Below are 56,411 nucleotides of genomic sequence, written 5' to 3'. Positions count from 1 at the left end.
GTCGGGCCCGTCGATCCCGGCGGCGGCGAGCTGCTCGTCGATCTCGGCGCTGAGGGTGGAGTAGCCCTCGACGATCCAGCCGGGGATCCGCTCGTAGCCGGGCCAGGCGGTGTCCTGGACGAGGACCGTGCCCGGCGCGGACGCGGCCTCGGCGGCGAGGCGTACGGCGTCGTCGTAGGAGCCGGGGACCTCGGTCACCTCGGCGCCCTCGTCGGCGATGGCCGCGACGGCCCGCGGGTGGACCCCGCGCGGGACGAGCACGCGGGCGCGCTGCCCGAGCAGGCGAGCCGTGCGGGCCACGGCCCTGCCGTGGTTGCCGTCGGTGGCGGTCACCAGGGTGACGGGGCCCTCCTCGTCGCGTTCGGCGAGCACCCGGTGCACGGCCCAGGACGCCCCGAGGGCCTTGAACGCGGGCAGCCCGAGCCGCCGCGACTCGTCCTTGACGAAGACCCGGCCGAGCCCCAGCTCCGCCGCCGTCGGCGGGAGCTCGGTCAGCGGGGTGGGCGCGTAGCCGGGCAGCCCGGTGTGGAAGCGGCGCACCTCGGCGGGCGCGGGGGCGCACCTCCAGGCGCGGGCGGCGGGGGGCGCGAACCAGGGGCTGCGGAGGGAGGCGTTGTGCGGCACCTTCCCAGGGTGCACCGCTCGCGCCCGCCACGCATGGGGACACGCGCTAAGATCGTCCCAAGAAAGCGCTTTCCACCCCTTTCGACAGCAAGGTACGCCATGACCGACCCCGTCGTGCCCGCCATCGTCAACCTCGACGTCCCCGGCCCCGTGATCAGCCGGCACCTGTACGGCCACTTCGCCGAGCACCTGGGCCGTTGCATCTATGGGGGCTTCTACGTGGGCGAGGACAGCGACCTGCCCCACGCGGGCGGCATCCGCCTCGACGTCGTGGCCGCGCTGCGCGCCCTCGACATCCCCAACCTGCGCTGGCCGGGCGGCTGCTTCGCCGACGAGTACCACTGGATGGACGGCATCGGCCCGAAGGAGCGGCGCCCCTCGATGGTCAACACCCACTGGGGGAACGTCGAGGAGAACAACCATTTCGGCACGCACGAGTTCATGGCGCTGTGCGAGCTGCTCGGGGCGGAGCCGTACATCAGCGGCAATGTCGGCTCCGGCACGGTCAGGGAGATGAGCGACTGGGTGGAGTACCTCACCCGCGACGGCGACTCCCCCATGGTCCGGCTGCGCAGGGCCAACGGCCGCGAGCAGCCCTGGCGGGTGCGCTTCTGGGGGCTCGGCAACGAGGCGTGGGGCTGCGGCGGCCACATGCGCGCCGAGCAGTACGCCGCCGAGGCCCGCCGCTACGGCACCTACTGCCGCGACCACGGCGGCAACACGCTCTACCGCGTCGCCGCGGGCGCCAACGGCGCCGACTACGCCTGGACCGAGACCCTGATGAAGCAGCTCGGCGACCTGGGCTGCGCCTACCGGCCCGCGCCGTTCATGCAGGCGCTGTCGTTCCACCACTACACGATCCCCGGCACCTGGCAGGACAAGGGCGCGGCCACCGTCTTCGGCACCGACGACCACTACCGCACGATGGTGCAGGCCGCCCGCGTGGACGAGCTGATCACCGGCCACTCCAACGTCATGGACTGCTACGACCCGGGCGGGAACGTCGGCCTGGTGCTCGACGAGTGGGGCACCTGGTGGAACGTGGAGCCGGGCACGAACCCGGGCTTCCTCTACCAGCAGAACACGCTGCGCGACGCGCTCGTGGCGAGTCTCCACTTCGACGTCTTCCACCGGCACGCCCGCCGCCTGGTCATGGCCAACATCGCCCAGACCGTGAACGTGCTCCAGGCCATGATCCTCACCGATCCCGGCAGCGGGGCGCTCGTCCTGACGCCGACGTACCACGTGTTCGAGATGAACAAGGGCCACCAGGACGCCGTCTCGCTGCGCGTGGACCTGCCCGCCGGCACGCCGGAGCGCGCGGTCGGCGACGCGCGGCTCGCCACCGTCTCGATGTCGGCCAGCCGCAAGGACGGCCGGGCGCTGTTCTCCCTGTCCAACCTGGACGCGGACGAGCCGGCCGAGGTGGAGCTGGACCTGCGCGGCGGCGCGCTCGCGGAGGTGAGCGCCCGGATCCTGACCGCCGGCCGGCTCCAGGACCACAACACCCCGGACGCGCCCGAGACGGTCGCGCCCCGGCCGTACGAGGTGCGCGCCACGCGCGCCGGGCTGCGGGTACGCCTGCCCGCCCACTCCTTCGTCACCGTGACGGGGCGGCTGGCGGCGGGCTCCGGCACATAGGCCCTTGACTCCTGGTGATGGTCGCGTTGACACTCATGCACAACCCCCTTCGCTCGGCTGTTATCGCGAGCCCAGCCCCGCAGTGTTAGCGCTAACACACGCCCGCCCCCCGCCCCTGACCAGGAAGGGCCGTACCGCGATGTACCGCAGAAGAGCACTCGTCCTGCTCGCCGCCTTATGGGCGGCGCTCGCCATCAACGTCTCCCCCGCCTCGGCCGCGAACACCGCCTACGTCTTCGCCTACTTCACCGAGTCCCCGAACATGAACGGCGCCAGCTACGGCCTGCACCTCGCCGTCAGCCAGGACGGCCTCAACTGGACGCCGCTCAACCAGAACAACCCCGTCGTCACCCCGACCGCCGGCACGCTCGGCCTGCGCGACCCGTTCGTCCTGCGCAAGCAGGACGGCACGTTCGTCGTCCTCGCCACCGACCTCAACGGCACCGACTTCGGGCAGAACAACCATTACCTGCACGTGTGGGACTCCACCGACCTGACCTCCTTCACCGGCTACCGCCGGATCAGGATGCACAACCTGAACACCCACACCTGGGCCCCGACCGCGTTCTGGGACGCCTCCCGCGGCCAGTACGGCATCGTCTACTCGGCCAACAACGGCAGCACCGACGTCTTCATGGTCAACTACACGACCGACTTCCGCACCGTCACCGCCAACCAGGTGTACTTCAGCCCCGGCTTCCCCGTGCTGGACGGCGACATCGTCGTGGACGGCTCGACCTTCTACCTTTACTACAAGAACCTGTCCAACGGCCTGCTGTACGGCGCCCGCTCCAGCACCGGCGCCGCCAACAGCTACACCACCTACACGAGCGGCCTGCGCCAGGGCAACGCCATCGAGGCGCCGATGCTCGTCAGGAACAACGACGGCGGGGGCTGGCGGCTGTGGGGCGACTCCTTCAGCCCGGTCAACAACGACTACTACGCCTGGTCCACCTCGAACGTCGGCGGCAACTCCTGGACGGCGCTGAGCCAGCGCGCCTACACCCCGCCGCTGAACGCCAAGCACGGCTCCATCGCCGGGATCAGCGCCGCCGAGTACAACGCCCTCGTCTCCCGCTGGGGCCTGCCGGGCTGGACGCGGCTGAAGTCGTCGAACTTCCCCGACCGCTACGTCCGGCACTACGACTACGCGGGGCGGCTGGACGCCTATCCCTTCGACCCGTACCAGGACCAGCTCTGGCGGATGGTGCCCGGCCTGTCCGACCCGGCCGGGGTGTCGTTCGAGTCGGTCAACTATCCCGGCCGCTACCTGCGGCACTACAACTACGAGATCCGGCTGGAGGCGAGCGACGGCACCGCCGCCTTCCACTCCGACGCCACCTTCCACCGGGTCGCGGGGCTCGCCGACCCGGCCTGGTCGTCGTTCCGCTCCGCCAACTACCCCGACCGCTACCTGCGGCACGCGAACTACCTGCTGCGCATCGACCCGATCAGCAGCGCGACGGACCGGGAGGACGCGACGTTCCGCGTCACCCCCTGACTCCCGTCCGGGCCGCCCGCCGTCACGAGCCGGAGCGCAGCAGCTCCGCGGCCTCCTGGTAGGCGGCCGCGGCCCGGTCGAAGTAGTCGTAGAGGACCTCCAGCTGCTCCGGCGAGTAGCCGGCCAGGATCTCGCCGACCTTCCCCCGGGCGGGGGCCAGCACCTCGTCGAGCCCGGCGGGCCGGCCGACCGGCTCGACGATCACCTTGCGGCGGTCGTCGGGGGCGGGGACGCGGCGGACGTAGCCGGCCTGCTCCAGCCGGTCGATGAGCCGCGTGGTCGGCCCGGTGGTCAGCCCGGTGCGGGCGCCGAGCTCGCCCGGGGTCATGGCGCCCGCCAGTTCGAGGACGTTCAGCGCGTACAGGTCGGTGGCGCCGAGGTCGCACACCTTGGCGCCGGCCTGGCCGTGCAGCATGACCGCGCTGAGATAGCGCCGGTAGCGCCGGCTCGCCTCCGCCTGTCCACCCGTCATTGACACCCGGTCCTCCGCTTCCCATCATCTTCCGCGAAGAAGATAGATCTTTGAGGAAGAAACTTCTCTTCTGCAGGCACAACGATAGGGGCATCACCATGGCCCGCACCACCACTTCCTCCGCCAGTACGCGCATAGCCTGGCGCTCATGGTGAGATACGCGGTCGGGCTGCCGAACGTCGGCGAGTTCGGCGACCCTCAGGTGCTGACGGAGCTGGGCGTGGCGGCCGAGGAGCACGGCTGGGACGGGGTGTTCCTGTGGGACCACCTGCTCTACCACGACCGGGACTGGCCGGTCGTGAACCCGACGGTGGTGCTGTCGGCGATCGCCGCGCGTACCCGCAGGGTCAGGATCGGCGCGCTGATGGCGGCCCTGCCCCGGCGGCGGGTGCAGACGGTGGCCAAGGAGAGCGCGACGCTGGACCTGCTGTCCGGCGGACGGCTGGTCTTCGGCGCCGGCCTCGGCTCGATGGACGCCGAGTACGCCGAGTTCGGCGAGGACCCCGACCTGAAGAGGCGCGCCGCCCGGCTGGACGAGGGCCTGGCGGACCTGACCCGGCTCTGGGCGGAGCTGCCGCCCGCGCCGGCGCAGCGGCCGCGGATCCCCGTCTGGTGCCCTGGGCGGTGGCCGGTCCGCGCCGGGTTCCGGCGGGCGGCCCGATGGGACGGGGCGATGCCGACCTTCCACGAGTACGGGCGGGAGCGGCCGGTGCCCGCCGCGGAGTTCGCCCGCGTGGTGGACTTCCTGGGCGAGCAGCGGGGCTCGCTGGACGGGTTCGACATCGCGCTGGAGGGCCGGGCCGCGGACGGGCTCGTCGAGGCGTACGCGGAGGCGGGCATGACGTGGTGGGTGGAGGCGATGGGCTGGTGGCGGGGCGGCGTCGCCGACGCCCGCGCCACCATCGCGGCCGGCCCGCCCCGCTGACCCCGCCCGCCGGGCGAGCGCGCGCCGGTCAGTCGTCGGCGGCGACGATCAGCGTCACGGCGCCGGCGGTGCGGTCGATGGTGATGACCTCATGGAAGTCCTGGTGGACGCGGCCCCAATCGTGGTGGGCGCGCTCGCCGAGGTCCTTGAGCCGGTACCGGGCGGTGGCCCGGCGGATCCGGTCGAAGACCTCGGCCTCCAGCACGTCCCGTAGCCCTGGCGGGAGGCCGCCGTGCTGCCTCGCCCAGCCGGACATCGTCGCGATCACGGCGGGCGCGTCGACGGGTTCGTACGCCCGCGCGGTGACATGGCGCAGCCAGTAGGGGCCGTGGCGGATCCCGCCGGGGGTGACGCCGCCTCCGGCGTAGTCGTCGCGGAACTGCTCGTGCCGGATGACGGCGGTCACCAGGCCGAGGTCGCCGGTCTCCGGCGCGAGCACCTCGAAGTGCTTGAGGTCCACCCAGCGGAAGCCGTGCGCGCCGGGGTCGGCGAAGGGGTGGTCGCGGAAGCCGATGAAGTCCCGGCCCCGGTGGGCCAGCAGCGGGTCCGGAGTCGCCGCCGTCACCCGCTCCTCCGTGTACTTCTCCATCGGTTCACGGTATGCCGGTACGCCCTCCTGGACGCGAGTGTCGCCCTCCGGAAGTTTGATCTTCATGAGATAGGCGCTAATGTCGGCGGTTGACACCATTGGGGGAAGGGCGGTGAAGGCCAGGTGGCCGAGACGAGGGGCGTGTTACTGCCCGCGTACGTGGTGGCCGACGAGTCCGCCTCCATGGGGCCACACCACCAGGCCCTGTCGGCGGGGCTCGCGTCCCTGTGCAACGGGCTGCGCGCGGAGCCGATGATCGCGGCCAAGGTGCGGCTGGCCATCCTCGGCTTCTCCGACGACGTGCAACTGCGGCAGGGCCTCAGCGACATGCGGACGGTCGAGCGGCTGCCGATGCTCGCCGTACGCGGGGCGACCAACTACGGCGCGGCCTTCGCCGACCTCGGGCGGCGCATCCCGCACGACATCCAGGCGCTCAAGAACGACGGCTACAAGGTGCACCGCCCGGTCGCGTTCTTCCTGAGCGACGGCCAGCCCACCGACGGCCGGCACTGGCACGAGCCGCACCGCAGGCTCGTGGACCGCGAGGCGACGCCGTTCGCGCCCAACATCATCGCCTGCGGCATCGGCTCGGCGCGGGCCGACACGATGCTGCAGGTGGCCACCCGCAGGGAGTTCGCCTTCGTCGCGGTGCCCAGCGCCGACATCGGCACGGCGATCGCGGAGTTCTTCCACGCGCTGACGGCGAGCCTGGTCGCCTCCGGCCGGGCCCTGGCCGGCGGCGAGCCGCAGCTCGTGGTGACCCGGCCGGAGCAGTTCCGGCTGGCGATCGACGAGGTCTGACGGCGGCAGGAGTCAGGAAGGTTCCGGGGACGTGCACCGACCGCAGCGGCAGGCCGAGGGGACGCGGGCCTGGCAACGTGTCGTCATCGACGTCCCCGGCCCGCGGTTCGAGCCGACGCCTCCGCGCGTGTCGGGCGGCGTCTGCTCCGACGCCGAGTGCGACGGCTGGTCCACCCCCGGCCTGACGCTCAGGTCGGCCTCGGTGCGGGGCGAGCGGCACCGCTACTACCGCCAGCCCCGGCAGGACGCCGTCTGCGCCGTGCTGCACGAGGAGACCGGCGCCGTGGTGTTCGCCGTGGCCGACGGGCTGTCCAGCGCGAGCGCCGCGACGATCGGCGCGGCCGAGGCCTGCCGGGCGGCGGTCTGGGCGCTGCACGCGCAGCTCGACGAGGGCCGCACCGACTTCCCCGCCGCCGCCAGGCACGCCGCCGGGACGCTGCACCGGCAGGCGGCCGCCCTCCTGCGCCGCGAACCGGACCCCGCGCAGGTCGAGGAGCTGGTCGCCACCACCCTCGTGGCCGGCCTCGCCAGGCCGGGCGGGCACGGCGCGGAGGTCTCCCTGTTCAGGATCGGCGACTCGGCCGCCTGGACGCTCGATCCGGCCCGCGCCCGCTACCGGCCGCTGTTCGCGGAGAAGGCGGACGGGGACCTGGTCCCCACGTCGGTCGCCGCCCTGCCCGGGGTGCCCGAGCCGCTGGAGCGCTGGTCGGGCCGGCTCGCGCCCGGCGAGGTGCTGCTGGTCGGCACCGACGGGTTCGGCGACCCGCTCGGCGACGGCGACGGCCAGGTGGGGGCGCTGTTCGCCGAGCACCTGACCGCGCCGCCGTCCCCGCTGTGGCTGGCCCACCTGCTGGACTTCTCCCGGGAGACGTTCGACGACGACCGGACGCTGCTGGCACTCTGGCCGCGGAGCGAGGCCCCCCGATGAGCCGGACCGACCGCGCCACCCTCACCCTCGGCCGCCGCCTCGGCCAGGGCGGCCAGGGCACCGTGCACGAGGTGCTCAACCGCCGCGTCAACGGCCAGTGGGACGTCGTCTACAAGGAATACGACGCGGGCGTCCTGCGGAGCCTCGACGTGGCCGCGCTCACCGCGATGACCGACCTCGTGGGGCGGCTGCCGGGGTGGGACGCCGCCTGGTTGTGCGACAAGACGGCCTGGCCCGCCGAGCTCGTGGAGACGGACGGCGCGGTCAGCGGGTTCCTCATGCGGGCGGTTCCCCAGAGGTACTTCTTCGACCTGCGGACCCTGTCGGGCGCCGAGCGGCGGCCGGCGACGCTGGAGTTCCTGCTCAACGACGACGCCTACGTCGCCGGCGTCGGCCTGAGGATCAGCGACCGCGACCGCCTGCTGCTCATGGCCGACCTGGCCGGCACGCTGGCCCGCCTGCACGCGATGGACATCGTCGTCGGCGACCTGTCGCCCAAGAACCTGCTGTTCTCCGCCGACGCGCCGCCGGAGTGCTTCCTCATCGACTGCGACGCCATGCGGCTGGCCGGCGCCGAGGCGATGCCGCAGGTGGAGACGCCCGACTGGCGGCTCCCAGGCGGCGAGGAGAAGGGCACGCCGCGCGGCGACGCCTACAAGCTCGCGCTGCTGGTGGTGCGGATCTTCGCCCGCGACCAGACCTCCACCGATCCCGGCCGGCTGGCCGCGGTCAGCCCGGCGCTGGCCGACCTCGCGGCGGCGGGGCTGCAGGAGGACCCCGAGCTGCGGCCGGGCCCCGAGCAGTGGGCCGCGGCGTTACGGGAGGCGGCCGGGTCGGCCTCGGCCGTGCCCACCCTTCCCTCGCCGCCCCCGCCGCCCCCGCCGCCGCCCGGCCCGCCCGGTCCTGGGGGTCCCGTGCCGCTGCCGGCGCAGGGGCGTCCCGGGTTCGCCGTCACCATGCCCAGGATGATCGCCCTCGGCGCGGGCGCGGCGGTGGTCGGGCTGGCGCTCGTCCTGGTCGCCGTGCTGGCGGGACGGGCCCTGCTCGTGACCGTCGAGGGCCCGGGGAACGCGGCGGGCCCGGACGTGACGTCCTCCGGCGACCCGTCCGTGCCCGCCGGGCAGTTCACCTTCTCCCCCAGCCCTCCGCCCACGGAGGTGTTCACCCAGGAGCCCACCGAGGAGCCCACGCCCACGCCCACCGAGGAGCCGTTCCGCCTCTCCGACCTCGACCTCCAGAGCTCCGACCCGACCCCGATCACGGCGTCCGCGCTGCTGCCGAAGTCCTTCACCACCGCCAAGGGCGTGCGCTACACCCTCCGGGCGGGCGGGGTGGCCAAGTGCCCGGACGCCTACCACGACAGCAACGTCCGCTCCGCGCTGCGCAAGGCGAAGTGCAGCAAAATGGTCAAGGGCGCGTACGTCAACCCGGGCGCCCCGGCGAACCGGCGGATCATGGTGTCCGTGTGGGTGGTGCCGCTGAAGAGCGACAACCGGGCCGCCACCGCGTACGGGAGGCTGTCGAACGCCTACGCCGACGACTGGGGCATCGTGTGCCCCAGGAAGGGCCCCGGCTCCGGCCTGTGCCACACCACCTACTGGAACAACGCCCAGACGTGGGGCTGGGTCGGCCACACCCACCGCTACCTGCTGCACACCATGGCCATCTACACCAACCGCTCGAACTCCACCAGCGTGCGCCCCTGGCTCAAGGACGCCTCCAAGGCGGCGTTCAACGCGGCCGGCCCCATGGTCTACCACGACACGGACTGACCTCGCCCGGATGACGGTTCCCGCAGCTCAGCGGGTATGAGTCCGCGCGTCGGCAGCAGAGCCCGGCGTACGGACAGGAGCAGCGCATGAAGATCGTGGTCATCGGCGGCACCGGCCTGATCGGCTCGAAGGTGGTGGCGAGGCTCGCCCAGGAGGGGCACGAGGCGGTGGCGGCGTCGCCGAGGACCGGCGTCAACGCCCTGACGGGCGAGGGGCTGGACCGGGCGCTGGCCGGCGCGCGGACGGTGGTGGACGTCTCCAACTCGCCGTCGTTCGAACCGGCGGCGGTCATGGAGTTCTTCGAGACCTCCACCCGCAACCTGCTCGCGGCCGAGGCGGAGGCGGGCGTGGGCCACCACGTCGCGCTGTCGGTGGTGGGGACCGAGCGGATGCCGGAGAACGGCTACTTCGCGGCGAAGATCGTCCAGGAGCGGCTGATCAAGGAGTCGGGGATCCCGTTCTCGCTGGTGCACGCCACGCAGTTCTTCGAGTTCGCTCGGTCCATCGCCGACGAGGCGACGGTGGACGGCGAGGTGCACATCGCGCCGGTGCGTTTCCAGCCGATCGCGGCCGACGACGTGGCCGACGCGGTCGCCCGCGCCGCCCTGGGCCCGCCGCTGAACGGCCGGGCCGAGGTGGGCGGGCCGGACCAGTACCGGATGGACGAGTTCTTCCGTGAGGCGCTGGCCGCCTGGGGCGACCCGCGCGAGGTGGTCGCCGACGAGCGGGCCCGCTACTTCGGCAGCGTGCCGGGCGAGCGGACGCTGGTGCCGGGCGACGGGGCGCGCCTCGGCCAGGTCCACTACCGCGACTGGCTGGCCCGCGACCCCGCCCGCTGACCGGCCCGCCCGCCCTGAGCCCTTGGGATGATGGGAGGGTGAGCGTACGGGACGAGACCGGTTCCCTGGCAGCGCGGCTGGAGTCGCTGCGCGGCCCGCTGACCGGCTACTGCTACCGCCTGCTGGGCGCGTCGGGCGAGGTCGACGACGCAGTGCAGGAGACCATGCTGCGGGCGTTCCGCGCGATCGGCGGCTACGACCCCGAGCGGGCCGCCCTGTCCACGTGGGTGCACAGGATCGCCACGAACGTCTGCCTCGACATGCTGCGCGGCGCGCGGCGGCGGGCGCTGCCGTGGGACATGGGGCCGGCCTCGACCGGCGGCGACCTCGGCGTTCCCCTGCCTCCTGACCGGTGGGTGGAGCCGCCGGCCGGGCTCGGGCCTGCGGGGGCGGACGATCCCGCGCACCTCGCGCTGCGGCACGAGACGCTGCGCCTGGCCTTCGTCGCCGCGCTGCAGTGGCTGCCGCCGCGCCAGCGGGCCGTGCTGGTGCTGCGGGACGTCCTCCAGTTCAGCGCGGCGGAGACGGCGGAGGTCGTGGAGACGTCGGTGGCGGCGGTCAACAGCGCGTTGCAGCGCGCGCGGGCGACGCTGGAGCGGCGCCGGCCGCGCCCTGCCGACCCGCCGGAGCCGGCCGACGCGGCCCAGCGCGACCTGCTGCTCCGCTACGTGCGGGCCTTCGAGGCGCACGACGTGCGCGGGCTGGTGGACGTGCTGGCCGACGACGCCCGGTCGGGGATGCCGCCGTTCGCGTGGTGGCTGGACGGGCCGGCGAGCATCGCGGCGGTGCTGTCGGCCGCGGCCGACGCCTGCGCCGGGGACCGGCTCGTCCTGGGCGGGCCCGCCGGCGGATGCTGGACGCTCGGCCAGTACCGGCCGGACGGCGGCGGGACGCTCAGGCCGTTCGCGCTGCTGGCGCTGGAGCTGCGCGGCGGGCGGATCGGCGACATCGTCACCTACCTCGGGTACGGCGACCGTTTCGCCGCGTTCGGCCTGCCCGTGTCGCTGACGGACCGATGAGTCCGGTGGCCGCCGGTCGTAGAAGTGGCGACACGTCCGACACGACCGGAAGGCCATATCGATGTCATCGACCGACGCCGAGCTGACGCGGCACGTCCACGCCGAGCGCGAACGCCTGGCGGAGCTGCTCGCCGGGCTCCCCGAGGAGGGCTGGGCAGCTTCGTCGCTCTGCGCGGGCTGGCGGGTGCGCGAGGTCGTCGCGCACATCACCGCCGCGTTCCGCACCAGCATGCCCCGTTTCGTGGCGGGGCTGGTCGCGGCCCGCTTCTCCTTCGACCGCTACGCCGACCGCGCCGCCCGCGGCGACACCGCCCGCCTGTCCGACCCCGACCTGCTGGCGTGCCTGCGCGCCAACATCACCCACCCGTGGCGGCCTCCCGGCGGCGGGACCGCCGGGGCGCTGTCCCACGACATCATCCACGGCCTCGACATCACCGAGCCGCTGGGCCTGCCCGCGCCGCCCGTCGAGCGGATCGCCCTCGTGCTCGCCGGTACGAACCCCCGCAGCCTGGCCTACTTCGGCGTCGACCTCACCGGCGTGCAGTTGCGCGCCACCGACGCCGACGTGCGGATAGGCGCAGGCGAGCCGGTCGAGCTGCCGGCCAAGGACGTCCTGCTGACCATCACCGGCCGCCGTCCCCTGCCGTCCGTCACAACGTGACCGCCGCGGCCGTCCTGGCCTCGGCCAGGGCGGTCCGCTCCGCCTCCACCAGCCGCAGGCACGCGGCCGTCTCCTCCTCCACCCGCCGCTCGTCCCAGCCGAGCAGCCCGGCCATCAGCCGGGCGATCCTCGGGGCCGCCCGCTCGGCCAGCTCGCTCGACTCGATGAGCATCCGGGTGCGCCGGGCGAGAACGTCCTCCGCGTGCAGCGCGCCCTCGTGCGTGACGGCGTAGACGACCTCGGCCCGCAGCCAGGGACCCGGCTCGATCAGCGGCTCGGCGAGCGAGCGGTCGCGCGCGACGAGGGCGAGCACCTCCAGGGCGAGCGTGCCGTAGCGGCGGACGAGGTGGCGCACGGTCTCGGGTTCGAGGTCGTGGTCCTCGGCCAGCCGCCCGGCGGCCGGCTCCAGCGCGGGCAGCCCGTCCGCGCCGACCAGCGGCAGCCGGTCGGTGACCGAGGCGGGCACGTCGTAGCCGTCGAGCGCGGCGTCGATCACGTCCCTCGCCATGATCCGGTACGTCGTGTACTTGCCCCCGGCGATCGCCGCGAGGCCGGGCACCGGCACGTCCACCGCGTGCTCGCGCGACAGCTTCGCCGTGGAGGCGTTCCTGTCGGCGGACACGAGCGGGCGCAGCCCGACGTAGAGTCCGACCACGTCGTCCCTGGTCAGGGGCCTGGCCAGCACCTCGTTGGCGTGCTGAAGGATGTAGTCGACGTCCTCGCCGGTGGCGGCGGGCTCGGCGCGCTCGCCGTCCCAGTCGGTGTCGGTGGTGCCGACGATCCAGCGGCGGCCGGTCCACGGGATGATGAACAGCACGCTCTTCTCCGTACGGATGATCAGGCCGGTGTGCGAGTCGATGGCCTCGCCGGGCACCAGGACGTGCACGCCCTTCGACATCCTGACCCGGAAGGCGGGCTCGGCGCCGCCCGGCAGGCTCGTCACGGGGCCGGTCCACACGCCCGCGCACACCACGACGGCGTCGGCCGGGACGTCGAACTCCGCGCCCGTCTCCTCGTCGCGGACGCGGGCGCCGACGACGCGCTCCCCGAACTCGTCCCGGTTCAGCGCCACCACCGAGGCGCGGGTGGCGACGGCGGCGCCGTGCGCGGCGGCGGTGCGGGCCAGGGCGAGGGTGAAGCGGGCGTCGTCCACCTGCGCGTCGTAGTAGATGACGCCGCCGCTCAGCGCGTCGGCGCGCAGGCCGGGCACCAGGCGGCGGGCCGCCTTCGGCGACAGGTTGCGGTGCCGGGGCATCGGGCGGCGCACGCCCTCCAGGGCGTCGTACAGCGTCAGGCCGGCCGCCACGTACGGCTGCTCGATCATCCGGTTGCGCACCGGGTAGAGGAACGTGACCGGCCGCACCAGGTGCGGGGCCAGTCGCGAGACCAGCAGGTCTCGCTCCTTCAGCGCCTCGCGCACGAGCTTGAAATCGAACTGCTCCAGGTAGCGCAGCCCGCCGTGGATCAGCTTGCTGGACCGGCTCGACGTGCCGGCCGCGAGGTCGCGGCTCTCCACGAGGGCGACCCGCAGCCCGCGCGAGGCCGCGTCCAGGGCCGCGCCCGCCCCCGTCACCCCGCCGCCGACCACCAGGACGTCGAAGGTCTGCGCCCGGAGCCGGTCAAGGCACTCCTGGCGGTCACGCGCGTCGAGCGCCCCGGTGATTCCCATCGCCATATCCTTACTTTCCGTAACTGATCACATTCGCACTGTATGCCTTCCCTGGGACGGGGAAGGCTCACCTCAGGCGGAAAGGGAGCCCGGGAAAGGGGGCGGGGTGGCGCTGCGCAGCAGAGGATTGGCGGGCGAGCTGATCGCCGAGTTCGCCGGGACGATGGTGCTCATCGTGTTCGGCGTGGGCGTCGTCGCGCAGGTCGTCGCGGCCGGGCTCGGCAATCACGACAGCATCGCCTGGTCCTGGGGCATCGGCGTCGCGCTCGGCGTCTACGTCGCCGGCCGCACCACGGGCGCGCACCTCAACCCGGCGGTGACGCTGGGGTTCGCCGTCTTCCGCGGGTTCGAGTGGCACAAGGTGATGCCGTACGCGCTGGCGCAGACCGCGGGCGCCTTCGTCGGCGCGCTGCTGATCCGCTGGAACTACACGGAGGTGCTCACCGCCGTCGATCCCGGGCACACGCTCAAGACGCAGCTGGTGTTCTCGACGCTGCCGGGCAACGGCACGCTGCCGGTCGGCCAGTGGGGCGCGCTGCGCGACCAGATCATCGGCACCGCCATGCTGCTCTTCGTCATCTTCGCGCTGTCCGACACCCGCAACATGGCGCCCGGCGCGAACATGGGGCCGTTCGTCATCGGCCTGCTCATCGTCGGCATCGGCATGGCGCTCGGCGCCGACGCCGGCTACGCGATCAACCCGGCCCGCGACTTCGGGCCGCGCCTGGCGAGCTTCCTCACCGGCTACCGCGGCGCCTGGCGCGACCAGTACGGCGACCTCTACTTCTGGGTGCCCATCGTCGGCCCGCTGATCGGCGGGGTGCTCGGAGCGGGCCTCTACCAGGCGCTCATCGCCCGCCACCTCCCCCGCGACGAGGACCGCGACACCGTCAAGCCGTCCGACTGAGGGAGTAGTACGACATGCCTGACTTCGTGGGTGCCGTGGACCAGGGCACGACGAGCACCCGCTTCATGATCTTCGATCGGGAGGGCGCCGAGGTCGCCAAGTTCCAGTTCGAGCACGAGCAGATCATGCCGAGGGCGGGCTGGGTGGAGCACAACCCGATCGAGATCTGGACCAGGACCGCCGCCGTCATCCAGACCACCCTCCAGCGCTCCGGGCTGCAGGACAGCGACCTCGCGGCGCTGGGCCTCACCAACCAGCGCGAGACCACCGTCGTGTGGAACCGGCGCACCGGGCGGCCCTACTACAACGCGATCGTCTGGCAGGACACCCGCACCGACGCGATCGCCGCCGCCCTGGAGCGGGACGGCAGGGGCCAGGTCATCCGCGACCGTACGGGACTGCGGCCGGAGGCGTACTTCTCGGGCGGCAAGATCCAGTGGATCCTGGAGAACGTCGCGGGCGTGCGCGAGGCGGCCGAGCGCGGCGAGGCCGCCTTCGGCACCACCGACACCTGGACGCTGTGGAACCTCACGGGCGGGCGCAAGGGCGGCGTGCACATCACCGACGTGACCAACGCCAGCCGCACCATGCTGATGGACCTCGGCACGCTCGACTGGGACGACGAGCTGCTGTCGTTCTTCGGGGTGCCGCGCGCGATGCTGCCGGAGATCCGCCCGTCGTCCGACCCCGCCGCCTACGGCACCACCTACCGCTACGGCCCGCTCGGCGGCGAGGTGCCGATCACCGCGATCCTCGGCGACCAGCAGGCCGCCACCGTCGGCCAGGTCTGCTTCTCGCCCGGCGAGGCCAAGAACACCTACGGCACCGGCAACTTCCTGCTGCTCAACACCGGCACCGACCGGGTGCGCTCGGACAGCGGCCTGCTCACCACCGTCGCCTACAAGTTCGGCGACCAGCCGGCCGTCTTCGCGCTGGAGGGCTCCATCGCGGTCACCGGCTCGGCCGTGCAGTGGCTGCGCGACCAGCTGCGGATCATCACCTCGGCGGCGCAGAGCGAGACGCTGGCGCGGCAGGTGTCCGACAACGGCGGCGTGTACTTCGTCCCGGCCTTCTCGGGGCTGTTCGCGCCCTACTGGCGGGCCGACGCGCGGGGCGCGATCGTCGGGCTGTCGCGCTACAACACCGCCGCCCATCTCGCGCGGGCCACGCTGGAGGCCATCTGCTACCAGAGCCGCGACGTGGTGGAGGCCATGCAGCGCGACTCCGGGGTGGTGCTGGACGTGCTCAAGGTGGACGGCGGGGTGACCGCGAACGACCTCTGCATGCAGCTCCAGTCCGACATCCTGGGGGTGCCGGTGAGCCGGCCGAGGGTGGCCGAGACGACCGCTCTCGGGGCGGCGTACGCGGCCGGGCTGGCGGTGGGCTACTGGCGCGACCAGGACGAGCTGCGCTCCCACTGGGCCGAGGACCGCCGGTGGGAGCCCACGTGGAGCCCGGAGGAGCGCGAGCGCGGGTACGCCGGCTGGAAGAAGGCCGTCACCAAGTCCTTCGACTGGCTGTGACGGGCGGCCGGGTCCGGGCGGCGAGGGTGATCCGGCCCAGCTCGTCGAGCGGGAACACCTCGGGGCCCGCGACGTCGAGGGTGCCCCGCAGGGGCGTGCCCACGACGACGCCGGCCACCACCCGGGCGACGTCGTCCCCGGCCACCGGCTGCAGGAGGGTGGCGGGCAGGCGGACGGTGCTCTCGTCGGACGTCCAGGACAGCACGGTGGCGACGAACTCGAAGAACTGCGTGGACCGCACGATCGAGTAGGGCACCGGCCCGGCCTTGAGCAGGTCCTCCTGCAGCACCTTCGCGCGGTAGTAGGCGAGGCCGGGCACCTGGTCGGCGCCCACGATGGACAGGATGACCGCGTGGCCGACCCCGGCGGAGGAGGCGGCGGCCAGCAGGTGGCCCATGGTGGCGCGGAAGAAGCCGGGCGAGGAGTCGTCGAAGGCCGGCGGCTTGGTCAGGTCGACGACGACGTCCGCGCCCGCCAGCGCCTCCGGCAGGCCCCGCCCGGTGACCAGGTCCACGCCGGTGGAGCGCGAGCGCGGCACCGCCTCGTGGCCGGCCGTGGTCAGCAGCCCGACCAGGCGGGATCCGATGAGACCGGACCCGCCGACGACGACGATCCTCATGCGCGGCAGCCCTCCTGGTCGCCCCTGCGGCACTGCGTCCACCTTAGACGGGCAGGCCGGCGACTCCTTGACAGACACCCTCGACAGGCGTTCACCATGATCTCAACAAGGCGGACGTATGACCGGGCAGCGTCACATCCCCCGACGAAGGAGTCCCTGTGACAGCCACGAAATCCTCAGTCGCCATCCTCCTCGCGTTATGCCTGGCCCTCACGCCGGCCGCCCCCGCCGGGGCCGCGGTCAGCGGGCCACCCGTCGTCAACGCCCCGGTGTTCAACGACCCGACCGCGGACTCGGGCGTCGCCCACAGCCCGAGCGCCCGCCAGTCGGCCGTCATGGACCAGCTCATCAGGCTCATCAAGTCGGTGCCCGCGGGCGGCGAGATCCGCTTCGCCATGCACCAGTTCGTCCCCGGCGACCGGTCGAGCGAGGTCGCCGCGGAGCTGGCCGCCGCGCACACGAGAGGCGTCGGCGTGCGGGTCATACTCGACAGCCAGGACGACGGCCGCAACGACGCCGTGTTCGCCCAGCTCAGCGCCGCCCTCGGCACCACCGAGACGGCCCGCTCGTGGGCCGTGCGCTGCGAGTACCCGGACGAGAGCGCCGACCGGGGCTGCATCGCCAGGAACTACCTGCACGCCAAGTTCGCCACCTTCTCCAGCGTGGTGGCCGGGAGCGTCACGTACCCGAAGGTCGTCTTCCAGACCTCGTCGAACCTGTCGGACTGGTACCTGTACAACTCCTACAACGACGCCTTCACGGTCAGCGACGCCGTCACCTACGACGGCTACGTCACCTACTTCGAGGACCTGCGCGCCAGGCGCATGCGGCCCGTCGACCCGGACTACTTCTGGACGACCCCGACCGGCTCGGCGTACAAGGCCCACTTCTTCCCCCGCAGCTCCTCCAGCGGCGACCCGATCGCCAACGTGCTGAAGCTGGTCAAGTGCGGCTACAAGGACGCCGGGGGCGTCAACCGCCAGACCGACATCCGCCTGGCGCTGACCGCCTTCAACGGCAACCGCAAGGCGATCGTGGACGAGCTGCTGCGGCTGCGCGGCGAGAACTGCTGGATCGACGTCGTCTACTACGACGGCACCGGCGTCAGCTCCTACATCCGCGACCGGCTGGCCGAGCGGGCGTCGAACGGCAAGTACCTCCAGGTCACGCCGTGCCGCTTCACGGTGGCCGGCCGTTCCGTGGTCACACACAACAAGATCATGATGATCGACGGGCACTACGACGACGACCTCACGCCGCGCGTCTACACCGGCAGCGCGAACTTCACGACGCTGGAGAACGCCGACGACTCCATGCTGCGCATCGCCGGCCGCGACGTGCACGACCAGTACCTGTCGTGGTTCTACGGCCTGCGCCGCGCCTGCGGCGGGCCCTGACCCCGTCCCGCTCACCTGCCGGGGGCACCGGGGTGGTCGCGTGGGATGATGGCGGCGTCATGTCGATCCCCGCACCAGCCGCCGCCGGTTCCGCCGGCAGGACCGCCGCCGGGCCCGCAGGCTTCGCGCTGCGCGTGCTGCGGGCCGCCGTCTTCGCGGCGGTCTCGCTGCTGCTCGGCCTGGTGGCCCACCTGCTGGCGGGCGGTCCGGTGGCGGCGGGCTGGCTGCTGCCGGCCTGGGGCGTCGCGTTCGGGCCCGCGTACGTGCTGGCGGGGCGGGAGCGGACGCTGCCGGTCATCGTCGCCACGCTGGCGGGCGCGCAGGTCGCGCTGCACCTGCTGTTCTCCTCGGCGCACGCCGTGGAGGCGGCGGTCGCCGGGCGAGCCGCCCACGCCGGCCACGCCGCCGCGGCCGGGCTGGCGCCGGACGCCGGCATGCTGGTCATGCACGCCTGGGCGGTCCTGCTGACCGCGACCTGGCTGGCCCGCGGCGAGGCGGCCCTCTGGGCGGTGCTGCGCCGGCTGGCCGTACGGATGTTCGTCGCGGTCGTCGCCGTCGTCGTCCCGGCCGCCCGCCCGCTGATCGCCGCGCCGGTCCGGGAGCCGGTGGTCCTGCGGTCGGTCCTGCTCGGGCATGAGATGGGCCGGCGCGGCCCGCCCTTCGGCCGCGCCGTTCCCGCGTCCGCCGCCTGACCCGCTCCGCGGAGCGCGTCCGGCCGGCCTGTTCTCCTGTCACGCCCCTGGTCCAGGGGTGTCCTCGGCGTGCGCGTCCTCTGCCGCCGCCGCCGGGCTCCCAGCAGTTGTCGTCGCTCCGGCCTGAGCCGGATGAAGGGCTTCGTCATGTTCTCGCGTATCACCGTCGCCGGCCTCGCCGTCGTCGTGCTCACCGCCTGCGGCGGCTCGCCGCAGCAGGCCCCGCCGGCCGTCCAGGCCGCCGCCACCACTCCCCCGGCCGCGCAGGCCGGTCCCGCGCTCTCCGTCACCGACCCCTGGGTCAAGACCGCGAAGAACGGCATGAGCGCCGCCTTCGGCACCCTGGTCAACACCTCCGGCTCCGACGTGGTCGTGGTGTCGGCAACCACGCCGCTGTCGCCGAAGGTCGAGCTGCACGAGGTGGTGGAGTCGGCGGGCAAGGCCGTCATGCGGCCCAAGGACGGCGGTTTCGTGGTCCCCGCGCACGGCAGCCACGAGCTCAAGCCGGGCGGCGACCACATCATGCTCATGGGCCTCGCCCAGGAGGTACGGCCGGGCGACGAGGTCCGCTTCACCCTCACGCTGAAGGACGGCGGCACGCTCACCTTCACCGCCCTCGGCAAGGACTTCGCCGGGGCCAAGGAGGACTACCGGCCTGGCATGGACATGGGCACCCACGAGGGCCCCGACAAGGGCCCCGACAAGGGCTCCGACAAGGGCACGGGCGGCGAGCATGGGTGAGCGGCCGGCCGCCGGAGGGGGCGGCCACCGGCTGACCCGGCGCGGCCTGCTGAGCGGCGGCGCGCTGGCCGCCGCCGCCACGGTGACCGGCGGCGCCGTCGTGACCAGCGGCGCCGAGGCGAGCCGCGGCGCCACGGCGGCGAACGGTGGAGCGCCGGAGGTCGTGCCCTTCCATGGGCCGCACCAGGCCGGGGTGGCCACGCCGCCGCAGGCCCACGCCGTCTTCGTGGCCTTCGACCTGCGCAAGGGCGTCGGCAGGGAGGCGCTGGCGCGGATGATGCGGCTGCTGACCGACGACGCCCGCCGCCTCACCCAGGGGCGGCCCGCGCTGGCCGACACCGAGCCGGAGCTGGCGGAGCTGCCCGCCCGGCTGAGCGTGACGTTCGGTTTCGGTCCCGGGCTCTTCGACGCCGCCGGCGTGGCCGAGCACCGGCCGGAGTCCGTGGCGGCGCTGCCCGCGTTCACGATCGACAGGTTGCGGCGGGAGTGGAGCGGCGGGGACCTGCTGGCGCAGATCTGCGCCGACGACCCGCTCACCGTCACCCACGCCCTGCGCATGATCGTCAAGGACGCCCGCGCGTTCGCCAGGGTCCGGTGGACCCAGCGCGGGTTCCGGCGCGCCGCGCACAGCCAGCCCGGCGGCACGACCCAGCGCAACGTGATGGGGCAACTGGACGGCACCGTCAACCCGGTCCCCGGCACGCCGGACTTCGACCGGGCGGTGTGGATCGAGGAAGGCCGCATGAGCGGCGGCACCACCCTGGTCCTGCGGCGCATCCGGGCCGAGATGGAGACCTGGGACGCCGCCGACACCACGGCCAAGGAGTTCACCGTGGGCCGCCGCCTGGCCGACGGAGCGCCCCTGACGGGCGGGCGCGAGCACGACGAGCCGGACTTCGGCAAGCTCACCCCCGTCGGCTTCCCGGTCATCTCCGAGTACGCCCACATCCGCCGCGCCCGCGTCCCCGACCCGGGCCTGCGCATGCTGCGCCGGGTCTACAACTACGACGAGGGCGTGGGCGCCGACGGGACCGCCGACTGCGGGCTGCTGTTCGCCGCCTACCAGGCCGACATCGCCCGCCAGTTCATCCCGGTCCAGCGGCGGCTGGCCGAGGCCGACCTGCTCAACGAGTGGACCACGCCGATCGGCTCGGCCGTCTTCGCCGTCCCGCCGGGCTGCGGCCCGGACGGCTGGATCGGCCAGACGCTGCTGGGCTGAGCCTCGGCGAGGGCGCCGGCGGCGGAAGGTGACGAGCATCACCGCCGCCGGAGCCCTCCGCCCTGTCACGGAACCGGGCCCCTCGCCGTCATGTGTGCAGGCAAGGTTAAGGGGGCCTCAGATGCGTTCCTCGGTGGCCGGGCGCCGCTCGTTCCGATTCTCGCACTGGTCGTTCATGTTCGCGGAGATCGCCGTCTGGTCGTTCGCCGTCCTGCTGGTGACCGGGGCGGTGCTCATGGTGTTCTACGACCCCGGCATGGCCCGGGTGACCTACGAAGGATCGTACGGACCGCTGCGCGGCCTCCCCGTCAGCCGGGCCTTCGACTCGGCCATGCACCTCAGTCTGGAGGTGCGCGGCGGCCTGCTCGTCCGGCAGACGCACCACTGGGCGACGCTCGTGTTCGTGGCCGCCGTCGCGCTGCACCTGCTGCGCATGTTCCTCACCGGCGCGTTCCGCCGGCCGCGTACCCGGCAGTGGCTGATCTGGGTGGCGCTGCTGGGGCTGGCGATGGCCGCGGGCGAGACGGGCAACGCCCTGCCGGACGACAACCTGTCGGGCGGCAGCCTCTGGCTGATCCTGTCGGTGGTGCAGTCGATCCCCGTGGTGGGCTCGTGGATCCGTTCGCTGCTGTTCGGGCCGGAGTTCCCCGGCGACCAGATCATTCCGGTCATGTACGGCCTGCACCTGGTGATCCCCGTCGTCGTGGCCGCGCTGCTGGTCGTCCGCGAGCTGCTGGTGCGCCGGCACGGCCACTCCCGGTTCGTCGCCTCGCTGCCGGCGCGGCGCGGCGCCCGTCCGCTGATGGCGGCCGCGACGGCCGGCATGCTGATCATCCTCGGGTTCGGCTTCCAGATCGCCCCCGTCTGGCTGTACGGCCCCGCGAAGCCGTCGCAGATCTCGGCGGGCTCGGTCCCCGACTGGTACATGGGGTTCCTCGACGGCGCCCTGCGGATCATGCCCGGCTGGGAGCTGACCGTCGGGGGCAACACGCTCAGCCTCGCGGTCCTCGTGCCGACGCTGGTGGTCCCCGGGCTGTTCTTCACCGCCCTCGCCGCCTACCCCGCGGCCGAGCGCCTGCTGGCCGCGCGCCGCGGCAGGCCGCTCAGCCGGGACGCGCTCGACCGGCCGCGGGAGACGCCGGTGAAGACGGGCCTCGCGGTCGCCGGCGTCACGTTCTACGGCCTGCTGTGGGCGGCCGCCGCCAACGACCAGTTCGCCCACCAGTTCCACCTCACCGTGAACGCCGTGACCGTCTTCTTCAGGTACGCCGTGCTCATCGGGCCCGTCGTCGCCTTCGCCGTCACCCGGTGGATCTGCCTCGCCCTCCGTCAGGCGGAGCGCGAGGCGGCCGAGCACGGCGTGGAGACCGGCATCATCGTGCGCTCCCCCGACGGCGGGTTCCACGAGCGGCTCGCCCCGCCGGACGCCGCTGACGGCCGTCGTCACCTGGCGGCGAAGACCGAGCATCCTGTGCCCCGCTGATCAGTTCGTGAGTCCGGCCGCGGCAAGCGAGTGAATAGGCGATCGCAAGGTGCCAAATAAGGGCAGATGGCTATGCTTATCCCGGAAATGCCACAAATGCCGAAAACAGGCATTTATGTGGACAGGGCGGGTGTCATTCCTGTGGAGAGCGAATGAAGAGCGTCAGAAGAATGCTGCAGATGGTGGCGGCCGGCGGAGCGCTGGCGGCGGGCATGACGGTTCTGCCGGCCACGGCCGCGCACGCCGCCAACAATTGCGACGCCATTTACACCACCTTCACCTACGAGGTGTTCTGCTACAGCTCGAACTATGACGAGTTCCGGGCGCAGGTCCGGTGCTACCGGATCGGCCGAGACTCCTACACCACCAGGTACGGAGACTGGACCAGGGTCGGCACGAAGAGGTCCGTGGCCAAGTGCACGACCAGCGAGGAGCCGGCGTCCGGCAGCTACACGTTCCGCAACGTCTAGCGAGGACCCTGTCGCCGGCGCGGTGGCCGTCCGCCATGGCGGACGGCCACCGTCCTGTGCCGCGGGCCGGGAGACAGGTCGGAGGCAGATCGGGGGCCCTCCTACCGGCGCGGTCGCGGAAACGGGTACGCCGCGCGGCCGGTCCCGGGTTCCTCGTCGGCGAGGCGGCCCGCGGCGTAGCCGCGCAACAACTCGTGCATGCCGTAGCGGCCGGGGCGGTGCTCGGCGATCAGATGAGCCGCGCACAGCTCGTCAAGGGGGCCTCGCGCCTCGCCCGGCGTCACGCCGAGCAGGGCGGCGGCCGTGGCCGGCGTGAAGTCCTGGCCTGACACCAGGCTCAGCAGCCGGAACAGCCGCCGCGCGGCGGGCCCGAGGGCCCGGTACGAGAGGCCGAACGCGGAGCTGAGCGCGCCGTCCAGGCCGCCCTGCCCGTCGCTCTGCCCGTCGAGGACGGCGAGCGCGTCGCCGTCCGCCAGTTCCGCCGCGTAGCCGGCGGCCGTCAGATGGCGGTCGCAGGACAGCCGGGCCGCCGCGATCCGCAGCGCCAGCGGCAGGTACGCGCACCGCCGGGCGAGCCTGGCGGCGCCGGCCTCGTCCATCCGCTCGCCGAGCGCGGCGCGGAGCAGTTCGCCGGCCTCGGCCTCGGTGAGCGGGCCGAGGTGGAGCGGCCGGGCGCCTTCGTGCGCCACGAGCCCGCGAAGCTGGTTCCGGCTGGTGACGAGGACGGCGCAGGGGCCGGAGCCGGGCAGCAGGGGCCGCACCTGCTCGGCGCTACGGGCGTCGTCGAGCACGAGAAGGGCGCGCCGCCGGGCGAGCCGCGACCGGAACAGGGCGGCGGCCTCCTCCACCTCCTGCGGCACGGCGGCGTCGGCGCCGTCCAGGGACCGGAGGAGCCGGCGCAGGACGTCGAGCGGCTCCGCCGGCGCCCTGGCCGCGTCGAATCCGTGCAGGTCGACGAAGAACTGCCCGTCGGGGAACCGGTCACGGTGGCGGTGCGCCCAGTGCACCGCCAGCGCGGTCTTGCCGACCCCGGCCGTGCCGGCGACCAGCACCATGGCCGGCCGATCGGAGGCGTCGGCCAGCACGGCGAGCCGGTCGAGCTCACGGCGACGACCGGCGAACCCCTGCACGTCGAACGGAAGCTGGGCCGGCGTGGTCGCGGCGGAGGACACCGGGACTCCCCCGGCCCTGGATCCGGCGTCGAGCGCCAGGTCGCCGTTGAGTATGGCGGTCTCCAGCGTCGAGAGCTCCGGGCCGGGATCGAGCCCCTGCTCCTCCGCGAGCAGGGCCCGCGTCCGCCTGGCCGTCTCCAGCGCGTCGAGGTGCAGCCCCGCCCGATACTGGGCGAGCATCAGCCGGCAGGCCACGCGTTCCCGCGTCGGATGCTCCTCCAGGAGCCTCCGCAGTCCCGGGATGAGCCTGTCGTGACACCCGAGCGCGAGTTCCGCGTCGCACAGCAGCTCCTGCGCGATCAGACGCTGTTCGAGCAGCCGCCGCCGCACGGGCTCGGCGAACGCCGCCGTGACGTCCGTCAGCGCCTGGCCGCGCCACAGCCCGAGCGCCGCGCGCAGGTGACGGGCCGCCTCCTCGTGCCGGCCCTGCCCCGCGGCGGCGCGCCCGGCCTCGACCTGGCGGTCGAACAGGTCGGCGTCCAGCTGATCGTCCGCCAGGGCCAGGCGGTATCCGCCGGGCCGGGTGACGATGACGTCGTCCAGCCCGTGGTCGCGCAGTGCCCGCCGCAGCCGGGACACCGCCACGTGGATCTGGGACCTCGCGGTGGCGGGTTCGGCGCCGCCCCAGATCGCCTCCGCCAGTTGCGCCGGGGTCACCACCCGGTTCGCCTGCAACAACAGGTACGCCAGCAGGGCCCGATGCCTGGGCTGCGCGACCGACACGGGCCCGCCGTCCGCCACCGCCTCCACCGGCCCGAGAATGCCGAACCTCAACCGCCGCACCCCTCCTCGGGGACGCCCGGCGGTCCGGGGCCGGGCCGATCGCCGCGGCCCCGGACCGTTTCACGCCGCCGCCGCCCGTCCAGGCGCGGCGACGCGGGCAGGGACAACGCCTACGAGCACTCCTCGATCTTGGCGGGGGCCATGTAGATTCTGCTCACCTTCTTGGCCCCGAGATAGATGTCCCGGTAGTCGCAGAAATAGTCACTTCCGCCATTCGAGTAGTACACGTAGCCGGAATATCCGCCCGGCTTGATCCGGTACCCGTAGGTGCTCTGGGAGTGGCTGCCCGTGCAGTTGTACCACTTCGACACCACCGTGCCGCCGGAGCCGGAGTTGTAGTAGTCGTACTGGAGCCTCGAATCAGGGCTGCAGACGGCCGCCGTCTGCGAGGCCGAGGCCGCCGTGGAGGTCACGGCGACGCCGATCGACAAGGCCGCCCCCATGGCCGCCGCTCCCGCGATCAGTTTGTGTGAGAAGCGCATCGGAATTCCTTTCGACAGTCAATCAAGAAGGGACACGGACGCTGCGGAACACGCCCGTCGTGCTCCGGCCCGGCTGGACGACCAGGGAGAGCCCGGTACAACCGCTCCCCGAGTACGCGGTGACGGCCGTGTCGGTGTCGTTCGTGACGCCGGAGTACGGCGTCACGGAGCTGTAGCAGCCCGGACCGGGGTTGATCACCACGCGGCCGGTCTCTCCCTGCAGGACGAGGCGGCCGGTCGCCGCCGTGGCGGGCGCGGCGGCGACCGCCAGCGCGCCGGCGGTCAGGAGCACCGCCGCGGACAGTTTTCTGATCACCGTGCTCCTCCTTTCTCTTCGTGTCCGCCACGCCGTGGCAACGGCGAGGAGCGGACGGTGTGAGGGAGTCGCCGCGCGTTCAGGTCCACGCGTCGAGAACGTGGGCATGGCGACGTGACCGTTCTAGACGGGCCGGAAGTTGTCCAGCAACGCCCGCCGCGATGGACAAACATCGCGGCGTCCTGGACAACCCGGCGTCGCAGGTGAGGCGGTGCGCGAGCCGTCAGTCCGCGAGGTCGGCGAGCTGGTCGTCCACCTGGCGGAGCAGCGCCGGGACCGGTTCGCAGACGTCGCAGCGCCGCAGGCGCACGGTGCCGTCGCCGTGGGCCGTGGCCAGCAGCCGGCCGTCGCGGCTGAACTCGACGGCTTCGACGGTCGCGGCGAACCCGCCGATGACGATGGGCGGATCGGCCGTGTCGCTCCGCCAGATCCGCACGGTGCCGTCCTTGCCCGCGCCGGCGACCCAGCGCCCGTCCGGGCTGAAGGCGACGTACCACACCATGTTCGGGCTGCCGCGCAGCACCAGGGGCTCGCCCCGGCCGGTGGTGGGCCAGATCCGCACGGTGCCGTCGGTGCCGGCGCCGGCCACCCGGCGGCCGTCGGGGCTGAAGGCGACGGCCCACACGAGACCTTCGTGGCCGCGCAGGACCAGCGGGGCCGCGGCGCCGGTGGCGTCCCAGATCCTGACGGTGCCGTCCTGCCCGGCGGTGGCCACCTGCCGCCCGTCGGGGCTGAACACGGCGAACCTGATCTGCCGCGTGTCGGCCCTGAACAGCAGGGGCGGCCGTCCCGGGTCCGCCGTGTCCCAGATCCGGAGCGTGCCGTCCGCGCCCGCGGTGGCCACCCGCCGCCCGTCGGGGCTGAACGAGGCGCTCCACACGACCCCGTCGTGCCCGCGCAGGACCAGCGGATCGTCCGCGCGATCGACTTCCCAGATCCGGAGCGTGCCGTCCCTGCTCGCGCCCGCGACCCGCCGCCCGTCGAGGCTCACCGCGAGCCCCATCACCTCGTCGGTGTGGCCGCGCAGCGCCCGGTACGCGCCGGTCGCCGGCTCCCAGATCCGCAGGGTCCCGTCCACGCCGCCGGTGACCACGCGCCCGTCGGGGGAGAAACCCAGGCCCAGCACCGCACCGTCGTGACCGCGCAGCACCACCGGGTCGCCCGTCCCCCTCGGGTCCCAGACCCGTACGGTGCCGTCCTCGCCCGCCGTGGCGAGCCGGCGCCCGTCGGCGCTGAACGACGCCCCCCACACCACCCGCTGATGGCCGCGCAGCACGAGAGGGTCTCCCTCACCGTCCGGGGACCAGACGCGGACCGTGGAGTCGTCGCTGGTGGTCGCCAGCCAGTGCCCGTCGCGGCTGAACGCCAGGCCCTCGGCCGTGCCCTCGTGCCGGAACATGAGCGGCGCGTTCTCCCGCTGGTCGAGCCGCCACACGCGCGCGGCGCCGTCCGTGCCGGCGCTCGCCAGGAGGCGTCCGTCGGGGCTGAAGGCCACGCTCTTCACGACGCTCCCGTGGCCGCGCAGCACGAGCGGTTCGTCCGGGCCCGCCAGGTCCCAGATCCGTACGGCGCCGTCCTCGCCGCCGGCGGCCAGGCGGCGCCCGTCGGGGCTGAACGCGACCCCGACGGCCGCGCTCTCGGGCCCGCGCAGGACCCGTGGCCCGCCGCCGCCCGTGAGGCGCCAGATCCGTACGGTGCCGTCGTCGCCCGCGCCGGCCACGGCACGGCCGTCGGGGCTGAAGGCCACGGTCCACACCCCGCCCGTGTGCCCGGTCAGCGTCACCGCCGACCCGGGGTGTTCCAGGTCCCACACCCTGACCGTGCCGTCCATGCCGGCGGTCGCCAGTTTGCGGCCGTCAGGGCTGAACGCCGGGCTCCACACCTCGCCCTGGTGCCCGCGCAACACGACAGGGGCCTCGGGCGACACGCCCCCGCCGGACCAGGACCACACCCGGACCAGGCCGTCCGCGCTGGTGGCGGCCAGGCGGGCGTCGTCGGGGCTGAAGGCCACGCCCAGCGCGCGCCCCAGACCGGGAAGCGTGCCGAGCAGGTGGTCGTCGGCGATTCCCTGCCGGAGCACCCCCTCGGCCTCGGCGGTCGGCCACAGCGCGTACGCCTGCCCGGCGAGCCGCAGCGCCTGCTTCGGGTCGAGGTGCAGCTGGTTGCGCGCCTCGGCCGCGATCTGCCGGGAGAGCGCGATGTCCCTCTGCTCCGTGGCCTCGCCGGCCTGGCCGAGGGCGAGGCCGGCGAGCAGGGTCATCGCCACCACGGCCGCCGTGAGCCCGGTCAGCGCCAGCCGTACGCGCCGCCGGCCCGCCCTGCGCGCGGCCTCCTCGCGCCGCCCGCTCGCCGCCAGGAACTCCCGCTCCAGCGAGTTCAGCCGGCGGGTCCTGTCCCCCTCCCACACCGCCAGCCGACTGCCCCGGAAGAGGAAGGCGTCGTCGCGGCCGTGCTCCTCCCACTCCGCGACGGCCTCGGTCAGCCGCCGGTGCGCCCGCAGCGCCTCGCGGTCCTCCTCCAGCCAGGAACGCAGCCGCGGCCAGCCGCGGATGAGCGCCTCGTGCGCGATGGTCACGCGGCTCTCGTCGGCGATCACCAGCCGCGCCGCGATGGCCCGGTCCAGCACGGCCGCGACGGCGTCGCCGTCCGGTCCGCGCCGCCGGCCGGGAAGCTTCCCGGCCCCGTCGAGAAGCTCGTCGCGGGGCGCGCGCCGCCGGGTGTCCTCCGTGCCGTCCCCGGGGACGGTCAGCCGCAGGAACATCTGCCGGGCGATCTCGCGTCCCCGCGCGTCCAGCTCGCCGTACACGTGCTCGGCGGTCTGCGCGATCGCCCCGCGCACCCCGCCCGCGGCGAGGTAGGCGGCCACGGTCAGCGCCGGGCCGGTGCGCCGCCTCCACGTCTCCAGCAGCGCGTGGGAGACGAGGGAGAGCGCGCCCGGCTGCCCCTGCGCCTCGTTCACGACCAGCTCGACCAGTTCGGCCTCGACCGCCAGGCCCGCCCGCTCGGCGGGCCCCGTCACGACCCGCCGCAGGTCCTCCTCCTCCATCGGGCCGACGATGAGCTGGTTGTCCTGCAGCACCGACGCCAGGCCGGGCAGCTCGGCGCATCGCGCGTAGAAGTCGGCCCGCATGCCGGCGACGACGTGCGTGCCCGGCTCCCGCGCCAGCGCGAGCAGCGCCGCGACGAACGCCGCCCGCTCGCCCTCGTCGCGGCAGAGGGTGAACACCTCCTCGAACTGGTCCACGACGACCACCAGCCGCGCCCCGGCAGTCAACCAGGCGGCGTGCGGCGGTCCGTCCTTCCCGAGGTCGGCGGCGAGCGCCCGCAGCGGGTGCTCGCCCGGGACCATGACGACGGCGGGCCACTCCCCGCCGCCGGCGATGATCCCCTGGCGCAGGGCGGGCAGGAGACCGGCGCGGAGCAGGGAGGACTTCCCGCTTCCCGACGTGCCCATGACGGCGAGGAAGGGCGTCCCCGGCAGTCTGCCGCACAGCTCACGCACCAGCCGCTCACGCCCGAAGTACCACCTCGCGTCCTCCGGCTGGAACGCCACCAGCCCCCGGTAGGGCGCGGCCTCCTCGGCCGAGGGCGGGACGTCGCCCTCCAGTTCCCGCATCAGCAGGTGCCAGCGTGCCTCCCACTCCGCCCGGTCGCCGCCGCAGGCGGCCGCGTACCCCAGGGTGACGGGCAGGGTCGGCGCCACCCGCCCGCCCGCCGCCTCGGAAAGCGCCGTTACCGAGAAACGCGCGCGTTTGGCCAGCTCCCGATAACTCGGCTTACCGGCCTCGTCCCTTAATCGCCGAAGCTCGGCGGCGAACCGGTGCAAGGGATTGTTCTCCGGATCGAGCGCACGCTCTGGCCGCCCCAATGACTTTCACTTCCCCCGAAAAAAGCTGATGACCTCATCCCCGAATCAGCTTGATCATACGAGCCGGTACGGCCCGCGGAACGGGTGAAAGCCGCCGGCCGTCAGGCCGACGCCGGCTCCCAGACGAAGCCGTCCGGGTCCGTGAAGGGCCCGGCGTCGCCGCCGATCACGAGCCGGTGCGAGCCGCTGCCCTCCTGGGGGACGCCGGCGTCCTTGGCGAGCGCGCGGCGCGGGTAGAGCGCCAGCGTGACGGCCGACGACGGGGTGGCGAACTCGACGTACTTGCCGCCGAAGCTCTTGGCGACGGCCAGGCCGCGCCCGGCGTAGAAGCGCTTGCTCGCCTTGACGTCCGCCACGCCCAGCAGCAGCGCGACCTGGCCGACGCGGCGGGCGGCGGGGGCGGTGTCCTTCTTGGCCGAGGTCGCGATCTTGCAGATGGTGCCGTCCGGGGCTCGGACGACGGCGCCGTAGCCCCAGAAGCTCTTCGTGGCCGGCTTGAGCGCCGTCGCCCCGGCCTCCAGGGCGGCGGCGACGAAGGCGTCCACATTGCCCGGCTGGGACACCACGAGGGACAGCGCGAACCCGCGGAAGCCGTCCGCCGGCGACTGGGCGGCCCTGAGGCGCACGTACGGGCTCAGGCCGAAGGCGTCGTAGAAGGCGCTCGCGGCGGCCGGGTCGGGAACCTCGAGGGTGACGGTGGCGAAGGCGGTCATGACGGTGCTCCTTGGGATGAGGGGTTCACTGGTCCTGGAGGAGGCCGAGGACGTTGCCGTCGGGGTCGGTGACGGTCGCCACCCGGCGGCCGGCGCCGACCTCGTGCGCGGCCTCCCGCACCACGGCCCCGGCGGCGGTGAGCTCGGCCAGCTTGGCGTCGAGGTCCGCGACGTGCCAGTACGCCACCGGCGTCGTCATGGCCTGCGGCCCGCCGCCCGGCACCAGCCCGATGTGCTGGCCCTCGGCCTCGAAGCCGACGTAGTAGGGCGAGTCGGCCTGCGGCTCGACGCCGAGCAGGGCCACGTACACCGCCTTGGCCCTGGCCAGGTCGGACACCGGGTGCAGCACGGTCCTGATGCCGGAAGTGCCGGTCATGGTCGCTCCTCGTGGTCGTGGGTCGCGTTCGACCCGCTTTCTTCGTGGTCACAGCCTGGCCGCCGGACCCGCCGCGCCACATCCGTGGTGACCACGGATTCTCGGTACGTACCGGGTGCGGGAAACTAGGACAGTGGTGACAGAAGCGGCAGAAGCCGAGATCTCCCGCCGGGAAGCCGAGGTGCTGGAGCTCGTCGGCGACCATCTCAGCAACGCCGAGATCGCGGCCCGGCTGTGCATCTCGGTGCGCACCGTGGAGAGCCACGTGTCCTCGCTGCTGCGCAAGCTGGAGGTGCCGGACCGCCGGGCGCTCGCCCGCCGCGCGCCGGGCCCGGGCGGCGCGGCCTCGGACCGGCCGGCGGCCGTCCTGCCCGCCCCGCTCACCTCGTTCGTCGGCCGGGCCCGTGAGCGGGCCGAGCTGGCCGCGCTGCTGAAGGAGCACCGGCAGGTCACCGCGGTCGGCCCCGGCGGGGTGGGCAAGACCCGGCTCGCGCTGGCGGTGGCCGCGGAGGCGGCCGGAGCCTACCCCGACGGCGTGTGGTTCGCCGACCTGGTGCCGGTCACCGACCCCGGCATGATCGCCGCCGCCGTGGCCGGCGCACTCGGCCTCGGCGAGCAGCCCGGCCGCGATCTGGCCGACTCCGTGGCCGCCGCGCTCGCCGACCGGGACGCGCTGGTCGTCCTGGACAACTGCGAGCACGTGATGGACGGGGTGGCGCCGTTCCTCGAACGGCTGCTGGCCACCTGCCCGCGCCTGACCGTGCTCGCGACCAGCCGGGCGCGGCTGATGGTGCCGTTCGAGCGGGTGTACCCGGTCCCGCCGCTGTCGCTGGCCGCCGACGGCGACTCGGACGCGGTCGCGCTGTTCATGGAGCGGGCGGCGGCGGTCGGCCGGCCGCCGGACCCCGCGCTGCGCGGCCAGATCGCCGCCGTCTGCGCGCGGCTCGACGGGATGGCGCTGGCGATCGAGCTGGCCGCGGCCCGCTGCCCCACGCTCGGCCTGGACGGCATCACCGCCGCCCTGTCCCACCCGCTGCGGATGCTCACCGGCGGCTCCCGCGCCGACGAGCGGCACCGGTCGGTGCGGGCGGCGCTGGACTGGAGCCATGCCCTGCTGGAACCGGCCCACCGGGCGCTGCTGCGCCGGGTGTCGGTGTTCGCGGCGCCGTTCACCGCCGCCGCGGCGGCGGAGGTGGCCGGGTACGAGGAGTGCCTGGTGGCCGACGGGCTGGCCCGGCTCGCCGAGCAGAGCCTGCTGGTGGTGGCGGCGACGCCGGACGGCACCGAGTACCGCGCGCTGGAGACCATCCGCCAGTACGCGGCCGAGCGGCTCGCCGAGGCCGGCGAGCGCGACGAGGTCCACTCCCGGCACCTGCGCTGGTGCCTGGCGCGGGCGGCCTGGCTGGAGGAGGCCAGGCCGGGCTGGCGGGCCCGGTTCGACCAGGTCGCCGACGACCTGCGCGCGGCCCTCACGTGGGCGGCCGGCCGGCCGGAGCTGCGCGAGGACGCCTTCGGGCTCGCCCGGCGGCTGGCGGAGCTGGCCTTCACCCGCAACCTGACGGGCGAGTCCCAGCGCCGCTTCGAGCAGGCGGCGGCGCTCGCGGCCGGGCCCGCCGAGAGCGCGACGATGCTCCGGCAGGCCGCCTCCGTGGCGGGCTGCCGGGCGGCGGGCGACGACATGTACCGCCTGCGCCTCGCCGCCGCGGCGGCGGCCCGCCGCGCGGGCGACGCGGCCGGGGCCGCCGCCGACCTGGCGACCGCCGCGACGATGGCGTTCCGGTACTGGGCCACGTTCGTCCGGGTGCCGTCCCGCGAGGAGGCGCTCGCCCTGATGGCCGAGGCCCGGCAGACGGCGGGCGGCGACCAGGCCACGCACGCCGCGGACGACCAGGCCACGCCGGTCGGTGGCGAGCCGGGCGCGCCGGTCGGTGGCGAGCCGGGCGCGCGGGCCGCGTTGGCGTTGGCCGAGGCCGCCGTGGTCACCGACGCCTTCGGGGCCGTGCAGGGGCCCGCCGACAACGTCGCGGTGCCGGAGACGATCGCGTGCGCCGAGCGGGCGGTCGAGCTGGCCGCCAGGACCGGCGACCCGCTCGCCGAGTCGGCCGCGCTCGACGCGCTCACCTGCGCGCACATCTGGGCCGGCGACGCCTTCGCCGCCGCCGCCAGGTCCCGGCGGCGGGTCACGCTCCTGTCGGCCCTGCCACCCTCGCCGGCCGTCACCCACGAGCTGATCGACGCGCTCGGCATGGTCACCGAGGCCGGGCTCGGCGCGGGCGACGTGCCGGACGCCCGCCGCTGGGCCCGGCAGCTCGACGGCCACCCGTCGCTGGCGGAGGTCGGTCACCGGGCGCCGCTCATGGTGGACGCGCTGGCGGGCGACGTCGAGGAGGTGCTGGCCGGCAGCGTACGGCTGCTCGACGCGTGGCGGCGCGCGGGCAGCCCGGCCCGGGCCCACCTCGGGCCGGCGGTGGCCGCCGTGGCGATGGTCCACGGCCTGCGCGACGACCACGACGCCGAACGCGCCTGGCGGGAGATCCTGGACCGGCTCGACGTCTCGGCGGAGCGCGCCCACGGCTACGCGGCCGTCTTCGACGGCATGCTGCTGCTCCACCGCGGCCAGGCGCGGGAGGCCGCGGAGCGGATGGCCCCCGAGGCGGGCGAGGTCTGGAAGTGGGTGAGCTGGATCTGGCACCACTGGTACGTCGCCCTGCGCACCGAGGCCGTCGTCCTGGCCGGCCACTCCGGCGCCCGCCGCTGCGTGGCCGAGGCGCGCGCCGCCGTGGCCGGCAACCCGGTCGCCGAGGCCCTCGTGGCGCGGGCCGGGGCCGTGCTCGACGGCGACCGGGAGGCGCTGCTCGCCACGGCGGACGCCTTCGACGCGGCCGGCTGCCCCTACCAGTCCGCGCGGACCCTGCTGCTCGCCGGCGGGGAGCACGCCGGGCGCGGGAGCGCCACGCTGGCCGCGCTCGGCCTCGCGCCGAAGGCCGTCAGCCTCTGGTGAGCGCCGCGATCCCGTTCATCTCCGGCCCGTCCGGGAACAGTACGGTGTCCGCGTCCGCCTCCGAGGACGCGCCGCGAACCGCCCGCCGACCGACAGAGGAGCAGACTTGACCGCCCCCGCCCCCACGTCCCATCAGCAGGAGATCGCCAAGGAGCTCCAGGTCGGCGCGTCCTTCGAGGCCGCGACGGAGATCGAGCGCCGGGTCGCCTTCCTCGCCGCGCAGCTCACCGGCTCGGACCGGCGCGCGCTGGTGCTCGGCATCAGCGGCGGCGTCGACTCCACGGTGGCGGGCCGGCTGTGCCGGCTCGCGGCCGAACGGGTCCGCGAGGCCGGGCGGGAGGCGACGTTCATCGCGATGCGGCTGCCGTACGGCGTGCAGGCCGACGAGCGGGACGCCCGGCTCGCGCTGGAGTTCATCCGGCCCGACCGGGTCATGACGGTGGACGTGAAGCCCGCGAGCGACGTCTCCCTGGAGTCGGTGCTGGCCGCCGGCCTGACCTTCCGCGACGAACGGCACCAGGACTTCGTGCTCGGCAACGTCAAGGCCCGCCAGCGGATGATCGTCCAGTACACGGTGGCCAACGCGCACGACGGCCTGGTGGTCGGCACCGACCAGGCCGCGGAAGCGATCTCCGGCTTCTACACCAAGTACGGCGACGGCGCCGCCGACGTGGTCCCGCTCGCCGGCCTCACCAAGCGCCGGGTGCGGGCCGTCGGCGAGGCGCTGGGCGCGCCGGCCGCCCTGATGCGCAAGGTCCCGACCGCCGACCTGGAGACGCTGAACCCCGGCGTGGCCGACGAGGACGTGCTCGGCGTCTCCTACGACACGATCGACGACTTCCTGGAGGGCGAGCCGGTCGACGACGCGGCGCTCACCGTGCTGATCGACCGCTACCGGCTCACGGAGCACAAGCGCCGCCCGCCGATCACGCCCTGAGCCGCCCGCCGGCGCTCAGTTGCCCACGCCGAGGTTCGCCATGAACGCCGCCGGGTACCGGTCGCCGCGCGCCGCGCCGGGCGGCACCGCCTTCTCGATCGCGGCGAGGTCGCCGGCGGTGAGGTCGAGCTCGGCGGCGGGCAGCGCCTCGGCCAGCCGCTCGCGGGTACGCGCGCCGACCAGCGGCACGATGTCCTCGCCCCGCGCGGCCACCCAGGCGATGACGAGCTGGGCCACGGTGCAGCCCTTCGCCTCGGCGACCCGGCGCAGCTCGGCCACGAGGGAGAGGTTGTGCTCCACGTTCCCGCTCGCGAACCGGGGGCTGAACCCGCGGGCGTCGCCGGGGCCGGCGGCGCGGGCGGCGGTCCAGTGCCCGGAGATGAGGCCGCGCCCGAGCACCCCGTACGCGGTCAGGCCGATCCCGAGCTCCCGCAAGGTGGGCAGGACGTCCGCCTCGACCGCGCGGGAGATCACCGAGTACTCGATCTGCAGGTCGGCGATCGGGTGCACGGCGTGCGCCCGGCGGATCGTGGCCGCGTCGACCTCCGAGAGGCCGATGTGCCGGACGTACCCGGCGTCCACCAGCTCCTTGATCGCGCCGACCGTCTCCTCGATCGGCACCGCCGGGTCCAGCCGGGCCGGGCGGTAGATGTCGACGTGGTCGGTGCCGAGCCGGGTCAGCGAGTGCGCCAGGAAGTTCCGCACCGCCTCGGGGCGGGCGTCGTTCCCGCCGAACCCGCCACCGGGCCGCAGCAGCATGCCGAACTTCAGGCTCAGCACGTAGCTGTCGCGGGCCCGGCCGCGCAGCGCCTCGGCGAGCAGCAGCTCGTTGTGGCCCGCGCCGTAGAAGTCGCCGGTGTCGATCAGGGTGACGCCGGCGTCCAGCGCGGCGTGCACCGTGGCGATGCTCTCCGCGCGGTCGGCCTGGCCGTACGCGCCCGACATGCCCATCGCGCCCAGGCCCAGCGCGGAGACGACCGGTCCTGTGGTCCCCAGTGTCCGCGTCCGCATCATGTTCTTCTCCTTCTCGCCGCAGGGCTTCCGTCCCCTCCCACCCTGGGCCCGGCCGGGGACGGGCGTAAGCGGAGCGCCGATCGTGGGAGAGCCGCTCCCTGGCTCGCCCTCCGGCGGCGCGGCAGGATGGAGTCATGCACCGTGAGGAGCTCGCCGACTTCCTGCGCCGCCGCCGGGAGGCGATCCGCCCGGCGGAGGTGGGCCTCGCGGACGGCCCCCGGCGCCGCGCCGCCGGCCTGCGCCGCGAGGAGGTGGCGATGCTGGCCGGCATGTCGGTGGACTACGTCGTCCGCCTGGAGCAGGGCCGCAGCAGCCGGCCGTCGGTCCAGTTACTGGGCGCGCTGGCCCGCGCGCTGCGGCTGTCCGACGACGAACGCGACCACCTGTTCCACCTGGCCGGCCACCGGCCCCCGCCCGCCGACCACCTCGCCGGCCTGGCCCGCGCCGGGCTGATCCGCATGCTCGACCTGCTGGGCGACACCCCGGCCGTGGTGCTGTCCGACCTCGGCGAGTTCCTCGCGCAGAACCGGATGGCCGTCCTGCTGATGGGCGACCACACGGGGCTCACCGGCGACCGGCGTTACCTCGTCTACCGCTGGTTCACCGAGGCCGAGGTCCGCGCCGTCCATCCGCCGGAGGAGCAGGAGCATCACGCCCGCCAGCTCGTGGCGGACCTCCGTGCGGTCGCGGGCCGCCGCGCCGGCGATCCCGTGGTCACCCGGCTGGTCGAGCGCCTGCTGGCCGCGAGCGCCGGTTTCCGCCGGCTCTGGGCCGAGCACGAGGTGGCGGTCCGGCGTACCGACCGCAAGAGCCTGGTGCACCAGCGGGTGGGCCGGCTGGTGATGGACTGCACCACCCTGGTCACCCCTGACCAGAGGCAGCAGCTGCTGGTGTTCACCCCGGCGGACGACGAGGCCCGTGAGCGGCTTGAGCTGCTGCGCGTGCTCGGCACCGAGGATTTCCGCACCGTGGGATGATCGACGCGTGGCGGACGTGATCTTCTTCGACCTGGACGGGACCCTGGTCGACCATCGCAGCGCGGTCCTGGAGACCATCGCCAGGATCGTCCGGGCCGCGCCGGGCGCGACGGCGCCGCCGGACGAGCTGGTGGCGTTGTGGTGGAGCCTGGAGGCGCGCCACATGCGGGAATACCTGGCCGGTCAGTGCTCCTTCGCCGAGCACCACCGGCGCAGGGCCCGTTCCTTCCTTCCGATGCTCGGCGAGCCGGTTCCCGACGATCCCGGGCTCCTGGACGCCTGGATCGACGTCACTCCAGCTCCACCAGTCCGAAACCGAGCTGGCTGTAGAGCTCCAGCTGGTCGAAATACTCGCGGTGGGAGTCGATCCTGTCGTCGGAGATGTGGGTGGCGCAGCTCGCCCTGACGGCGATCCGGCGGCCCGTGCCGGCTATCTCGTGACCGCCCGGCACCAGGAGCAGCCCGGTGTGGGTGCCGGTGTAGGTCCATTCGGTGACGGCCGGGTTGTCGCAGTCGCTCACCTCGAACCACGCCGCCATGTGGAAGTCCGGGAACGCCTTGAAGAGCTGCTGGTAGATCCAGCCGATCTCGTCGTGTCCCTCCGCGACGCCCGCCGGCGAGACGAAGACGGCGTCCGGGCTGTAGCAGGCGAGCACACCGGACAGGTCGTGCGCGTTGACGGCCCGGTTCAGCCGATGTTTGACATCCCAGTAGGTCGACATGAACACCTCCGAGCGGATCGGGTGCGGGTCGCGTCGCCTCCGCGTCTCTTCCAGTGTCCGTGCGACCGCACGCACGACAGTGCCATGGGCGCGTCAAATGGTCTTTCCCGCATGGGCGCGACGTACGACGCGGGTAGATCGTCACGGACGTCGCGGCGGGCCGCCGAGCCGTCAGCGGGAGGGCTCCCAGCCGCGGCGCGCGGCGGGCCTGTGCTCGTCCCTGCTGCGGTAGACGATGTACGGCCGGGTGAGGTAGCCGACGGGCGCCGTGAGCAGGTGCACCAGCCGCGTGAACGGCCAGATCGCGAACAGCGCCAGGGCGCTCAGCGCGTGCGCCTGGAACAGCGGCGGCGCGCCCGCCATCAGCTCCGTCCGCGGCTGGAAGGCGAAGATCGACCGGAACCACGGCGAGACGGTCGTGCGGTAGTCGTAGCCGCCGCCGGCGAGGTTGGCCAGCACGGTCGCGGCCAGCCCGAGGGCGATGGTGAGGGCGAGGACGGCGTACATGAGCTTGTCGTTGCGGGTGGTGGCGGTGAAGACCGGGCCGACCGTGCGGCGCCGGTAGACGAGGATGGCCAGGCCGGCCACGGTGGCGAGGCCCGCCACCGTGCCCAGCACGACGGCCAGCAGGTGGTAGAGCTCCTGGCTGACCCCGAGGGCCGCGGTCCAGCTCTTGGGGATCACCAGCCCGCCGACGTGGCCGAGCGCCACCCCCAGGATGCCGAAGTGGAACAGCGGGCTGCCGATCCGCAGCAGCCGCGACTCGTACATCTGGGACGAGCGCGTGGTCCAGCCGAACTTGTCGTAGCGGTAGCGCCAGAGGTGGCCGAGCACGAACACGGTGAGCGCCACGTACGGGAGCACCGCCCACAGCAGGACGCTCATCGGCTCACCCCGTCCATCGCGTACGGCTCCAGCCCGACGGCCTCGGCCGGAGGCCCCTCGGCCAGCAGCCGCGCCGCGGCCTCCCGCTGCCGTCCGGTCGGCGGCGGCAGGGTGTCCAGGACGGCGGCGACGACGTCCGCGTACGGCGAGCGCTCCTCCTCCAGCGCCGCGCGCAGCACCTCCAGGCCGGCGCGGTGCTCGCTCATCAGCCGCAGGGCGGGGCCGGGCGCGCCGCGCGCCGACAGCTCGCACACCACGGCCAGGTGGTCGGGCAGCTCGCCGTCGGCGAGCTCGAACCCGGCGGCGCGCAGCGCGTGCTTGAAGCGCAGCAGCGCCGCGCCGCGCTTGCGGGTGTCGCCGTAGGCGTAGTAGGTGAGGTACGGGCAGCAGCGCCGCTGCAGGTCGAAGGTGGCCACGTAGTGGGCGGCCAGTTCGGCGGGGCCGGTGGCGGCCGCGTGGGTGAGGAAGGCCGACAGCCGCCGGCGCGGCTCCCCCTGCGGCAGCCCGTCCACCGCGGCGCGCAGCACGTCCAGCCCGCCGTGGAGGCGCTCGTCGGGGTAGCCGAGCAGCACGGAGGCCACCATGTGGGTGGTGCGCAGGTCGTGTTCGCTCACTTCCGCCTCCTCTTGGGGAAGAGCCCGTCGGGGACGCCCTTGCCGTCCCAGTTGAGCAGGTTGACCCGGCCGCGCAGCTCGCCGGCGTCGTCGAGGTCGTCGCCCTCCTGGCGTTCGCGCAGGGCGTGGAAGTTCTCGACGGCGACCGGGGCGGGCCGGCCGGAGGCCTCGCCGAACGGGCCGTTCATGCCGGGGCCGCCCTCGTAGTCGAGGCTGCAGCCGGTGGCCAGCTCCTCCAGCTGGGCGCCCTGCTCGGCGTGCGCCTTGGGGATGACGTACCGCTCGCCGTAGGGGGCCAGGGCGAGCAGCCGGTGCATGTCCTCGACCTGCTCGCCGGTCATGCCGACGGCGGCGGCGATGGACGTGTCCTGTGCCTGGCCGAGGTTGATCCGGCGCATGTGGGAGCGCATCGCGGCCAGGCGGCGCAGCACCGCCCGCACCGGCTCCTCGTCCCCGGCGGTGAACAGCTCGGCCAGGTAGCCGACGGGGATGCGCAGCGTGTCGATGGCGCCGAACAGGTTGCCGGCGTCCTCGCCGTCGTGGCCGGTGCCGGCGAGGGCGTCCACGACGGGCGACAGCGGCGGGATGTACCAGACCATCGGCATCGTCCGGTACTCCGGATGCAGCGGCAGCGCCACCTCGTAGTCGAAGATCAGCCGGTACACCGGGGACCGGCGGGCGGCCTCCAGCCAGTCGTCGGGGATGCCCTCGCGCCGGGCGGCGGCGGCCACCTCGGGGTCGCGCGGGTCGAGCAGGACGCGCTTCTGCGCCTCGTACAGGTCCTTCTCGTCGGGGGTGGCGGCGGCCTCGGCCACGCGGTCGGCGTCGTACAGGACGAGCCCGATGTAGCGCAGCCGGCCCACGCAGGTCTCGGAGCAGACGGTCGGGATGCCGACCTCGACGCGGGGGAAGCAGAAGGTGCACTTCTCGGCCTTGCCGGTGCGGTGGTTGAAGTACACCTTCTTGTACGGGCAGCCGGTCACGCACATGCGCCAGCCGCGGCAGCGGTCCTGGTCGACCAGGACGATCCCGTCCTCGGTCCGCTTGTACAGCGCGCCGGACGGGCAGGAGGCCACGCAGGAGGGGTTGAGGCAGTGCTCGCAGATGCGGGGCAGGTAGAACATGAACGCCCGCTCGAACTCCAGCCTGATCTCCTCCGACACCTTGGCCAGCACCGGGTCCGCCGAGGCCAGCTCGGGCCCGCCGGCGAGGCTGTCGTCCCAGTTCGCGCTCCAGCTGATCTTGGTGGGCCGGCCGGTGATGAGCGAGCGCGGGCGGGCCACGGGGGTGTCGGCCTGCATGGGCGCGGAGAACAGCCGGTCGTAGTCGTAGGTCCAGGGCTCGTAGTAGTCGCCGATGGACGGCATGAGCGGGTTGGCGAAGATGGACAGCAGCTTCTTCAGCCGCCCGCCGGCCCGCAGGCGCAGCCGCCCGCGCCGGTTGAGCTCCCAGCCGCCCTTCCATCTGTCCTGGTCCTGGTAGGTGCGGGGGTAGCCCTGGCCGGGGCGGGTCTCGACGTTGTTGAACCACACGTACTCGGTGCCGGCCCGGTTGGTCCACGCCTGCTTGCAGGTGACGGAGCAGGTGTGGCAGCCGATGCACTTGTCCAGGTTCATCACCATGGCGAGCTGTGCCATGACGCGCATCAGTAATCGACCTCCTGGCTGCGGCGGCGGATCACGGTGACCTCGTCGCGCTGGTTGCCGGTCGGGCCCAGGTAGTTGAAGGCGAACGAGAGCTGGGCGTACCCGCCGATCAGGTGGGTGGGCTTGACGAGCAGGCGGGTGAGCGAGTTGTGGATGCCGCCGCGCAGGCCCGAGGTCTCGCTCTTGGGCACGTCCACCACCCGTTCCTGGGCGTGGTACATGTAGACCGTCCCGTCGGGCATGCGGTGCGAGACGACCGCGCGGGCCACGACGACGCCGTTGCGGTTGACCGCCTCCACCCAGTCGTTGTCCGCGATGCCCGTCCTGGCGGCGTCGGCCGGGCTCATCCAGATCGTCGGGCCGCCCCGTGACAGCGTCAGCATCAGCAGGTTGTCCTGGTACTCCGAGTGGATGGACCACTTGGAGTGCGGGGTCAGGTAGCGGACGACGAGGCCCCGCTCGCCGCCGTCCCCCAGGGCGGGCTCGCCGAACAGCGCGGTCATGTTCAGCGGCGGCCGGTAGACCGGCAGCGCCTCCCCCGCCTCGTGGATCCAGTCGTGGTCCAGGTAGAAGTGCTGCCGGCCGGTGAGGGTGTGCCAGGGCTTGCGGTGCTCGACGTTGACGGTGAAGGCGGAGTAGCGGCGGCCGCCGCTCTCGCTGCCCGACCATTCGGGCGAGGTGGTGACCGGCACCGGCCGGGCCTGCGTGTCGGCGAAGGTGATCCGCTTGTGCTCGTCGGCGAGGCCCGTGAAGTCCGTGCCGGTGCGGCGGGCCAGGGTGGCGAACCCCTGCGCGGCCAGCCGGCCGTTGGTGGTGCCGGACAGCGCCAGGATCGCCTCGCACAGGTCCACGTCGCGGGCCAGCGACGGCCGGCCGGCGGCGACGCCGTGGCGTACGGTCCCGTTCGTGCGGCGCAGCCGCTCCACCTCCTCGCCGACCTCGTAGGTGAGGCCCTTGGTGGTGGCGCCGAGGGTGTCGAGCAGCGGGCCGAGCGCCGCCATCCGCTCCGCGACCGCGCCGTAGTCGCGCTCCACGACGGTGACGCGCGGGAAGTTCCTGCCGGGGACGGGCACGGCGCCGGTGCGCCGCCAGTCGTCCACCCGGCCGTGCGGGCTGGCGCACTCGTCGGGGGTGTCGTGCAGCAGCGGGGTGGCGACCAGGTCCCTGCGGGTGCCGAGGTGGGTCCTCGCCAGGTCGCTGAACGCCTCGGCGATGGCCTGGAAGGCGGCGACGTCGGTGCGGGTCTGCCAGGGCGGGTCGATGGCGGGGGTGAAGGCGTGCACGAACGGGTGCATGTCGGTCGAGGAGAGGTCGTGCTTCTCGTACCAGGTGGCGGCCGGCAGCACGATGTCGCTGAACAGCGTGGTGGACGTCATGCGGAAGTCCAGCGACAGCAGCAGGTCGAGCTTGCCGCGCGGCGCCCGCTCACGCCAGGTCACGTCCCGGGGCCGCTGTTCCGGGGCGGCCTCCTCGGCCCGCAGCGCGGCGTCGGCGCCGAGCAGGTGCCGCAGGAAGTACTCGTTGCCCTTGGCCGAGGAGCCCAGCAGGTTGGCCCGCCACACGGTCAGCACGCGCGGCCAGTTGGCGGGCGCGTCGGGGTCCTCGCAGGCGAAGCCGAGCTCGCCGGTGGCGGCCCGGCCCGCGACGTAGGCGCCCGGGTCCTGCCCGGACGCGGCCACCTCGTCGGCCAGGTCCAGCGGGTTGCGGTCGAACGTCGGGAACGACGGCATCCACCCCATGCGCGCGGACGCGGCCAGCAGGTCGGCGGTGGCCTTCCCGGCGAAGGCCCCCTCGGCGAGCGGCGAGGAGACGGCGTCGGCGGTGTAGGTGTCGTAACGCCACTGGCCGGTGTGCAGGTACCAGAACGCGGTGCCGATCATCTGCCGCGGCGGCCTCGACCAGTCCAGTCCGGACGCGAGCTGCGCCCACCCGGTGATCGGCCGGCACTTCTCCTGGCCGACGTAGTGGGCCCAGCCGCCGCCGTTGACGCCCTGGCAGCCGGTCAGCGTGGTCAGCGTCAGGAACGAGCGGTAGATCGTGTCGGAGTGGAACCAGTGGTTCGCCCCCGCCCCCATGATGATCATCGATCGGCCGCCGGACTGCTCGGCGTTCGCGGCGAACTCGCGGGCGATCCGGGCCGCCCGCGCGGCCGGCACCCCGGTGATCGCCTCCTGCCAGGCCGGCGTGTACGGTGCCGCCGCGTCGTCGTAACCGGACGGCCAGTCTCCCGGCAGCCCGTCGCGGGCAACCCCGTACTGGGCCAGCATCAGGTCGAACACCGTCGTCACCAGCCGCCCGCCGATCTCCCTGACCGGCACCCCCCGGCGCAGGACCCCGTCCGCGACGTCGAAGCGGGGCAGCGCCACCTCCACCGTCTCCGCGCCCTCCCCGCCTTCCCCGTCGAGCAGCGTCAGCGCGGGGTCGGCGTCGCCCAGGTCCAGGTTCCAGCGGCCCTGGCCCTGCTCGGCGTAGCGGAAGCCGAGCGAGCCGTTGGGCACGACCGGCTCACCGGTGCGGGCGTCGACGACCACTGTCCTGAACGCCCCGTTCCCGTCCTCGTCGTCGCCCAGGTCGGCGGCGGTCAGGAACTTGTCGGGCACATAGGCGCCGTCCCGCTCCCGCAACCCGACCAGGAACGGCAGGTCGGTGAAGCGCTTGACGTAGCCGGTGAAGTACGGCGTCTCGCGCGCGGTGAAGAACTCCTTGAGGATGACGTGGCCCATCGCCATGGCCAGCGCCCCGTCCGTGCCGGGATGCGGGGCCAGCCACTCGTCGCCGAACCTGGCCGCGTCGCTGTAGTCGGGGCTCACCACGACGACCTTCTGGCCCCGGTAGCGGGCCTCGGTCATGTAGTGGGCGTCGGGGGTGCGGGTGACCGGCACGTTGGAGCCCCAGAGCATCAGGTACGCGGCGTCCCACCAGTCCGCCGACTCGGGCACGTCCGTCTGGTCGCCGAACACCTGGGGGGAGGCCACCGGGAGGTCGGCGTACCAGTCGTAGAACGACAGCATGGCGCCGCCGATCAGCGAGACGAACCGGGCCCCGGCCGCGTGCGAGGCCATGGACATCGCCGGGATCGGCGAGAACCCGGCGACCCGGTCGGGGCCGTAGGTCCTGATCGTGTGCACGTGGGCGGCGGCGATGATCTCGCAGGCCTCGTCCCAGCCGATCCTGACCAGCCCGCCCTTGCCCCGCGCCGACTGGTAGCGCGCCCGCCGGTCCGGGTCGGCGGTGATCTCCGCCCAGGCCGCGACCGGGTCGCCGAGCCGGGTCCTCGCCTCGCGGTACATCTCCACCAGCACGCCCCGCGCGTACGGGTAACGCACCCGCGTCGGCGAGTAGGTGTACCAGGAGAACGCGGCGCCGCGCGGGCAGCCCCGCGGCTCGTACTCGGGCCGGTCGCCGCCGACGGTCGGGTAGTCGGTCTGCTGCGCCTCCCAGGTGATGATCCCGTCCTTGACGTAGACCTTCCACGAGCACGAGCCCGTGCAGTTCACGCCGTGCGTGGAGCGGACGACCTTGTCGTGGCTCCACCGGTCGCGGTAGAAGGCGTCGGCCTGCCGTCCGCCGATCTGGTACAGGGTCCGCCGGTCGGGGGAAACCGTTCCTTTGCGTAGGTGCCGCCCCATCCTGAGCAGCGCGTCGCTCACCGGCCCGTCCGTGCCCGCCATGCTCGCTCCCTCGGTCGCCCGTAACACAAATCACGCCATACCCGGTGAAATCCGGGTCAAAGATCTACGGGGCCGGAGTCAGGCCGGGTGGCGCTGCCCACGGGAGGCGAGGTGGCCGGTCCTGCTGGTGATCAGGCCGGGGTCGCCGGGCGAGAGGGAGTTGAGGAACAGGCGGTTGACGCCCGGCAGGGCGGCCAGGCGCAGCAGCCAGTCGCGGGCGGCGATCCGGCGGCGGCTGGAGGGCGCCATCCACTCGACGAAGCGGCGGCCGAACGCCTGCACCTCCGCGATCGTCGGCCGCATGCGCTCCTCGTACCGGGCCAGCGCGGCGGGCAGATCGCCGGCGGCCAGCTCGTCGGCCAGGACCCAGGCGGCGGCCACCGCCATGGACGCGCCGTGTCCCGCGAACAGCGAGACCGCCTGGCAGGAGTCGCCCAGCAGCACGGCCCTGCCGCGGCTCCAGGACCCGGTCTCCACCTGGGTGACCTGGTCGTAGTAGAGGTCGGCGGGCAGCCGGGGCAGCGTCTCGGGCAGGATCCAGCCCAGCTCGCCGTAGTGGCGGCGCAGCGCCGCCACGGGGTCGGCGGGCAGGGCCGGGTCGGGCTCGCGGCGCAGGAAGAGCAGCGCGAGCCGGTCCTCAGGCAGCGCGTACGCGCCGGCCATCAGCCCGGGGACGGTCAGCATCCGGTAGCGCGGCCCGACCCGCGCGCTCAGCTCCGCGTCGGTGAGGATGCAGGCGGCGACGTGGTGGCCGAGGGGGCGGAGGTGGCGTTCCTCGGGGCCGAAGACCAGCTCGCGGACCCGGGAGTGCACGCCGTCGGCCCCGACGAGCAGGTCCACGGCGCGGCGGGTCGCCGGGTCACTGGCCTGGGGCATGGTCGTGGACCGGTTCCGTCCCGACCGCTGGGACGTGGCCGGAGCGCTGGTCTGCCTGGCCGGCGTCCTGGTCATCATGTACGCGCCGCGTTCCTGAACGCGGTCTGTGCCGCAGATGACTGGACGAAGGCGTCTTTGTCCGTGTCAACCGATCACGCGTCGCGGCGTAATGGTTCCGGTCCTCCCACTACCGGAAAGGTACGCAGTGACATGCGTAACAGCAGCTCCCTCATGACCCTGGCCGTGCTCGCGGCAGGCGCGCACCTGGCCCTGGCGCTTCCCGCGCAGGCGGACACCCACGTCGAGAACCCGTCGGGTCACATCAGCGTGTCCGCCGACCCTGGCAAGGCCAACACCATCACGATCACGCCGCTGGACGCCGCCGATCCCGGCGGCGACGTCGTCATCAGGGACTCGGGCGACGTGATCGAGCCGGGCCGCAACTGCGCGGCGTACGGCACCGGCGTGCTCTGCGACGGCCTCGTCCAGTACATCCAGATCTCCCTGGGCGACGGGGACGACGTCGTGACCAACCTCAGCACCATCCCGGTCCGGGTGACCGGCGGGGAGGGGAACGACCGGCCGGGTGGCCGCCCTCCCTAGGGGGCGGCCACCCGGCGGATTGCCAGGCGGGCCACCGGCGACCCACAATCCAGGCCGGACCATACTCCCGAGATCGGCAGGCCCGTGCGGTACGTCAACCTCTCCGCCACGATCGGCGGCATCAGCGATGTGCTCGACCCGCAGCCTTACCTCGACCGGCTGCCCGAACTCCGCGCGGCGCTGCCCGAAGGGGCCGCGGCCTACGCCGGCGAGCCCGGCCACTACGACTTCACCAGCCCCCGGTGCGTCCACGACCTGAAGCTGGACCGGATCCTGTTCGGCGAGGACGACGGCGACGGCGGCGGCGACGGCTGGATGCGGCTCGGGTTCCGGCACAACTGCTGGAAGCACGAGGAGGACCTGACCCTCCACTACACGGGCGTGACCGGCTACGCCCTGCGCGGCGAGTCCGACATGCCGCTCGCGACCCGGCTCGGCGAGGTCGTCCTGGACGAGGTACTGCCGCACCCGGACGGCTGCGCGCACGAGATCGCCTGCCACACCGGCTCCGTCGTCATCGTCTGCAGGGACCTCACCGCGACGTGGTCCGAGGCCGGCTGCCGCCGCGTCCGGCGAGGTCGCGACCGTGGAGCGTGACCGGCCCCGCGGCGGGTTCCCCTCCCATGTCCGCTGGCGGCCGGCTATACGCTGTCGCCCGTGATCACACCAGTCACCGCCCGGCTGGGCCCCCGCCGCTGGACGGCCATGATCGTGCTCGGCTTCGTCGGCCAGCTCGCCTGGACCGTCGAGAACATGTACCTCAACGTCTTCCTCTACGACACGATCACCGACGACCCCACCGCCATCGCCACGATGGTCGCCGCCAGCGCGTTCACCGCCACGGTGGCGACGTTGCTGGTGGGCGCCCTGTCCGACCGCACGGGCCGGCGGCGGGCCTTCATCGCCGCCGGCTACGTCCTGTGGGGTCTCGCCACGGCGGCGTTCGGGCTGGTCACCGTGGACACCGTGGGAAGCCTGGCGCCGGCCGCGAACGCCGTGCTGATCGCCATGATCACGGTCATCGTGCTGGACTGCGTCATGTCGTTCCTGGGCTCCGGCGCGAACGACGCCGCCTTCCAGGCGTGGGTGACCGACGTGACGTGGCCGGCCGTCCGCGGCCGGGTGGAGTCCGTGCTCGCGATCATGCCGCTGGTGTCGATGCTGGCCGTCTTCGGCGCGCTCGACCCGCTCACCCGCGCCGGGCGGTGGCGGGAGTTCTTCCTGCTGGTCGGGGCGGTCATCACCGTGGTCGGGGTGGTGGCGTGGTTCCTCGTACGGGACCGGCCGGCCCTGCCCCGGGCGCGCGGCGGCGCGCTGGACGCGCTCTTCCACGGTCTGCGCCCCAGCGCGATGCGCGCCAACCCCGTCCTCTACCTGCTGCTGACGGCGCTGGCGATCTGGGGCGTCTCCACGCAGATCTTCCTGCCCTACCTGATCATCTACGTGCAGCGTTACCTGCAGATCGAGGCGTACGCGCTCGTCCTCGGCGTCGTGCTGACCGGTGCGGCCGTGGTCACCGTCGGCTGCGGCCGGCTGATCGACCGCGTCGGCAAGAGGCGCTTCCTGCTGCCCGCCCTCGGCGTCTACGCCGCCGGGCTGCTGGCGATGTGGCCGGCGCGCGGCCTGGTCCCGGTCATCGCGGCCGGCCTGGTGATGATGTCCGGGTTCATGCTGGTCGCCGCGACGATCGGCGCGCTGGTCCGCGACCACACGCCGCCGGAGCACGCCGGGCACGTGCAGGGGCTGCGGATGGTGTTCGCGATCCTGATCCCGATGCTGATCGGCCCGTACGTGGGGGCGCTGGTCATCCGCGGCGCGGACGCCTACTACGAGGATCTGGGCGTGCTCAGGCAAGTGCCCACGCCCGCGATCTTCCTGGCGGCCGCCGCGGTGCTGCTGCTGATCACCCTTCCCGTCCTGGCACTGCGCAAGAGAGAGGCCGCATGAGCATGCTCACCCGCTGGGGCAGGGACCTCGACCCCGACGAGGTCCTGCCGGAGTATCCGCGGCCGCAGCTCGTCCGCGACAGCTACCTCAACCTCAACGGCCGGTGGGACTACGCGATCACCGGCGGCGACGCGGAGCCCGCGGCCTACGACGGGCGGATCGTCGTGCCGTTCTCGCCGGAGGCCGAGTTGTCGGGCGTCGGCCGCCAGCTCATGCCCGGCCAGACGCTCTGGTACCGGCGCGCCCTCGTCCTTCCCGGCGGGTTCGGCACGGGCGGCCGGGTGCTGCTGCACTTCGGCGCCGTGGACCAGACCTGCCGGGTGCTGCTCAACGGCGTCGAGGTGGGCGCGCACACCGGCGGCTACCTGCCGTTCAGCTGCGACGTCACCGCCGCCCTGCGCGACGGCGAGAACGTGCTGACCGTCGCGGTGCGCGACGACACCGACACCGTCCCGCACGCGCGCGGCAAGCAGAAACTGGAACGGGGCGGCATCTGGTACACCCCGCAGTCCGGCATCTGGCAGACCGTGTGGGCCGAGCGGGTGCCCGACGTGCACGTGGAGCGGCTCACCCTCACCCCGCACCTGGCCGAGTCCTGCGTCGAGGTGACCGTGCACGCCGCCGAGGGCGAGGCGAGCGTCGAGATCCTGGCCGCCGGGTCCGTCGTCGCCCGCGCCACCGCCCCCGCCGGGCGGCCGGTGCGCGTCCCGATCCCGGACGTCCGGCCGTGGAGCCCGGAGGACCCCTTCCTGTACGACGTCACCGTGGAGCTGGGCGCCGACCGGGTGCGGAGCTACGTGGGCATGCGCTCGTTCGGGGTGGGGACGGACGCCGGCGGGGTGCCCCGGCTGCTGCTCAACGGCCGCCCCTACTTCCACGCCGGGGTGCTGGACCAGGGCTACTGGTCCGACGGCATGTACACGCCGCCGTCCGACGAGGCCATGATCCACGACATCGTCACCATGAAGCGGCTCGGCTTCACCATGCTGCGCAAGCACATCAAGATCGAGCCGCTGCGCTGGTACTACCACTGCGACCGGCTCGGCATGCTCGTCTGGCAGGACATGGTCAACGGCGGGGGCCGCTACCACCCGCTGCTCGTCACCGCTCCGGCGTTCGTCCCGTTCCACCTGACCGACCGCTGGTTCGGCCGGCCGCACAGGGAGCGGTTCCTGGCCGAGCTGCGCGAGACGGTCGAGCACCTGCGCAACGTGGTGAGCCTCGCCGTCTGGGTGCCGTTCAACGAGGGCTGGGGGCAGTTCGACGCGGCCCGCGTCGCCGGGGAGCTGGCCGCGCTCGACCCGACCAGGACCGTCGACCACGCCAGCGGATGGCACGACCAGGGCGCGGGCGACCTGCGGAGCCTGCACGTCTACTTCCGTCGTTTCCGCGCGCCGCGCCGCCGGCGTGACCGGCGGGTGCTGGTGCTGTCGGAGTACGGCGGGTACGGCCTGCGGGTCGACGGCCACACCTTCAACGACCGCAACTTCGGCTACCGGCGCTACGACACCCCCGAACGGCTCGGGGCCGCGTTCGCCCGGCTGCACGCCGAGCAGATCGTCCCGGCGATCCGGCGCGGCCTGAGCGCCACCGTCTACACCCAGCTCTCCGACGTCGAGGACGAGCTGAACGGCCTGCTCACCTACGACCGGGAGGTGCTCAAACTGCCGGAGGACCTGGTCCGCGCGGTCAACCGGCGGCTCACGCTCGGCCAGGCCCCGTGACGGTCAGGCGGGTCCGGTGCGGCGGCGGTAGTCGCGGGGTGAGACGCCGAGGCGGCGTTTGAAGGCGGGGCCTCCACGTCGGCGTCCGTGGACCCGGACGCCGCCGGCCGCCTCTGGGACCTCGCCACCGCCGCCTGCCGGCCGTAGCCCTACAGCCCGAGGGTGCGGGCCAGCCAGTCCGTACGGGCCCGCCGGGCGGCCGCGGACAGCGCGGCCTCGGGGAAGAGCGCGTCGAAGCCGTGGAAGCCGCCCGCCCACACGTGGAGCTCCGCCTGGCCGCCCGCGGCCCAGATGCGGGTGGCGTACTCCACGTCCTCGTCGCGGAAGACCTCGGCGGAGCCCGCGTCGACGTACGCGGGAGGCAGCCCGGACAGGTCGTCCGCCGTGGCGGGCGAGACGCGGGCGGGGACCTCGTCGCCGTCGAGGCCGCCGAGAACGGCGTCCCAGGCGAACGCGTTGGTCTCGCGGGTCCACACGCCGGGCTCGCCGGCGTACTGGCGGCTGGAGGTGGTGGCGTTGCGGTGGTCGAGCATGGGACAGATGAGGACCTGGGCGGCGATCGCGGGAGCGCCGCGGTCGCGGGCCATGAGGGTGACGCCCGCGGCGAGCCCGCCGCCGGCGCTGGCTCCGGCGACGACGACGCGGCCGGGGTCGATGCCGAGGCCGGCGGCGTGGCCGGCGACCCACCGCAGGCCCTCGTAGCAGTCCTCTACGGGGATGGCGCCGCCGGCCTCGGGAGCGAGCCGGTAGCCGACGGTGACGACGACCGCGCCGAGCCGGTCGAGCCATTCGAGGGGGATGTCGAGCTGCGAGAACCGGTCCCCCATGATCATTCCGCCGCCGTGCATCCAGTAGACGCACGGCGCTCCTGGCGCGGCGCCGGCCGGGGTGAGGACCGTGAGCGGGATCGGCGCGCCGCCGGCGCCTGGGACGGTGACGTCGCGCCGGTCGACGGCGCGGCCGCGCAGCAGGGGCTCGACCGGCGGCGCGGGGATCGCGCGCAGCTGCGCGAGGATCCCCGGGGTGATCTCCTGGACGAGCGGCATGCCGGTGAGCAGGGCGCCGAGCTCGGGGTCGAGGGCGGGGCGGGAGAGGGACGACATGGTGGGGTTCCTTCCGAGGAAGAGGCAGAGGAGGTGGTCAGAAGGCGGCCTTGCCGCCGACGGGCACGTAGTCGGTGTACGGGGCCTGCGCGGCGAGCAGCTCCTCGATCCGGGAGACGAGGGCCTGGGCGGCGGGACCGGCGAAGACCTGGCGGTGCTCCGCCTCGCCGGTCCAGCCCTCGGTGACGTGGACGACGTCGGGGTCGGAGGCCGACCGGCAGACGAGGTAGACCAGGCAGTGCTCGCTCGCGGCGGGGCCGTCCTCGTCCAGGGCGGTCAGCAGCAGGCCGGCCAGCCGCTCCCCCATGCCGGGCCTGGCGGTCAGGGTGGCGTTGAACCCGTATCGGATCGTCACAAGAGCTCCTCGGTCGTCGGAGGGTGATGCATCTTCCTCCTGTCAGGCGGCGGGCCGCCGCCGATCAGGTGCTCTCATTCCATCGCTTGACCTCGGCGAACGGTAGAACGAAGCTCCTCGCTTCTTGCCTGATCCTCCACAGTTCGTGATGGAATCACGGGCATGGGATTCGACGAGCTGCGTGCGTCGCTGGCCCGGCACGTCCGGCCGGACGAGGGCACGGTCATCGACGGCCTGCACATCGCGAGGGCCGAGCGGCCTGGCCCGCCGTCGCCCGCGATGTCCGGCACGGTGCTGGCCGTCCTCGCCCAGGGCGCCAAACGGCTCGCGGTGGGCGACCGCGTCCACGAGTACCACCCCGGCAGCTACCTGGTGGCCTCCGTGGACCTGCCGGTCACCGGGCACTTCGTCGGGATCAGCCCGGAACGGCCCGCGCTGGGGCTGGCGCTCGTCCTGGAGCCGTCCGCCGTCGCCGACCTCCTCCTGCGCGCCGCCCCCGGCGACCTGCCGCCCGCCCGCGCGGGAGCGCTGCCGGGCATCGCCGTCGCCGGCATGACGGCCGACCTCCTCGACGCCCTGGTCCGCCTGCTCCGCCTGCTCGACAGGCCGCGCGACCGGGCGGTGCTGGCGCCGCTGGTCAAACGCGAGATCCTGTGGCGGCTGCTCACCGGGGAGCAGGGCGAGGCGGTACGCCGCCTCGGCCTGGCCGACAGCAGCCTCGGCCACGTCGCCCGCGCCGTCCGCTGGGTCCAGGACCACTACGCCGAGCCGTTCCGCGTCGAGGAGCTGGCCCGGCTGGCCGGCATGAGCCCGTCGGCGTTCTACCGCCACTTCCAGGCGGTCACCGCGCTGAGCCCCATCCAGTTCCAGAAGCGCATCCGTCTCCAGCAGGCCAGGCTCCTGCTCGCCGGTCGCCCGCACGACATCACCGCCGTCGCCCACCGCGTCGGCTACGACAGCCCCTCCCAGTTCAGCCGGGAGTACCGCCGCCGGTACGGCGTCCCGCCCAGCCGCGACGCCGCCCGCCTCCGTCATGCGGGCGAGGGGTGAGCCGCGGTCAAGGAGTCCCGGCGCGGGGGCGGACCACCGCGACGGGGCAGGTGACGTGGTGCAGCACGCCGTGGCCGACCGAGCCCATGATCGCGGAGGCGAGGCCGCCCAGCCCGCGCGAGCCCACGACGACCAGGTCGGCCGACGCCGCCGCCTCGGCCAGCACGCTCGCCGGGTGCCCGATCCACGCCTCGTGGGTGATCTCGACGTCGGGGTTCCGCTCCCGCCACCGGTCCACGCCGTCCGCGACCGCGCGGGTGTCCTCCTGGTAGAGGTCCATGATGACGCCGTCGCCGGCGACCGCGTACGGGGAGACCGCCGGGGTGCGCCAGACGTGCACGACGTGCAACCGCGAGCGGTGGGCCCTGGCGTGCGCGACGGCGTACTCCATGGCCGCCTCCGCGTGCGCGGAGCCGTCGTAGCCGGCGACCACCCGGCCGTGCCGGACGTCGCCGGGCCCGCGGACGACCACGACCGGCCCGGAGGCGTGCCCGGCCACGGCGAGGCTCACCGAGCCGATCAGCAGGGCCGCGAGCTCCCCCAGGCCCCGGCTGCCCAGGACCAGGCTGTCGGCGGTCGCCGCCTCCGCGAGGAGCCGGTCGACCACGTTGCCGGCCAGCAGTTCCGTGGTCACCGGCTGTCCGCCGGCCAGGGCGCGGGCCCGGTCGCCGGCGAAGGCGAGCGTGCTCGCGCAGCACCCCATCTCGTGCTCCGGGCGCCCCCGCTCGCAGGCGTGCACGACGCGCAGGCGCAGGTTTCTGGTCCTGGCCTCGGCGGCGGCCCAGTCCACGGCGGCTCCCGCGGCCGCGGATCCGTCCACGCCGACGACGATCTGTCCGGTCATCGCACGTTCCTCCCTCGCCGGTTCGGTCCCGGGTCCAGCGGAGCCGAGGCCGGGCACGCTCAGGGGCCTTGGTCCCGGGTTCCCGGGTCCAGGCTCACAGCGGGCGCGTGCGGACCACGGCGAGCGGGCAGAGCGCGTGGTGCAGCAGCGCGTGGCTGACCGAGCCGAGGACCATCCCGGCGAGCGCGCCGTGCCCGCGGGAGCCCACGACCAGCAGGTCGGCGCCGGAGGACGCCTGGCGGAGCACCTCGGCGGGATGGCCGTGCACGACGTCCTCGACGAAGGAGACGTCGGGGTGCTGGGCCGCGAGCTTCTGCTTCACGACCTGGAGGTCGTCCTGATCGCGGGCGGCGGGGTCGAGCCCGTACCACGGGTATTCCTGGGCGTGCACGACGCGCAGCCGCAGGCCGCGCGTGCGCGCCTCGGCGAAGGCGAACTCCAGCACCCCGGACGACGCGGGCGAGCCGTCCACGCCCGCCACGATCTCGCCCTTCGGCGGCGAGGCCGGCTCGCGCACCACGACGACGTCGCACGGGGCGCGCCCGGCGACGCCGTAGGCGACCGATCCGACGAGCATCCCGCGGACGCCGCCAAGGCCGTGACTGCCCACGACCAGCAGCTCGGCGTCCTCCGCCGCCTCGATCAGCGCGGCGCGCGGATCGCCGGGCACGAACGTGGTCCGCAGGTCGATGGCGGCGTGCTCCCTGCGGGCCTGCTCCTCGGCCGCCCGCAGGACGCTCCTGCCGCCCTCCCGCATCCAGGCGGCCACCTCGGAGAGGCGCCCGCTCTCGGTCTCGCACGCCCACCGGGGGATGGCGTGCGCGACGGTCAGCGGCACGTCACGCAGGGCCGCCTCCCGCGCCGCCCATCCGGCGGCCTCCAGCCCGGCCTTGGAACCGTCCACACCCACGAGAATCATGCCACGCTCCTCCTCCGTGCCTCTCCCCCGCGCTCGACCGGCAGGCGAGGACACCCGCTGAGGTGAGGATATCGGCCCCGGCCGAGCCGGGCTCGGCGGCCGTGACTGCCGGTCGGCGCCACCGTTCCCGTGGGCCGGGACCGTCGAAGGATGGGATATCTATCTGGAACCTCAGCGGGTGTCTGTGTCCAGGTTCCCGCCGGAGGAGGCGGCCCCGTAGGGCCGCAAGTACCGGGCCTGTCGGGACTTAGGTCCCCGGCCCAGGACGAGTCGCCCCCACCTTCGAACCTACCGAATTGCGAAATTTCGCAATTGCGTGCAGAATGACAACGGCCGGCGAGGAGAGGATACGCGGAAGATGTCGGTGCCCCTGTACGAAGCCAAGGCCGAGCTGTTCCGGCTGCTGGGCCATCCGGTGCGCATCCGCGTCCTGGAGCTGCTCCAGGACGGGCCGAAGCCGGTCCGCGACCTGCTGGCCGCGATCGAGGTCGAGGCGACCGGGCTGTCCCAGCACCTGGCCGTGCTGCGCCGCTCCGAGCTGGTCACCGCCCGCCGCGACGGCTCGACCGTCGTGTACGCGCTGTCCGGCGGCGACGTCGCCGAGCTGCTGCGGGCGGCCCGCGCCCTGCTGAGCGCCAAGCTTTCCGGCCGGCACGCGCTGCTCAACGAGCTCCTCGAAGAAGAGGCCGACCACCGGTGAATCCCCTGCTCACGGCGGGCCTCGGCCGCCTGCGCTCCGTCCTGCCCGCCCGCGCCGACCTGGCCGCGATGGGCCGCCATCCGCGGCGCGACCTGCTCGCCGGGCTGACGGTGGCGATCGTGGCGCTGCCTCTGGCGCTGGGGTTCGGCATCTCCTCCGGCCTCGGGGCCGAGGCCGGGCTGGCCACCGCGGTGGTGGCCGGTGTCCTCGCCGCCCTCTTCGGCGGGTCCGCGCTGCAGGTGTCCGGGCCGACCGGGGCCATGACGGTCGTGCTGGTGCCGATCATGCACGCGCACGGCGCGTCGGGCGTGCTCACGGTGGGGGTGCTGGCCGGGCTGCTGCTGATGGGGCTGGCCCTGGCGCGGGCGGGCCGCTACATGGCGCTCGTCCCCGCACCGGTGGTGGAGGGCTTCACCCTGGGCATCGCATGCGTGATCGGCCTGCAGCAGGTGCCGGCCGCGCTCGGCGTGCCCACCCCGGAAGGGGACAAGGTGCTGGCCGTGGCCTGGCAGGCGGTGCTCGCCTTCGCCGCCCACCCCGACTGGATGGCGCTCACGATGGCCGTCGCGGTCGCGGCGGTGATGCTGGGCGGGGCGCGCCTGCGGCCCGGCGTGCCGTTCTCGCTGCTGGCCGTGGTCGCCGCCACCGTCGTCGCCGAGCTGGCCGCCCTGCCGGTGACGCGCATCGACGCCCTGCCCTCCGGGCTGCCCGCCCCGTCGCTGTCCTTCCTCGACGTGAGCGCGCTGGGCTCGCTGCTCGCCCCCGCCGTCGCGGTGGCCGCGCTCGCCGCGCTGGAGTCGCTGCTGTCGGCCGCCGTCGCCGACGGCATGAGCGTCAACCACCGGCACGACCCCGACAGGGAGCTGTTCGGCCAGGGGCTGGCCAACCTGGTGGCACCGCTGTTCGGCGGCGTGCCGGCCACGGGCGCGATCGCCCGCACCGCCGTCAACGTGCGCTCGGGCGCCTCCTCCCGGCTGGCCGCGCTCGCCCACGCCGCGATTCTCGGGGTGATCGTGTTCACCGCCGCCGACCTCGTGGCGCGCATCCCGCTGGCGGCGCTGGCGGGGGTGCTGCTGGCCACGGCGGTGCGGATGGTCGAGGTCGGCTCGGTCGCCGCGATGCTCCGCTCCACCAGGTCCGACGCGCTCGTGCTCGCGCTGACCGCGATCGCCACCCTCGCCCTCGACCTGGTCGCCGCCGTCATCCTCGGCCTGATCGTGGCCGGCGCGCTGGCGCTGCGCGCCATCGCCCGCGACGTCCGGCTGGACGCGATGCCGCTGCACCCGGACCTGCCCGGCGACCACGACGCCGAGGAGCACGCACTGCTGGCCGAGCACATCGTCGCCTACCGGCTGGACGGGCCGCTGTTCTTCGCCGCCGCGCACCGTTTCCTGCTGGAGCTGTCCGAGGTCGCCGACGTCTCGGTGGTCGTCCTGCGGATGTCCAGGGTCACCACCGTGGACGCGAGCGGCGCGCTGGTGCTCGGCGACGCCATCTCCCGCCTGGAGCGCCGCGGCATCACCGTGTACGTCTCCGGCATCCGCGACGGCCACCACCGCCCGCTGCGCGCCCTCGGCGTCATCTCGCGCCTCGACGAGGCCGGGCAGGTGTTCGCCACCACCCCCGAGGCGATCGCCGCCGCCCGCCACCGCCTCCACCGGGACGGCGTCCTGCCCGCCGCCCGGTCCGACAGCTGACGGGTATCAGCAGGTCAGGCGGGTATTCCCTCCCTAGGGGGACGAATGCTGGGGATGCCTGAGGGAATTCGCGGGTGCCTGTTCGACATGGACGGCGTGCTGACGCGCACCGCCACCGTGCACGCCGCCGCGTGGAAGACGATGTTCGACGAGTTCCTGCGGAAGCGGGCCGACCGGTCGGGGACGCCGTTCGTGCCCTTCGACGCGAAGGCCGACTACGACCGCTACGTCGACGGCAAGAAGCGCGTGGACGGGGCGCGGAGCTTCCTGCGGGCGCGGGGCGTCAGCCTCCCGGAGGGGACACCGGACGACCCGCCCGGCGCGATGACCGTCAACGGGCTCAGCAACAGGAAGAACCAGCTCGTCCAGGCGATCATCGACAGGGACGGCGTGCAGGTGTTCCCCGGCTCCGTCCGCTACCTCGCCGCGGTCCGGGACGCGGGACTGCGCAGGGCCGTGGTGTCGTCGAGCGCCAACACCGCGCACGTCCTGACGGCCGCGGGGCTCGCCTCGGAGTTCGAGGCCAGGATCGACGGCGTCGTGGCCCGGGAGCGGGGGCTGGCGGGCAAGCCGGCCCCGGACATGTATCTCGCGGCGGCCGAGGCGCTGGCGCTGAAGCCGTCGGAGGCGGCGGTGTTCGAGGACGCCCTGGCGGGGGTCGCGGCCGGCCGGGCGGGAGGGTTCGGCTTCGTCGTCGGCGTCGACCGGGCGGGGCAGGCGGAGGCGCTGCGCCGGCACGGCGCGGACGTCGTGGTCACCGACCTGGCCGACCTCCTGGAGCAGGGGACGCGGCCCCGGGAGGCACGATGATCCGGCACCCCGCGTTCGAGGTCGCGCCGTGGACGCTCACGGAGCGCCGGCTGGACCTGGACGTACTGGCGCAGACCGAGTCGGTGTTCGCGCTGTCCAACGGGCACATCGGCC

Annotated in this window: 52 protein-coding genes (2 of these 52 running past the window's edge); 30 read left to right on the top strand and 22 right to left on the bottom strand. The window is 73.8% G+C overall.

Annotated elements, in window-relative coordinates; all coding sequences use genetic code 11:
- Positions 1–624, bottom strand: partial view of a diaminopropionate ammonia-lyase gene (locus Nocox_RS16835; RefSeq protein ID WP_020547823.1) — the 5' portion only. The gene continues 471 nt to the left of window position 1, outside the view; only the first 624 of its 1,095 coding nucleotides appear in the window; the start codon lies at positions 622–624; its stop codon lies beyond the left edge, outside the window.
- Positions 625–723: 99 nt separating this feature from the next.
- Between Nocox_RS16835 and Nocox_RS16830 the strand changes: the two genes are divergently transcribed.
- Positions 724–2,265, top strand: a complete 1,542-nt coding sequence (locus Nocox_RS16830) for an alpha-N-arabinofuranosidase (RefSeq protein WP_020547824.1) — start codon at positions 724–726, stop codon at positions 2,263–2,265.
- Positions 2,266–2,404: 139 nt separating this feature from the next.
- On the top strand, positions 2,405–3,766 hold the full coding sequence (locus Nocox_RS16825) for a glycoside hydrolase family 43 protein (RefSeq protein WP_020547825.1): 1,362 nt from the start codon (positions 2,405–2,407) through the stop codon (positions 3,764–3,766).
- 22 nt (positions 3,767–3,788) lie between these two features.
- On the opposite strand, the gene Nocox_RS16820 is transcribed toward Nocox_RS16825, so the two are convergent.
- Positions 3,789–4,238 carry a MarR family winged helix-turn-helix transcriptional regulator gene (locus tag Nocox_RS16820; RefSeq protein ID WP_020547826.1) on the bottom strand — a complete coding sequence of 150 codons (450 nt, stop codon included), beginning with the start codon at positions 4,236–4,238 and terminating at the stop codon, positions 3,789–3,791.
- A 148-nt stretch (positions 4,239–4,386) separates the two neighbouring features.
- Here Nocox_RS16820 and Nocox_RS16815 point away from each other — a divergent pair, with 148 nt between their 5' ends.
- Complete coding sequence (locus Nocox_RS16815; protein ID WP_020547827.1) at positions 4,387–5,163, top strand: LLM class flavin-dependent oxidoreductase; 777 nt, start codon at positions 4,387–4,389, stop codon at positions 5,161–5,163.
- A 28-nt stretch (positions 5,164–5,191) separates the two neighbouring features.
- Here the strand turns inward: Nocox_RS16815 and Nocox_RS16810 are convergent, their stop codons facing one another.
- Positions 5,192–5,752 carry a hypothetical protein gene (locus Nocox_RS16810; RefSeq protein ID WP_020547828.1) on the bottom strand — a complete coding sequence of 187 codons (561 nt, stop codon included), beginning with the start codon at positions 5,750–5,752 and terminating at the stop codon, positions 5,192–5,194.
- A 123-nt stretch (positions 5,753–5,875) separates the two neighbouring features.
- Between Nocox_RS16810 and Nocox_RS16805 the strand changes: the two genes are divergently transcribed.
- The 6 genes from Nocox_RS16805 (at position 5,876) to Nocox_RS16780 (ending at position 11,772) form a co-directional block, all read left to right on the top strand.
- Positions 5,876–6,553 (top strand): vWA domain-containing protein, encoded by a 678-nt coding sequence (locus tag Nocox_RS16805; RefSeq protein ID WP_020547829.1) that lies wholly within the window; start codon positions 5,876–5,878, stop codon positions 6,551–6,553.
- A 31-nt stretch (positions 6,554–6,584) separates the two neighbouring features.
- Positions 6,585–7,481 carry a protein phosphatase 2C domain-containing protein gene (locus Nocox_RS16800; RefSeq protein ID WP_020547830.1) on the top strand — a complete coding sequence of 299 codons (897 nt, stop codon included), beginning with the start codon at positions 6,585–6,587 and terminating at the stop codon, positions 7,479–7,481.
- Complete coding sequence (locus Nocox_RS16795; protein ID WP_026215291.1) at positions 7,478–9,253, top strand: hypothetical protein; 1,776 nt, start codon at positions 7,478–7,480, stop codon at positions 9,251–9,253. Before Nocox_RS16800 ends, Nocox_RS16795 begins: the two co-directional genes overlap by 4 nt.
- An 86-nt stretch (positions 9,254–9,339) precedes the next feature.
- A complete protein-coding gene (locus tag Nocox_RS16790) occupies positions 9,340–10,092 on the top strand; it encodes an SDR family oxidoreductase (protein ID WP_020547831.1) in 753 nt (250 codons plus the stop codon).
- Between the two features lie 38 nt (positions 10,093–10,130).
- The gene (locus Nocox_RS16785) at positions 10,131–11,111 is read left to right on the top strand and encodes an RNA polymerase subunit sigma-70 (RefSeq protein WP_020547832.1); all 981 of its coding nucleotides are present in this window, start codon (positions 10,131–10,133) and stop codon (positions 11,109–11,111) included.
- 61 nt (positions 11,112–11,172) lie between these two features.
- Positions 11,173–11,772, top strand: a complete 600-nt coding sequence (locus tag Nocox_RS16780; RefSeq protein WP_020547833.1) for a maleylpyruvate isomerase family mycothiol-dependent enzyme — start codon at positions 11,173–11,175, stop codon at positions 11,770–11,772.
- Here Nocox_RS16780 and Nocox_RS16775 read toward each other — a convergent pair.
- A complete protein-coding gene (locus Nocox_RS16775; protein WP_020547834.1) occupies positions 11,762–13,441 on the bottom strand; it encodes a glycerol-3-phosphate dehydrogenase/oxidase in 1,680 nt (559 codons plus the stop codon). The genes Nocox_RS16780 and Nocox_RS16775 overlap by 11 nt on opposite strands.
- A 106-nt stretch (positions 13,442–13,547) precedes the next feature.
- Here Nocox_RS16775 and Nocox_RS16770 point away from each other — a divergent pair, with 106 nt between their 5' ends.
- Together Nocox_RS16770 and glpK are read left to right on the top strand one after the other, a co-directional pair.
- Complete coding sequence (locus tag Nocox_RS16770; protein ID WP_026215292.1) at positions 13,548–14,348, top strand: MIP/aquaporin family protein; 801 nt, start codon at positions 13,548–13,550, stop codon at positions 14,346–14,348.
- Positions 14,349–14,362: 14 nt separating this feature from the next.
- Complete coding sequence (glpK, locus tag Nocox_RS16765; RefSeq protein ID WP_020547836.1) at positions 14,363–15,871, top strand: glycerol kinase GlpK; 1,509 nt, start codon at positions 14,363–14,365, stop codon at positions 15,869–15,871.
- On the opposite strand, the gene Nocox_RS16760 is transcribed toward glpK, so the two are convergent.
- Positions 15,846–16,490: an SDR family oxidoreductase gene (locus tag Nocox_RS16760; protein ID WP_020547837.1), complete on the bottom strand. Its 645-nt coding sequence runs from the start codon at positions 16,488–16,490 to the stop codon at positions 15,846–15,848. The two genes, glpK and Nocox_RS16760, sit on opposite strands and share 26 nt — an antisense overlap.
- A gap of 158 nt (positions 16,491–16,648) precedes the next feature.
- Between Nocox_RS16760 and Nocox_RS16755 the strand changes: the two genes are divergently transcribed.
- The 6 genes from Nocox_RS16755 (at position 16,649) to Nocox_RS16730 (ending at position 22,492) form a co-directional block, all read left to right on the top strand.
- Positions 16,649–17,887, top strand: coding sequence for a phospholipase D-like domain-containing protein (locus Nocox_RS16755; RefSeq protein WP_020547838.1), 1,239 nt, complete (start codon positions 16,649–16,651; stop codon positions 17,885–17,887).
- A gap of 59 nt (positions 17,888–17,946) precedes the next feature.
- Complete coding sequence (locus Nocox_RS16750; protein ID WP_020547839.1) at positions 17,947–18,579, top strand: hypothetical protein; 633 nt, start codon at positions 17,947–17,949, stop codon at positions 18,577–18,579.
- Positions 18,580–18,726: 147 nt separating this feature from the next.
- Complete coding sequence (locus Nocox_RS16745) at positions 18,727–19,320, top strand: copper chaperone PCu(A)C (RefSeq protein WP_211212869.1); 594 nt, start codon at positions 18,727–18,729, stop codon at positions 19,318–19,320.
- Positions 19,313–20,539: a Dyp-type peroxidase gene (locus Nocox_RS16740; protein WP_020547841.1), complete on the top strand. Its 1,227-nt coding sequence runs from the start codon at positions 19,313–19,315 to the stop codon at positions 20,537–20,539. Before Nocox_RS16745 ends, Nocox_RS16740 begins: the two co-directional genes overlap by 8 nt.
- Before the next feature lie 121 nt (positions 20,540–20,660).
- Positions 20,661–22,022, top strand: a complete 1,362-nt coding sequence (locus Nocox_RS16735) for a cytochrome b (RefSeq protein WP_020547842.1) — start codon at positions 20,661–20,663, stop codon at positions 22,020–22,022.
- Positions 22,023–22,174: 152 nt separating this feature from the next.
- Positions 22,175–22,492 carry a hypothetical protein gene (locus tag Nocox_RS16730; RefSeq protein ID WP_157383534.1) on the top strand — a complete coding sequence of 106 codons (318 nt, stop codon included), beginning with the start codon at positions 22,175–22,177 and terminating at the stop codon, positions 22,490–22,492.
- A gap of 101 nt (positions 22,493–22,593) precedes the next feature.
- Here the strand turns inward: Nocox_RS16730 and Nocox_RS16725 are convergent, their stop codons facing one another.
- The 6 genes from Nocox_RS16725 to Nocox_RS16700 all read right to left on the bottom strand — a co-directional run bounded on the left by Nocox_RS16725 (position 22,594) and on the right by Nocox_RS16700 (position 30,202).
- Positions 22,594–24,438, bottom strand: a complete 1,845-nt coding sequence (locus Nocox_RS16725) for an AfsR/SARP family transcriptional regulator (RefSeq protein WP_020547844.1) — start codon at positions 24,436–24,438, stop codon at positions 22,594–22,596.
- 119 nt (positions 24,439–24,557) lie between these two features.
- A complete protein-coding gene (locus tag Nocox_RS16720) occupies positions 24,558–24,929 on the bottom strand; it encodes a hypothetical protein (protein ID WP_020547845.1) in 372 nt (123 codons plus the stop codon).
- 22 nt (positions 24,930–24,951) lie between these two features.
- Positions 24,952–25,245: a hypothetical protein gene (locus tag Nocox_RS16715; RefSeq protein ID WP_020547846.1), complete on the bottom strand. Its 294-nt coding sequence runs from the start codon at positions 25,243–25,245 to the stop codon at positions 24,952–24,954.
- A 223-nt stretch (positions 25,246–25,468) separates the two neighbouring features.
- On the bottom strand, positions 25,469–29,071 hold the full coding sequence (locus tag Nocox_RS16710; protein WP_157383535.1) for an nSTAND1 domain-containing NTPase: 3,603 nt from the start codon (positions 29,069–29,071) through the stop codon (positions 25,469–25,471).
- 143 nt (positions 29,072–29,214) lie between these two features.
- Positions 29,215–29,826 carry a VOC family protein gene (locus tag Nocox_RS16705; protein WP_020547848.1) on the bottom strand — a complete coding sequence of 204 codons (612 nt, stop codon included), beginning with the start codon at positions 29,824–29,826 and terminating at the stop codon, positions 29,215–29,217.
- A 25-nt stretch (positions 29,827–29,851) separates the two neighbouring features.
- Positions 29,852–30,202 carry a VOC family protein gene (locus Nocox_RS16700; RefSeq protein ID WP_020547849.1) on the bottom strand — a complete coding sequence of 117 codons (351 nt, stop codon included), beginning with the start codon at positions 30,200–30,202 and terminating at the stop codon, positions 29,852–29,854.
- Between the two features lie 133 nt (positions 30,203–30,335).
- On the opposite strand from Nocox_RS16700, the gene Nocox_RS16695 reads away from it, so the two are divergent.
- Positions 30,336–33,203 carry an ATP-binding protein gene (locus tag Nocox_RS16695; RefSeq protein WP_246649801.1) on the top strand — a complete coding sequence of 956 codons (2,868 nt, stop codon included), beginning with the start codon at positions 30,336–30,338 and terminating at the stop codon, positions 33,201–33,203.
- A gap of 106 nt (positions 33,204–33,309) precedes the next feature.
- Positions 33,310–34,140: an ammonia-dependent NAD(+) synthetase gene (nadE, locus tag Nocox_RS16690; RefSeq protein ID WP_020547851.1), complete on the top strand. Its 831-nt coding sequence runs from the start codon at positions 33,310–33,312 to the stop codon at positions 34,138–34,140.
- A gap of 15 nt (positions 34,141–34,155) precedes the next feature.
- Here the strand turns inward: nadE and Nocox_RS16685 are convergent, their stop codons facing one another.
- Complete coding sequence (locus tag Nocox_RS16685; protein WP_020547852.1) at positions 34,156–35,154, bottom strand: aldo/keto reductase; 999 nt, start codon at positions 35,152–35,154, stop codon at positions 34,156–34,158.
- 134 nt (positions 35,155–35,288) lie between these two features.
- Here Nocox_RS16685 and Nocox_RS16680 point away from each other — a divergent pair, with 134 nt between their 5' ends.
- Positions 35,289–36,131, top strand: a complete 843-nt coding sequence (locus Nocox_RS16680; protein WP_020547853.1) for a helix-turn-helix transcriptional regulator — start codon at positions 35,289–35,291, stop codon at positions 36,129–36,131.
- 290 nt (positions 36,132–36,421) lie between these two features.
- Here Nocox_RS16680 and Nocox_RS16675 read toward each other — a convergent pair whose 3' ends face one another.
- The 6 genes from Nocox_RS16675 to Nocox_RS16650 form a co-directional block, all read right to left on the bottom strand.
- Entirely contained in the window at positions 36,422–36,853 is a 432-nt protein-coding gene (locus tag Nocox_RS16675; RefSeq protein ID WP_051112811.1) for an ester cyclase, read from the bottom strand.
- A gap of 171 nt (positions 36,854–37,024) precedes the next feature.
- A complete protein-coding gene (gene narI, locus Nocox_RS16670; RefSeq protein WP_020547855.1) occupies positions 37,025–37,738 on the bottom strand; it encodes a respiratory nitrate reductase subunit gamma in 714 nt (237 codons plus the stop codon).
- On the bottom strand, positions 37,735–38,352 hold the full coding sequence (narJ, locus tag Nocox_RS16665; RefSeq protein ID WP_020547856.1) for a nitrate reductase molybdenum cofactor assembly chaperone: 618 nt from the start codon (positions 38,350–38,352) through the stop codon (positions 37,735–37,737). The genes narI and narJ overlap by 4 nt, the downstream gene beginning before the upstream one ends.
- Positions 38,349–39,998 carry a nitrate reductase subunit beta gene (narH, locus tag Nocox_RS16660; protein WP_020547857.1) on the bottom strand — a complete coding sequence of 550 codons (1,650 nt, stop codon included), beginning with the start codon at positions 39,996–39,998 and terminating at the stop codon, positions 38,349–38,351. Before narH ends, narJ begins: the two co-directional genes overlap by 4 nt.
- Complete coding sequence (locus Nocox_RS16655; protein WP_020547858.1) at positions 39,998–43,669, bottom strand: nitrate reductase subunit alpha; 3,672 nt, start codon at positions 43,667–43,669, stop codon at positions 39,998–40,000. Before Nocox_RS16655 ends, narH begins: the two co-directional genes overlap by 1 nt.
- Before the next feature lie 78 nt (positions 43,670–43,747).
- Complete coding sequence (locus Nocox_RS16650) at positions 43,748–44,545, bottom strand: Rossmann-fold NAD(P)-binding domain-containing protein (RefSeq protein WP_020547859.1); 798 nt, start codon at positions 44,543–44,545, stop codon at positions 43,748–43,750.
- A 4-nt stretch (positions 44,546–44,549) separates the two neighbouring features.
- On the opposite strand from Nocox_RS16650, the gene Nocox_RS16645 reads away from it, so the two are divergent.
- The 5 genes from Nocox_RS16645 to Nocox_RS16625 all read left to right on the top strand — a co-directional run bounded on the left by Nocox_RS16645 (position 44,550) and on the right by Nocox_RS16625 (position 48,819).
- Positions 44,550–44,642, top strand: a complete 93-nt coding sequence (locus Nocox_RS16645) for a YnfA family protein (protein ID WP_425517775.1) — start codon at positions 44,550–44,552, stop codon at positions 44,640–44,642.
- A 113-nt stretch (positions 44,643–44,755) separates the two neighbouring features.
- On the top strand, positions 44,756–45,148 hold the full coding sequence (locus tag Nocox_RS16640; protein ID WP_157383537.1) for a hypothetical protein: 393 nt from the start codon (positions 44,756–44,758) through the stop codon (positions 45,146–45,148).
- 84 nt (positions 45,149–45,232) lie between these two features.
- Positions 45,233–45,745 carry a hypothetical protein gene (locus Nocox_RS16635; RefSeq protein ID WP_020547862.1) on the top strand — a complete coding sequence of 171 codons (513 nt, stop codon included), beginning with the start codon at positions 45,233–45,235 and terminating at the stop codon, positions 45,743–45,745.
- Between the two features lie 60 nt (positions 45,746–45,805).
- Positions 45,806–47,095 carry an MFS transporter gene (locus Nocox_RS16630; RefSeq protein ID WP_026215296.1) on the top strand — a complete coding sequence of 430 codons (1,290 nt, stop codon included), beginning with the start codon at positions 45,806–45,808 and terminating at the stop codon, positions 47,093–47,095.
- A complete protein-coding gene (locus Nocox_RS16625; protein ID WP_026215297.1) occupies positions 47,092–48,819 on the top strand; it encodes a glycoside hydrolase family 2 protein in 1,728 nt (575 codons plus the stop codon). Before Nocox_RS16630 ends, Nocox_RS16625 begins: the two co-directional genes overlap by 4 nt.
- Before the next feature lie 149 nt (positions 48,820–48,968).
- On the opposite strand, the gene Nocox_RS16620 is transcribed toward Nocox_RS16625, so the two are convergent.
- Together Nocox_RS16620 and Nocox_RS16615 are read right to left on the bottom strand one after the other, a co-directional pair.
- The gene (locus Nocox_RS16620; protein ID WP_020547865.1) at positions 48,969–49,922 is read right to left on the bottom strand and encodes an alpha/beta hydrolase; all 954 of its coding nucleotides are present in this window, start codon (positions 49,920–49,922) and stop codon (positions 48,969–48,971) included.
- Positions 49,923–49,959: 37 nt separating this feature from the next.
- Positions 49,960–50,277: a putative quinol monooxygenase gene (locus Nocox_RS16615; RefSeq protein ID WP_020547866.1), complete on the bottom strand. Its 318-nt coding sequence runs from the start codon at positions 50,275–50,277 to the stop codon at positions 49,960–49,962.
- Positions 50,278–50,439: 162 nt separating this feature from the next.
- Here Nocox_RS16615 and Nocox_RS16610 point away from each other — a divergent pair, with 162 nt between their 5' ends.
- Positions 50,440–51,327, top strand: a complete 888-nt coding sequence (locus Nocox_RS16610) for an AraC family transcriptional regulator (RefSeq protein WP_020547867.1) — start codon at positions 50,440–50,442, stop codon at positions 51,325–51,327.
- A gap of 7 nt (positions 51,328–51,334) precedes the next feature.
- Here Nocox_RS16610 and Nocox_RS16605 read toward each other — a convergent pair whose 3' ends face one another.
- Together Nocox_RS16605 and Nocox_RS16600 are read right to left on the bottom strand one after the other, a co-directional pair.
- Positions 51,335–52,171 carry a universal stress protein gene (locus tag Nocox_RS16605; protein ID WP_020547868.1) on the bottom strand — a complete coding sequence of 279 codons (837 nt, stop codon included), beginning with the start codon at positions 52,169–52,171 and terminating at the stop codon, positions 51,335–51,337.
- A gap of 94 nt (positions 52,172–52,265) precedes the next feature.
- A complete protein-coding gene (locus Nocox_RS16600) occupies positions 52,266–53,090 on the bottom strand; it encodes a universal stress protein (protein WP_033411587.1) in 825 nt (274 codons plus the stop codon).
- Positions 53,091–53,448: 358 nt separating this feature from the next.
- Between Nocox_RS16600 and Nocox_RS16595 the strand changes: the two genes are divergently transcribed.
- From Nocox_RS16595 to Nocox_RS16580, 4 genes are all read left to right on the top strand, one after another.
- Positions 53,449–53,790, top strand: a complete 342-nt coding sequence (locus tag Nocox_RS16595; protein WP_020547870.1) for an ArsR/SmtB family transcription factor — start codon at positions 53,449–53,451, stop codon at positions 53,788–53,790.
- A gap of 68 nt (positions 53,791–53,858) precedes the next feature.
- Positions 53,859–55,487 (top strand): SulP family inorganic anion transporter, encoded by a 1,629-nt coding sequence (locus Nocox_RS16590; protein ID WP_211212874.1) that lies wholly within the window; start codon positions 53,859–53,861, stop codon positions 55,485–55,487.
- A gap of 54 nt (positions 55,488–55,541) precedes the next feature.
- The gene (locus Nocox_RS16585; RefSeq protein WP_343224388.1) at positions 55,542–56,297 is read left to right on the top strand and encodes a beta-phosphoglucomutase family hydrolase; all 756 of its coding nucleotides are present in this window, start codon (positions 55,542–55,544) and stop codon (positions 56,295–56,297) included.
- A protein-coding gene (locus Nocox_RS16580; protein WP_020547873.1) for a glycoside hydrolase family 65 protein crosses the window boundary here: on the top strand, positions 56,294–56,411 show its beginning. 2,240 nt of this gene lie beyond the right edge of the window; only the first 118 of its 2,358 coding nucleotides appear in the window; its start codon is at positions 56,294–56,296; its stop codon lies off the right edge, out of view. Before Nocox_RS16585 ends, Nocox_RS16580 begins: the two co-directional genes overlap by 4 nt.

Source organism: Nonomuraea coxensis DSM 45129 (assembly GCF_019397265.1).
Classification (GTDB): Bacteria; Actinomycetota; Actinomycetes; order Streptosporangiales; family Streptosporangiaceae; genus Nonomuraea; species Nonomuraea coxensis.
This window is presented reverse-complemented; position numbering and strand designations above follow the sequence as displayed.

Bases quoted from the DNA above. Each gene is read 5' to 3' on its own strand.
- Nocox_RS16735 (WP_020547842.1), top strand. From the start codon at position 20,661: ATGCGTTCCTCGGTGGCCGGGCGCCGCTCGTTCCGATTCTCGCACTGG.
- Nocox_RS16795 (WP_026215291.1), top strand. From the start codon at position 7,478: ATGAGCCGGACCGACCGCGCCACCCTCACCCTCGGCCGCCGCCTCGGC.
- Nocox_RS16760 (WP_020547837.1), bottom strand. From the start codon at position 16,490: ATGAGGATCGTCGTCGTCGGCGGGTCCGGTCTCATCGGATCCCGCCTG.
- Nocox_RS16605 (WP_020547868.1), bottom strand. From the start codon at position 52,171: ATGACCGGACAGATCGTCGTCGGCGTGGACGGATCCGCGGCCGCGGGA.
- Nocox_RS16775 (WP_020547834.1), bottom strand. From the start codon at position 13,441: ATGGGAATCACCGGGGCGCTCGACGCGCGTGACCGCCAGGAGTGCCTT.
- Nocox_RS16680 (WP_020547853.1), top strand. From the start codon at position 35,289: ATGCACCGTGAGGAGCTCGCCGACTTCCTGCGCCGCCGCCGGGAGGCG.
- narH (WP_020547857.1), bottom strand. From the start codon at position 39,998: ATGCGCGTCATGGCACAGCTCGCCATGGTGATGAACCTGGACAAGTGC.
- Nocox_RS16830 (WP_020547824.1), top strand. From the start codon at position 724: ATGACCGACCCCGTCGTGCCCGCCATCGTCAACCTCGACGTCCCCGGC.
- Nocox_RS16820 (WP_020547826.1), bottom strand. From the start codon at position 4,238: ATGACGGGTGGACAGGCGGAGGCGAGCCGGCGCTACCGGCGCTATCTC.
- Nocox_RS16650 (WP_020547859.1), bottom strand. From the start codon at position 44,545: ATGCCCCAGGCCAGTGACCCGGCGACCCGCCGCGCCGTGGACCTGCTC.
- Nocox_RS16610 (WP_020547867.1), top strand. From the start codon at position 50,440: ATGGGATTCGACGAGCTGCGTGCGTCGCTGGCCCGGCACGTCCGGCCG.
- Nocox_RS16700 (WP_020547849.1), bottom strand. From the start codon at position 30,202: ATGACCGGCACTTCCGGCATCAGGACCGTGCTGCACCCGGTGTCCGAC.
- Nocox_RS16740 (WP_020547841.1), top strand. From the start codon at position 19,313: ATGGGTGAGCGGCCGGCCGCCGGAGGGGGCGGCCACCGGCTGACCCGG.
- Nocox_RS16590 (WP_211212874.1), top strand. From the start codon at position 53,859: ATGGGCCGCCATCCGCGGCGCGACCTGCTCGCCGGGCTGACGGTGGCG.
- Nocox_RS16730 (WP_157383534.1), top strand. From the start codon at position 22,175: ATGAAGAGCGTCAGAAGAATGCTGCAGATGGTGGCGGCCGGCGGAGCG.
- Nocox_RS16745 (WP_211212869.1), top strand. From the start codon at position 18,727: ATGTTCTCGCGTATCACCGTCGCCGGCCTCGCCGTCGTCGTGCTCACC.
- Nocox_RS16685 (WP_020547852.1), bottom strand. From the start codon at position 35,154: ATGATGCGGACGCGGACACTGGGGACCACAGGACCGGTCGTCTCCGCG.
- Nocox_RS16595 (WP_020547870.1), top strand. From the start codon at position 53,449: ATGTCGGTGCCCCTGTACGAAGCCAAGGCCGAGCTGTTCCGGCTGCTG.
- Nocox_RS16620 (WP_020547865.1), bottom strand. From the start codon at position 49,922: ATGTCGTCCCTCTCCCGCCCCGCCCTCGACCCCGAGCTCGGCGCCCTG.
- Nocox_RS16705 (WP_020547848.1), bottom strand. From the start codon at position 29,826: ATGACCGCCTTCGCCACCGTCACCCTCGAGGTTCCCGACCCGGCCGCC.
- Nocox_RS16815 (WP_020547827.1), top strand. From the start codon at position 4,387: ATGGTGAGATACGCGGTCGGGCTGCCGAACGTCGGCGAGTTCGGCGAC.
- Nocox_RS16655 (WP_020547858.1), bottom strand. From the start codon at position 43,669: ATGGCGGGCACGGACGGGCCGGTGAGCGACGCGCTGCTCAGGATGGGG.
- Nocox_RS16625 (WP_026215297.1), top strand. From the start codon at position 47,092: ATGAGCATGCTCACCCGCTGGGGCAGGGACCTCGACCCCGACGAGGTC.
- Nocox_RS16675 (WP_051112811.1), bottom strand. From the start codon at position 36,853: ATGTCGACCTACTGGGATGTCAAACATCGGCTGAACCGGGCCGTCAAC.
- glpK (WP_020547836.1), top strand. From the start codon at position 14,363: ATGCCTGACTTCGTGGGTGCCGTGGACCAGGGCACGACGAGCACCCGC.
- Nocox_RS16790 (WP_020547831.1), top strand. From the start codon at position 9,340: ATGAAGATCGTGGTCATCGGCGGCACCGGCCTGATCGGCTCGAAGGTG.
- Nocox_RS16720 (WP_020547845.1), bottom strand. From the start codon at position 24,929: ATGCGCTTCTCACACAAACTGATCGCGGGAGCGGCGGCCATGGGGGCG.
- Nocox_RS16640 (WP_157383537.1), top strand. From the start codon at position 44,756: ATGCGTAACAGCAGCTCCCTCATGACCCTGGCCGTGCTCGCGGCAGGC.
- Nocox_RS16585 (WP_343224388.1), top strand. From the start codon at position 55,542: ATGCCTGAGGGAATTCGCGGGTGCCTGTTCGACATGGACGGCGTGCTG.
- Nocox_RS16810 (WP_020547828.1), bottom strand. From the start codon at position 5,752: ATGGAGAAGTACACGGAGGAGCGGGTGACGGCGGCGACTCCGGACCCG.
- Nocox_RS16825 (WP_020547825.1), top strand. From the start codon at position 2,405: ATGTACCGCAGAAGAGCACTCGTCCTGCTCGCCGCCTTATGGGCGGCG.
- Nocox_RS16750 (WP_020547839.1), top strand. From the start codon at position 17,947: ATGTCGATCCCCGCACCAGCCGCCGCCGGTTCCGCCGGCAGGACCGCC.
- narI (WP_020547855.1), bottom strand. From the start codon at position 37,738: ATGAGCGTCCTGCTGTGGGCGGTGCTCCCGTACGTGGCGCTCACCGTG.
- Nocox_RS16780 (WP_020547833.1), top strand. From the start codon at position 11,173: ATGTCATCGACCGACGCCGAGCTGACGCGGCACGTCCACGCCGAGCGC.
- Nocox_RS16600 (WP_033411587.1), bottom strand. From the start codon at position 53,090: ATGATTCTCGTGGGTGTGGACGGTTCCAAGGCCGGGCTGGAGGCCGCC.